Source organism: Pseudomonas sp. NFX183, from assembly GCF_047943075.1.
In the GTDB taxonomy this organism is placed as follows: domain Bacteria; phylum Pseudomonadota; class Gammaproteobacteria; order Pseudomonadales; family Pseudomonadaceae; genus Aquipseudomonas.
This window is the reverse complement of record NZ_CP181333.1, coordinates 503305-558322: the sequence shown is the minus strand read 5'-3', so window position 1 is coordinate 558322 and position 55018 is coordinate 503305. Positions and strand designations below refer to the sequence as shown.

Annotated in this window: 56 protein-coding genes and 1 tRNA gene (1 of these 57 cut by a window edge); 27 read left to right on the top strand and 30 right to left on the bottom strand. The window is 60.6% G+C overall.

Annotation, left to right across the window (positions count from 1 at the left end):
- Positions 1 to 218: 218 nt before the first annotated feature.
- The 4 genes from ACM530_RS02770 to ACM530_RS02755 all read left to right on the top strand — a co-directional run bounded on the left by ACM530_RS02770 (position 219) and on the right by ACM530_RS02755 (position 3668).
- On the top strand, positions 219 to 830 hold the full coding sequence (locus ACM530_RS02770; RefSeq protein WP_106577060.1) for a LemA family protein: 612 nt from the start codon (positions 219 to 221) through the stop codon (positions 828 to 830).
- A gap of 18 nt (positions 831 to 848) precedes the next feature.
- Positions 849 to 1580: a TPM domain-containing protein gene (locus ACM530_RS02765; RefSeq protein ID WP_416364225.1), complete on the top strand. Its 732-nt coding sequence runs from the start codon at positions 849 to 851 to the stop codon at positions 1578 to 1580.
- Positions 1581 to 1611: 31 nt separating this feature from the next.
- Complete coding sequence (locus ACM530_RS02760) at positions 1612 to 2229, top strand: TPM domain-containing protein (protein WP_416364224.1); 618 nt, start codon at positions 1612 to 1614, stop codon at positions 2227 to 2229.
- 221 nt (positions 2230 to 2450) lie between these two features.
- Positions 2451 to 3668 carry a class I SAM-dependent methyltransferase gene (locus tag ACM530_RS02755; RefSeq protein WP_145162813.1) on the top strand — a complete coding sequence of 406 codons (1218 nt, stop codon included), beginning with the start codon at positions 2451 to 2453 and terminating at the stop codon, positions 3666 to 3668.
- Between the two features lie 148 nt (positions 3669 to 3816).
- Here ACM530_RS02755 and ACM530_RS02750 read toward each other — a convergent pair whose 3' ends face one another.
- The 6 genes from ACM530_RS02750 to ACM530_RS02725 form a co-directional block, all read right to left on the bottom strand.
- Entirely contained in the window at positions 3817 to 4716 is a 900-nt protein-coding gene (locus tag ACM530_RS02750; RefSeq protein ID WP_145162815.1) for a DMT family transporter, read from the bottom strand.
- Between the two features lie 264 nt (positions 4717 to 4980).
- Complete coding sequence (locus tag ACM530_RS02745) at positions 4981 to 7539, bottom strand: TonB-dependent hemoglobin/transferrin/lactoferrin family receptor (RefSeq protein ID WP_416364223.1); 2559 nt, start codon at positions 7537 to 7539, stop codon at positions 4981 to 4983.
- A gap of 128 nt (positions 7540 to 7667) precedes the next feature.
- Entirely contained in the window at positions 7668 to 8636 is a 969-nt protein-coding gene (locus ACM530_RS02740; RefSeq protein ID WP_416364222.1) for a FecR family protein, read from the bottom strand.
- Entirely contained in the window at positions 8633 to 9172 is a 540-nt protein-coding gene (locus tag ACM530_RS02735; RefSeq protein WP_106577053.1) for an RNA polymerase sigma factor, read from the bottom strand. The genes ACM530_RS02740 and ACM530_RS02735 overlap by 4 nt, the downstream gene beginning before the upstream one ends.
- A gap of 181 nt (positions 9173 to 9353) precedes the next feature.
- Complete coding sequence (locus tag ACM530_RS02730; RefSeq protein WP_416364221.1) at positions 9354 to 10226, bottom strand: dihydrodipicolinate synthase family protein; 873 nt, start codon at positions 10224 to 10226, stop codon at positions 9354 to 9356.
- A 27-nt stretch (positions 10227 to 10253) separates the two neighbouring features.
- Entirely contained in the window at positions 10254 to 11036 is a 783-nt protein-coding gene (locus ACM530_RS02725) for an aldolase (protein ID WP_416364220.1), read from the bottom strand.
- A gap of 160 nt (positions 11037 to 11196) precedes the next feature.
- Between ACM530_RS02725 and ACM530_RS02720 the strand changes: the two genes are divergently transcribed.
- Entirely contained in the window at positions 11197 to 11724 is a 528-nt protein-coding gene (locus tag ACM530_RS02720) for a helix-turn-helix domain-containing protein (protein ID WP_242194137.1), read from the top strand.
- A gap of 141 nt (positions 11725 to 11865) precedes the next feature.
- Here the strand turns inward: ACM530_RS02720 and ACM530_RS02715 are convergent, their stop codons facing one another.
- Positions 11866 to 12882, bottom strand: coding sequence for a DUF4917 family protein (locus ACM530_RS02715; RefSeq protein WP_416364219.1), 1017 nt, complete (start codon positions 12880 to 12882; stop codon positions 11866 to 11868).
- A gap of 123 nt (positions 12883 to 13005) precedes the next feature.
- On the opposite strand from ACM530_RS02715, the gene yiaY reads away from it, so the two are divergent.
- From yiaY to ACM530_RS02685, 6 genes are all read left to right on the top strand, one after another.
- Positions 13006 to 14154: an L-threonine dehydrogenase gene (gene yiaY, locus ACM530_RS02710; RefSeq protein ID WP_416364218.1), complete on the top strand. Its 1149-nt coding sequence runs from the start codon at positions 13006 to 13008 to the stop codon at positions 14152 to 14154.
- Between the two features lie 92 nt (positions 14155 to 14246).
- Complete coding sequence (locus tag ACM530_RS02705; protein WP_145162831.1) at positions 14247 to 14921, top strand: NAD(P)H-binding protein; 675 nt, start codon at positions 14247 to 14249, stop codon at positions 14919 to 14921.
- Positions 14921 to 15832 (top strand): LysR family transcriptional regulator, encoded by a 912-nt coding sequence (locus tag ACM530_RS02700; protein ID WP_145162833.1) that lies wholly within the window; start codon positions 14921 to 14923, stop codon positions 15830 to 15832. The genes ACM530_RS02705 and ACM530_RS02700 overlap by 1 nt, the downstream gene beginning before the upstream one ends.
- Positions 15833 to 16050: 218 nt before the next feature.
- Positions 16051 to 17244, top strand: a complete 1194-nt coding sequence (locus ACM530_RS02695; RefSeq protein WP_145162835.1) for a CaiB/BaiF CoA transferase family protein — start codon at positions 16051 to 16053, stop codon at positions 17242 to 17244.
- Positions 17241 to 18182, top strand: coding sequence for a hydroxymethylglutaryl-CoA lyase (locus ACM530_RS02690; RefSeq protein WP_416364217.1), 942 nt, complete (start codon positions 17241 to 17243; stop codon positions 18180 to 18182). The genes ACM530_RS02695 and ACM530_RS02690 overlap by 4 nt, the downstream gene beginning before the upstream one ends.
- A 59-nt stretch (positions 18183 to 18241) precedes the next feature.
- A complete protein-coding gene (locus tag ACM530_RS02685) occupies positions 18242 to 19573 on the top strand; it encodes an MFS transporter (protein ID WP_416364216.1) in 1332 nt (443 codons plus the stop codon).
- Here the strand turns inward: ACM530_RS02685 and ACM530_RS02680 are convergent, their stop codons facing one another.
- The gene (locus tag ACM530_RS02680) at positions 19574 to 20062 is read right to left on the bottom strand and encodes a DMT family transporter (RefSeq protein ID WP_242194130.1); all 489 of its coding nucleotides are present in this window, start codon (positions 20060 to 20062) and stop codon (positions 19574 to 19576) included. It abuts the gene before it with no gap.
- 77 nt (positions 20063 to 20139) lie between these two features.
- Between ACM530_RS02680 and ACM530_RS02675 the strand changes: the two genes are divergently transcribed.
- From ACM530_RS02675 to ACM530_RS02660, 4 genes are all read left to right on the top strand, one after another.
- Positions 20140 to 21045: a LysR family transcriptional regulator gene (locus ACM530_RS02675; protein WP_416364215.1), complete on the top strand. Its 906-nt coding sequence runs from the start codon at positions 20140 to 20142 to the stop codon at positions 21043 to 21045.
- A gap of 27 nt (positions 21046 to 21072) precedes the next feature.
- Positions 21073 to 21483 (top strand): fosfomycin resistance glutathione transferase, encoded by a 411-nt coding sequence (fos, locus tag ACM530_RS02670; protein ID WP_145162845.1) that lies wholly within the window; start codon positions 21073 to 21075, stop codon positions 21481 to 21483.
- Between the two features lie 55 nt (positions 21484 to 21538).
- Positions 21539 to 22180: a LysE family translocator gene (locus tag ACM530_RS02665; RefSeq protein WP_416364214.1), complete on the top strand. Its 642-nt coding sequence runs from the start codon at positions 21539 to 21541 to the stop codon at positions 22178 to 22180.
- 119 nt (positions 22181 to 22299) lie between these two features.
- Positions 22300 to 22827, top strand: coding sequence for a DUF4142 domain-containing protein (locus ACM530_RS02660; RefSeq protein WP_106577041.1), 528 nt, complete (start codon positions 22300 to 22302; stop codon positions 22825 to 22827).
- 56 nt (positions 22828 to 22883) lie between these two features.
- Here ACM530_RS02660 and ACM530_RS02655 read toward each other — a convergent pair whose 3' ends face one another.
- The 3 genes from ACM530_RS02655 to ACM530_RS02645 all read right to left on the bottom strand — a co-directional run bounded on the left by ACM530_RS02655 (position 22884) and on the right by ACM530_RS02645 (position 25066).
- A complete protein-coding gene (locus ACM530_RS02655) occupies positions 22884 to 23309 on the bottom strand; it encodes a low affinity iron permease family protein (RefSeq protein WP_145162849.1) in 426 nt (141 codons plus the stop codon).
- Positions 23310 to 23423: 114 nt separating this feature from the next.
- On the bottom strand, positions 23424 to 23924 hold the full coding sequence (locus ACM530_RS02650; protein WP_416364213.1) for a methylated-DNA--[protein]-cysteine S-methyltransferase: 501 nt from the start codon (positions 23922 to 23924) through the stop codon (positions 23424 to 23426).
- Positions 23925 to 24172: 248 nt separating this feature from the next.
- Positions 24173 to 25066, bottom strand: a complete 894-nt coding sequence (locus ACM530_RS02645; RefSeq protein ID WP_416364212.1) for a LysR family transcriptional regulator — start codon at positions 25064 to 25066, stop codon at positions 24173 to 24175.
- Between the two features lie 95 nt (positions 25067 to 25161).
- Between ACM530_RS02645 and ACM530_RS02640 the strand changes: the two genes are divergently transcribed.
- Together ACM530_RS02640 and ACM530_RS02635 are read left to right on the top strand one after the other, a co-directional pair.
- Positions 25162 to 26325 carry an MFS transporter gene (locus ACM530_RS02640; protein ID WP_416364211.1) on the top strand — a complete coding sequence of 388 codons (1164 nt, stop codon included), beginning with the start codon at positions 25162 to 25164 and terminating at the stop codon, positions 26323 to 26325.
- Entirely contained in the window at positions 26322 to 27515 is a 1194-nt protein-coding gene (locus ACM530_RS02635) for an MFS transporter (protein WP_416364210.1), read from the top strand. Before ACM530_RS02640 ends, ACM530_RS02635 begins: the two co-directional genes overlap by 4 nt.
- Here the strand turns inward: ACM530_RS02635 and ACM530_RS02630 are convergent.
- From ACM530_RS02630 to ACM530_RS02585, 10 genes are all read right to left on the bottom strand, one after another.
- Positions 27512 to 27817 carry a DUF6482 family protein gene (locus tag ACM530_RS02630; protein ID WP_416364209.1) on the bottom strand — a complete coding sequence of 102 codons (306 nt, stop codon included), beginning with the start codon at positions 27815 to 27817 and terminating at the stop codon, positions 27512 to 27514. The genes ACM530_RS02635 and ACM530_RS02630 overlap by 4 nt on opposite strands.
- 24 nt (positions 27818 to 27841) lie before the next feature.
- Positions 27842 to 28366, bottom strand: coding sequence for a DUF3833 domain-containing protein (locus ACM530_RS02625; RefSeq protein WP_242194118.1), 525 nt, complete (start codon positions 28364 to 28366; stop codon positions 27842 to 27844).
- A gap of 696 nt (positions 28367 to 29062) precedes the next feature.
- Positions 29063 to 30213, bottom strand: a protein-coding gene (locus tag ACM530_RS02620; RefSeq protein WP_104502081.1) for an IS3 family transposase whose coding sequence is annotated in 2 segments (ribosomal slippage) — positions 29063 to 29979 and positions 29979 to 30213 — 1152 coding nt in all. Because the reading frame shifts where the segments join, the coding sequence is not laid out codon by codon here.
- Positions 30214 to 30261: 48 nt separating this feature from the next.
- The gene (locus tag ACM530_RS02615; protein WP_416364208.1) at positions 30262 to 31302 is read right to left on the bottom strand and encodes a tyrosine-type recombinase/integrase; all 1041 of its coding nucleotides are present in this window, start codon (positions 31300 to 31302) and stop codon (positions 30262 to 30264) included.
- Positions 31303 to 32210: 908 nt separating this feature from the next.
- Complete coding sequence (locus ACM530_RS02610) at positions 32211 to 32840, bottom strand: HAD family hydrolase (RefSeq protein WP_416364207.1); 630 nt, start codon at positions 32838 to 32840, stop codon at positions 32211 to 32213.
- Between the two features lie 343 nt (positions 32841 to 33183).
- Positions 33184 to 33257, bottom strand: a tRNA-Gly gene (locus ACM530_RS02605).
- A 294-nt stretch (positions 33258 to 33551) separates the two neighbouring features.
- Complete coding sequence (locus tag ACM530_RS02600; protein ID WP_262208700.1) at positions 33552 to 34436, bottom strand: alpha/beta fold hydrolase; 885 nt, start codon at positions 34434 to 34436, stop codon at positions 33552 to 33554.
- 304 nt (positions 34437 to 34740) lie between these two features.
- Positions 34741 to 35433, bottom strand: a complete 693-nt coding sequence (locus ACM530_RS02595; protein WP_416364206.1) for a pseudouridine synthase — start codon at positions 35431 to 35433, stop codon at positions 34741 to 34743.
- Positions 35433 to 35645 (bottom strand): cysteine-rich CWC family protein, encoded by a 213-nt coding sequence (locus ACM530_RS02590; protein ID WP_145162866.1) that lies wholly within the window; start codon positions 35643 to 35645, stop codon positions 35433 to 35435. Before ACM530_RS02590 ends, ACM530_RS02595 begins: the two co-directional genes overlap by 1 nt.
- A gap of 84 nt (positions 35646 to 35729) precedes the next feature.
- Positions 35730 to 37352 carry a methyl-accepting chemotaxis protein gene (locus ACM530_RS02585; protein WP_145162868.1) on the bottom strand — a complete coding sequence of 541 codons (1623 nt, stop codon included), beginning with the start codon at positions 37350 to 37352 and terminating at the stop codon, positions 35730 to 35732.
- 262 nt (positions 37353 to 37614) lie between these two features.
- Between ACM530_RS02585 and ACM530_RS02580 the strand changes: the two genes are divergently transcribed.
- Both ACM530_RS02580 and ACM530_RS02575 read left to right on the top strand, forming a co-directional pair.
- Entirely contained in the window at positions 37615 to 37950 is a 336-nt protein-coding gene (locus tag ACM530_RS02580; RefSeq protein WP_242194112.1) for a hypothetical protein, read from the top strand.
- Between the two features lie 161 nt (positions 37951 to 38111).
- Entirely contained in the window at positions 38112 to 38540 is a 429-nt protein-coding gene (locus tag ACM530_RS02575; RefSeq protein ID WP_416364205.1) for a DUF3757 domain-containing protein, read from the top strand.
- A 7-nt stretch (positions 38541 to 38547) separates the two neighbouring features.
- Here ACM530_RS02575 and ACM530_RS02570 read toward each other — a convergent pair whose 3' ends face one another.
- Positions 38548 to 39660, bottom strand: coding sequence for an enoyl-CoA hydratase/isomerase family protein (locus ACM530_RS02570; RefSeq protein WP_416364204.1), 1113 nt, complete (start codon positions 39658 to 39660; stop codon positions 38548 to 38550).
- 136 nt (positions 39661 to 39796) lie between these two features.
- On the opposite strand from ACM530_RS02570, the gene ung reads away from it, so the two are divergent.
- Positions 39797 to 40489 (top strand): uracil-DNA glycosylase, encoded by a 693-nt coding sequence (gene ung / locus ACM530_RS02565; RefSeq protein ID WP_262208691.1) that lies wholly within the window; start codon positions 39797 to 39799, stop codon positions 40487 to 40489.
- 126 nt (positions 40490 to 40615) lie between these two features.
- On the opposite strand, the gene ACM530_RS02560 is transcribed toward ung, so the two are convergent.
- The 5 genes from ACM530_RS02560 to ACM530_RS02540 are packed head-to-tail and all read right to left on the bottom strand — an operon-like array spanning position 40616 to position 45990.
- A complete protein-coding gene (locus ACM530_RS02560) occupies positions 40616 to 41653 on the bottom strand; it encodes an AbrB family transcriptional regulator (RefSeq protein WP_416364203.1) in 1038 nt (345 codons plus the stop codon).
- Positions 41646 to 43160 (bottom strand): tripartite tricarboxylate transporter permease, encoded by a 1515-nt coding sequence (locus ACM530_RS02555; protein ID WP_106577026.1) that lies wholly within the window; start codon positions 43158 to 43160, stop codon positions 41646 to 41648. The genes ACM530_RS02560 and ACM530_RS02555 overlap by 8 nt, the downstream gene beginning before the upstream one ends.
- A gap of 1 nt (position 43161) precedes the next feature.
- Positions 43162 to 43620, bottom strand: a complete 459-nt coding sequence (locus ACM530_RS02550; RefSeq protein WP_242194097.1) for a tripartite tricarboxylate transporter TctB family protein — start codon at positions 43618 to 43620, stop codon at positions 43162 to 43164.
- A gap of 60 nt (positions 43621 to 43680) precedes the next feature.
- The gene (locus tag ACM530_RS02545) at positions 43681 to 44664 is read right to left on the bottom strand and encodes a Bug family tripartite tricarboxylate transporter substrate binding protein (protein ID WP_370004338.1); all 984 of its coding nucleotides are present in this window, start codon (positions 44662 to 44664) and stop codon (positions 43681 to 43683) included.
- A gap of 33 nt (positions 44665 to 44697) precedes the next feature.
- Positions 44698 to 45990, bottom strand: coding sequence for an OprD family porin (locus ACM530_RS02540; RefSeq protein ID WP_416364202.1), 1293 nt, complete (start codon positions 45988 to 45990; stop codon positions 44698 to 44700).
- Between the two features lie 235 nt (positions 45991 to 46225).
- Here ACM530_RS02540 and ACM530_RS02535 point away from each other — a divergent pair, with 235 nt between their 5' ends.
- Both ACM530_RS02535 and ACM530_RS02530 read left to right on the top strand, forming a co-directional pair.
- Positions 46226 to 46897, top strand: coding sequence for a response regulator (locus ACM530_RS02535; RefSeq protein ID WP_416364201.1), 672 nt, complete (start codon positions 46226 to 46228; stop codon positions 46895 to 46897).
- Complete coding sequence (locus ACM530_RS02530; protein ID WP_242194093.1) at positions 46890 to 48275, top strand: sensor histidine kinase; 1386 nt, start codon at positions 46890 to 46892, stop codon at positions 48273 to 48275. Before ACM530_RS02535 ends, ACM530_RS02530 begins: the two co-directional genes overlap by 8 nt.
- Here the strand turns inward: ACM530_RS02530 and ACM530_RS02525 are convergent, their stop codons facing one another.
- Together ACM530_RS02525 and ACM530_RS02520 are read right to left on the bottom strand one after the other, a co-directional pair.
- The gene (locus tag ACM530_RS02525) at positions 48276 to 49097 is read right to left on the bottom strand and encodes an HDOD domain-containing protein (protein ID WP_416364200.1); all 822 of its coding nucleotides are present in this window, start codon (positions 49095 to 49097) and stop codon (positions 48276 to 48278) included.
- A 36-nt stretch (positions 49098 to 49133) separates the two neighbouring features.
- Positions 49134 to 50075 (bottom strand): YgfZ/GcvT domain-containing protein, encoded by a 942-nt coding sequence (locus ACM530_RS02520; RefSeq protein ID WP_416364199.1) that lies wholly within the window; start codon positions 50073 to 50075, stop codon positions 49134 to 49136.
- 140 nt (positions 50076 to 50215) lie between these two features.
- On the opposite strand from ACM530_RS02520, the gene ACM530_RS02515 reads away from it, so the two are divergent.
- The gene (locus tag ACM530_RS02515; RefSeq protein ID WP_014717362.1) at positions 50216 to 50470 is read left to right on the top strand and encodes a succinate dehydrogenase assembly factor 2; all 255 of its coding nucleotides are present in this window, start codon (positions 50216 to 50218) and stop codon (positions 50468 to 50470) included.
- Positions 50454 to 50900, top strand: a complete 447-nt coding sequence (locus ACM530_RS02510) for a protein YgfX (RefSeq protein ID WP_145162889.1) — start codon at positions 50454 to 50456, stop codon at positions 50898 to 50900. The genes ACM530_RS02515 and ACM530_RS02510 overlap by 17 nt, the downstream gene beginning before the upstream one ends.
- Here the strand turns inward: ACM530_RS02510 and nadB are convergent.
- Positions 50869 to 52485 (bottom strand): L-aspartate oxidase, encoded by a 1617-nt coding sequence (gene nadB / locus ACM530_RS02505; protein WP_416364198.1) that lies wholly within the window; start codon positions 52483 to 52485, stop codon positions 50869 to 50871. The two genes, ACM530_RS02510 and nadB, sit on opposite strands and share 32 nt — an antisense overlap.
- Positions 52486 to 52948: 463 nt before the next feature.
- Here nadB and rpoE point away from each other — a divergent pair, with 463 nt between their 5' ends.
- The 3 genes in view from rpoE to ACM530_RS02490 are tightly spaced (at most 32 nt apart) and all read left to right on the top strand, a layout consistent with a single transcriptional unit that may run on beyond the window.
- A complete protein-coding gene (gene rpoE / locus ACM530_RS02500) occupies positions 52949 to 53530 on the top strand; it encodes an RNA polymerase sigma factor RpoE (RefSeq protein ID WP_003172477.1) in 582 nt (193 codons plus the stop codon).
- A gap of 32 nt (positions 53531 to 53562) precedes the next feature.
- Positions 53563 to 54150, top strand: a complete 588-nt coding sequence (locus ACM530_RS02495; RefSeq protein ID WP_003172479.1) for a sigma-E factor negative regulatory protein — start codon at positions 53563 to 53565, stop codon at positions 54148 to 54150.
- A 16-nt stretch (positions 54151 to 54166) separates the two neighbouring features.
- Positions 54167 to 55018, top strand: partial view of a MucB/RseB C-terminal domain-containing protein gene (locus ACM530_RS02490; protein ID WP_416364197.1) — the 5' portion only. Its footprint extends 111 nt past the window's final position; the window shows 852 of its 963 coding nt (coding positions 1-852); its start codon is at positions 54167 to 54169; its stop codon lies off the right edge, out of view.

Sequence of the window (55018 nt, the reverse complement as noted above, 5' to 3'; positions counted from 1 at the left end):
AGCGAAAATGCGCCGCTCTGCCAAAATGTGGGGAACATATGTTGTTGTTCGAGTGTTATTGCACTAAATGCACGACACTTATGAACTCTTATTCGCGCTGGGCATCTTTTTAGCTGATTGGCTCAATGCAATCCAGTGGTGGCGGCGGATTATGCCCCAAGCGCGTGGTTTAAAGGGTTAGTCGTCATCTTCCATCAAGTTTGGGCAGGAGAAACACCATGCAAGCAGCACAAGGTTACCGCTGGGGCTTGAAAGCCGCCGCTTTGCTATTGATCAGCACTGTGCTGAGCGGTTGCGGCATCAACACCATTCCGACTCTGGATGAACAGGCCAAGGCGGCCTGGGGCCAGGTGCAGAACCAGTACCAGCGCCGCGCCGACCTGATCCCCAACCTGGTGGAAGTGGTCAAGGGCTACGCAGCCCATGAGCAAGATACCCTCACCGCCGTGATCGAAGCGCGGGCCAAGGCCACTTCGATTCAGGTGGATGCCAGCACCCTCGACAATCCGGAAAAACTCAAGCAGTTCCAGCAAGCCCAGGATGGTTTGAGCGGCGCCCTCAGCCGTTTGATGGTGGTGTCCGAGCGCTACCCGGACCTGAAAGCCAACCAGAACTTCCTGGCCCTGCAATCGCAACTTGAAGGTACGGAGAACCGCATTGCCGTGGCTCGCCGTGACTTTATCCAGGCCGTGCAGGCCTACAACACCGAAATCCGTACCTTCCCTGGCCGCCTGTGGCACAGCGTGATGTACAGCGACTTGCCGATCCGCGCCACGTTTGAAGCCACCAGCGCCGATGCCGATAAAGCGCCGCAAGTGAAGTTCAAATAAGGCTTCTCTGAGGTGTCGATGCGTTTATTACGGATAGGCTTGGCGCTGTGGTTGCTTGCCTGCGTGGGTGCTACCCAGGCGGCATTGACGTTCCCGGCCTTGACCGGGCGGGTGGTGGACAGCGCCCAGATGATCGACCCGGCAACCCGCGCGCAGATCACCCAGCAGTTGCAGACGCTGGAGCAAACCTCGGGCGACCAGATCGTGGTGGTCACCGTGCCCGACCTGCAAGGCGTGCCCATTGAAGACTACGGTTACCAATTGGGTCGCCAGTGGGGCATCGGGCAGAAGGGCAAGGACAATGGCGCGCTGTTGATCGTCGCCCGTGATGAGCACAAGTTGCGCATCGAAGTCGGCTATGGCCTTGAAGGTGTGCTGACCGATGCGCAGTCGTGGGTGATCATCAACCAGGTGATCGCGCCCAAGTTCAAGGCCGGCAATTACAGCCAGGGCATCAGCGACGGTGTTGCGGCGATGGTACAGGTGGTGGGCGGCGAGCCGCTGGCCGTGCCGGCGCATGTGGCGGATGCAAATTTCGCCAAGGATAATCCGGGGTTTTCCATCGGCTTGTTCATCCTGTTGATCGGTGTGTTGTGGCTGTGCAATCGGCTGGGCCTGCCCGTTGGCGCTATCCTGCTGGCGATTCTCAGCAGCAGTGGGCGCGGCGGCGGTGGCGGGGGCGGCGGCGGTGGTGGCTTCAGAGGCGGCGGCGGTGGTTTTGGCGGTGGCGGGGCCTCGGGTGGCTGGTAATGACAATAACTAGAAAGGGGCATCTACAACCATGGCACTACTGAGTGAACACGAGCAACGCCAGGTCGCTGAGGCGATCGCTCGGGTCGAAAAAACCACCGATGCCGAACTGGTCACCGTGCTGGCGGCCCGTGCCGATGATTACGCGTACATCCCGCTGCTCTGGGCCAGTCTGATCGCCTTGGTGGTGCCTGGCGTGGTGCATTACTTGTCGGGCTACCTGACCATGTACACCTTGCTGCTGGCACAGTGGGCGACGTTTATCGTGTTGTGCCTGGTGTTTCGCCTGCCGAAAGTCACCACGCGTCTGATCCCGCGTTCGGTGCGGCATTGGCGCGCGTCGAACCTGGCGCGCCGCCAGTTTCTGGAGCAGAACCTGCACCACACGCTGGGCGGCACTGGGGTGCTGATTTTTGTCAGCGAGGCGGAGCGCTATGTGGAAATCCTGGTGGACGAGGGCATTTCCAAGCGGATGGATGACGGCAGTTGGGACACCATCGTCAAGGCGTTCACCCAGCAGGTGAAGCAGGGGCAGACGTTGGCCGGGTTTATTGCGTGCATCGAGGCCTGCGGCGAGTTGCTCAAGGTGCATGTGCCGGTGACGCAAACCCGTAATGAACTGCCCAACAGGTTGGTCGTACTCGAATAACCCAAACATCACTGAAGCAAAAAATGTGGGAGGGGGCTTGCCCCCGATTGCGGTGTATCAGCTCCAAATGAGTTGCTTGACACTGCCATCGGGGGCAAGCCCCCTCCCACATTTGGAGCTGTGCAGGCTGGACGAGTCGACCGTTGATCAAATAACCCCGTGCCCTAAACCTTCATCCCCCCTAAAATGCCCGGCATTCCCAGCCCGAGGCGTTTTTGTTCATGTCCGTCACCGCTCAACCTGCCCGCCCTGCGCCGGATCATCACGCCCAGTTCATCGAACTGCTGAGCGCAAGCCTGGCGCAGAATGCGTTTATCAAGCTGGTGCTGGCCAAGTACGTGGGTGAAGAAGCCGAGTTGCAACGGCTGATCATCAAGCCGGTAGAGGTCAAGGAGCAGGCCTGCCTGTCCTTCGTCTACCGCTACAAGACCCGCGATATCACCAAGAACTTGCCGCTGGCCGAGGGCGTGGCAGCGATTGCCGCGCTGCTGCCTACCTCGTTCAAGAATGCGCATTTGCTGGCGCTGACCGACGAAGCCCAGCTGGAATACAGCAAGAAGAACAAAAGCTCGCTGTTCAAAAGCAAGCCCCAGCAACTGCGTGAGGCGCCGTCCGCCGAGCACAACCGCGAGAAAAATCGTTTTCTTGACCTGAGCCGGCCATTCCTCGCCGACCTGGGCGTGACCGACGCCAAGCAGGCGCTGATCCCGTCGATGTCGCGCAAGTGGAAACAGATCAACAAGTTCATCGAAGTGTTCAGCCATGCGCTGACCTCGTCGCCGCTGAAACTGGACCAGCCGGTGCGCGTCGCCGATTTCGGTTCGGGCAAGGGTTACCTGACCTTCGCCATCCACGATTACCTGCGCAACACCCTCAAGGCCGAGGGCGAAGTGACTGGCGTGGAACTGCGCGAAGACATGGTGACGTTGTGCAACAGCGCGGCCGCACGCCTGGAGCACCCGGGGCTGGTGTTCAAGTGCGGTGACGTGCGCAGCGTGGCGCCGAGCGACCTGGACGTAATGATTGCGCTGCATGCCTGTGACATTGCCACCGATTACGCTATCCACACCGGTATCCGTTCGGGCGCGTCGATCATCATGTGCTCGCCGTGCTGCCACAAACAGATTCGCCTGCAGATCCAGAGCCCGGTGCTGCTCAAGCCGATGCTGCAATACGGCCTGCACCTGGGCCAACAGGCGGAAATGGTCACCGACAGCCTGCGTGCGCTGTACCTTGAGGCCTGCGGTTATGAGACCAAGGTGTTCGAGTTCATCTCGTTGGAACACACCAACAAGAACAAGATGATCCTGGCGATCAAGCGCAGCGAGCCGGTGGACAACGCGCAGTTGCTGGAGAAAATCCAGGCGCTGAAGGCGTTCTACCAGATCAGCGAGCACTGCCTGGAAACCCTGCTGCGCGCGGATGGCTTTTTGAATTAAACACAGAGCCCCTGTGGGAGTGGGCTTGTGTGGGAGCCGGGCTTGCCCGCGATGGCGTCACCTCGGTTTTCTGATAGACCGAGTTGTCTGCATCGCAGGCAAGCCAGCTCCCACACAAGCCCTGCTCCCACACACGCCTGCTTTCACATTAGATTGCGTTCACCTTAGCGGCAGGCGCGGGCTGCACCGCGGTCTTGCGCCCCAGCATCACCGTTACGATCACCCCACAGGCAAACAGCCAGGTGATCGGCTCGATATGCTCCCCAAAGAACAACGCTGAAAACGCGATGGTGAAGAAGATCTGCAGCAACTGGATCTGGCTGACCCGCGCGATGCCGCCCATGGCCAACCCGGCGTACCAGGCGAAGAACCCCAGGAATTGCGAGAACAGCGACACGTAACCAAACGCCCACCAGGCACGCGTGGAAATCGCCCCTTGATGCTGGGCCGCCAGGTACCACACCGGGCCGATCAACACCGGCGTCGACAGCACCAGCGCCCAGCAGATCACCTGCCAGCCACCCATTTCCTTGGCCAGGCGGCCACCTTCGGCATACCCCAGGCCGCCCACGGCAATCGCGCCGAGCATCAGCAAATCACCGGCCTGGACACTGCCGGCACCGGTGATCAGCGCGTAACTCAACACCAACGCACTGCCCAGCGCCGCACAGGCCCAGAAGGCTTTTGACGGCCGCTCATGGGACAGCCACGCCGCATACAGCGCCACGCACAGCGGCTGCAGGCCGTTGACCAGCGCGCCATGGGAGGCTGGCAAGGTTTGCATGGCCCAGGCCGAGAGCACCGGGAAACCGAGGATCACGCCAGCTATCACCAGGCACAGCCCGCGCACCTGGCGCCAAGTGGGCCAGCGTTCGCGGCGCCACAGCAACAGCGCCGCCGCCGGAATCGCCGCGAACAAGGCGCGGCCCAGGCCGTTGAGCAACGGATGGACTTCCTGCACGACGATGCGGGTGAACGGCAAGGTGAGGCTGAAGATGATGACGCCCAGCAGGCCAAGGGCCATGCCGGTGTTTTCGCGCGAACTCATGATGGGGACCCGAATCGAGAGGGCTTCAAGGGAAGCCCATCTAGCCACAACCCTCGCCGATTGCTGGCCTACAGCTGGGTGCGGATTTATCCGTACAGTTGCAAACGCTCGGGTTGGCAGTGCCGCCGCCTTCGCAGCCTCGACAGCGCCCACCGAAGATCGCGAGCACATAGAGATCCATGTGGGAGCTGTCGAGCTTTAGCGAGGCTGCGAAGGGCTCGCCTCGGTCGTGCAGACTAACCCAGCCCCCCGCAGCGCCTAACCTTAGAAGAACCGCGTAATGCTGATCTTCGCATCGCGCCCTTTGGTGTAGGCACGGTCGCCACTCAGGGCCGGGCGGAAGTCGTTGTTGAGCAGGTTGTCCACGGTGACATTCACCTCGGTGCCTTTCAGGTAAGCCTGTTGCGGTTTCCATTTGGCGAACAGTCCCTGGGTGTTGTAGGCCTTGTTACCGTACTGGTCGTAGAACAGGTCGCCCACGCTGCTGCCCGGCCCGCCGGAATATGTGTCGCTGGGCAAGCGGTCGGTGGCGCCGATGAACTGGCCTATCCAGCCTACCTGGGCATCCCAGGCGGGAATATTGGTGCCCAGCACCAGCACCCATTTGGTCGGTGGAATGTCACGTGCCGCCACATCCGGCCCCCATGGGTTGGTGTAGGCGCCTTCGTGATCACCTTTGGCGTAGGCGAACGACACCGAGCCGAACAAGTAGGTGGAGTTATAGAACGATTCGAGTTCAAAGCCCTTGATGGTCAGGCCGCCGATGTTGCGGTAATTGGGCATCGCCCCGGCCGGGCAGGCGCTGGAAATCGTGCCGCCGTTGACGGCCTGGTTCTGGCAGCCGACGCCGGTGGCCTTGAAGATTTCGTCTTCGACTTTGTTGTGGAACAGCGTGGTGCGCACTTGCAGGTTGTCGTCGTGGGCGATCAGGTTATCGAAGCTGACGACGCTGCCCACGGTGATCGACGTGATGCGCTCCGGGTCGAGGTCGACGCTGGTGGCAGTGCGGCTGCCCAGGCCTTGCACTTCATACTGCTCGTCGATGACCGGCGCGCGCCAGGTTTTGCTCCAGTTGGCGAACAACCCCAGGTTCGGTGTGACGTTCCAGAACAACGCCAGGCGTGGCGACCAGCCGGTGTAGGTGCGGTCGCTGTAATCGTGGCCGAACGACAGGTCCGGGTTGTTGTAGTACGGCGCATCGTTGCCTTCGCCGCGGTTGCGCACGTGGTCGTAGCGCAGGGACGGGGTGATGGTCACATCGCCCACGGTCACCGCATCCTGGACAAACAAGCTCTGGGTATCGACCTTGCCGTGGGGCATGAAACCCGGCTGGAAATGCCCGTAGTTGTAGCGCGCCGTGTTGTAGGTGGTGCCCGGCATCCACATCTCGGTTTCGCGGATGTGCTTGCGGATCTGCCCACCCACGGTGACCGCATGCTGCAAGGGCCCGGTGTCAAACAGGCTGACGTTGCGGATGTCGAGGTTTTTGTCGGTGTAGGACGTGTCCATCTTGCGCCCGCCGGTGGCCAGCTGGAAAAACGCCGTGGCGTCGCGCTCGTCGGTCTGGTCGGTGTTGGACTGGGAATATTTGACGGTCAGGTCCACCAGCGGGTTGTCCACCGGCTGGTATTCATACTTGCCCGACCAGGTGGTGTCGACGGTGTCACGTTGGGCTAAAAAACGCTTCAACGCTCCTTCATAGCCGTAGCGATCGATGTTGGCCTGGGTCGGCGGCGTCGGGTAGCTGGCAGCAGAAAACGGTGTCCAGCGATTGCTGTGGGAACGCGAATAGGAAAGCCCGACGCTGTGTTCTTCGGTCAAGTGGGCGTTGACCTTGAACAACTTGCCGTCCACATCCTGGGCGCTGTTGGGCAGGCGCTGCGGGTTGACCGGGTATTCGTTGTTGTCGTTGGGCAGCTTGGCGGCCACTTTCATGTCGCCGCCGTCGCGCTGAGTCAGGTAGGCCAGCGCGTCGAAACGGCCGTCGTCGGTGCGGCCATACACGGCACCGCTGTAAACCTGTTCGTGGTCGTTGCTGGAGTAGCCGTACTTGAGCATCGCGCCGCTGTTGCGACCGTCCTGGAGCAGGTCCGGGGCATCTTTGGTGGTCATGTTGACCGTGCCGCCAAAGCCGCCGTTGCCGGTGAACGGTGAGTTGGGGCCTTTCTCCACCTCGATGCTCTTGATCAGCTCGGGCTCGATAAACACCGTGCCTTGCTGGTAGCGCTCAAAGCCGCTTTTGGTGGCGCCGTCGACGGTCATCGGCACATCTTCGGCATCGCCAAAACCACGGATGTTGATGGTCTGGCCACCGGGTTTGAGCGAACCGCCCTGGCTCACGCCGGGCAAGGTCTGCAACAGGCTGGGAATGTTATTGGACTGGTAGCGGTCGATGTCGGCCTGGCTGAGGGTGGAGCGGTTGACGGTGCTTGAGTCGACCTCGTTACCGGTGCCGATCACGCTGAGTGCGTCCAGCTGAATCGCGCTGCTCTGGGTGGTCTTGCCCTCGTCGGGGCGGACCACGTAGGTGGTGCCGACCTTGATCAGGGTGAACTCGCCGTTTTTGAGCAGGCTGCGAATCGCCACGTCGGGAGTGAAGTCGCCATTGAGCGCGGGCGCCTGCACGTTCTTGAGCAGTGTTTCATCGAACAGCAGCTGGATTTTCGCCTGCTGCGCCACTTGGCTCAGGGACGTGGCCAGCGACTGGGCGGGCAGTTGCAGCTTGAAAGACTCGGCCTGGGCATTGAGGCTGAACGCCAGGCAGGTGGCAATCAGCGTCGGTCGAACAAACAGGTGCGAAGCGTGGCAAGGCGCGCGAAACATGAAATCCCCCGGGGTGGCTAAATAGCCAAAAAGGTGTGCGTATCAAACACAGTCGGGAGGAAGACGGGGCAGGCCAAAAAAACCACACATGCGAATGCAAAATATTCTCAAGTGTGGCTATGCCAGTCTTACTTGATGGGTTCGATTCTCACCACGCCATCGGCCGAGGCCACGGTTTTTACCGGCAGCAGGGCAGGCAGTGCGTTGAGCAGGGCGTCCGGGTCATTCACATCCAGATTGCCCGAGACCTTCAGGTGTGCCACTGATTTGCTGACCTGCAGCGGTGCCTGCGGCCGATAGAGGCTCAGCTCGTCGATCAGGCTGGCGAGGTCGCGGTTGCGAAACGACAGGTGCCCGCTGCGCCAGTCCGCCACTTCTTCAGCACTCAGGGTTTGTTGTTGCACTGTGCCCTTGGCGTAGCTGTAGATAGCGCGTTGTTGAGCGCCGAGCACGCTCACCGGGCTTTTGCTGTCGGGCTCGAACGCCACCTGGCCATGGGCGACGCTCACCACCAGCTGCTGCTGGCTGCGCCGCACATCAAAACCGGTGCCGACCACCCGCACATTCGCCTCGCCGGCTTGCACGTACAGCGGCCGTTCCTTGTCGGCGGCGACGTCGATGTAGAGCTGGCCTTTGTCCAGGTGAAGGATGCGTTGGTGGGCGCTGAAATCCACGCGCAGGCGTGTGTTGGCATTCACGTACAGGGTGCTGCCATCGGGCAGGTTCAGGGTGCGCATGCCTTTGGCATGCGCGGCAATCTGGCTGTGATAAAGCTCGCGCGGTGCGCCGATAGGTGTGGCCAGCACGGCGCACACCAGCGCGGCCGCCACTGCCAGGGCAGGGCGCCAAAGCGACGGCTTGCGCTTGGGCAGCGCCACCGCTTTGTTCAATTGCTGCAACTGGGCGAGATCGGCCCACAGTTGCTCGAACTCAGCATAGGCACGCGCATGGGTGGGTTCGGCCTGCCAGGCAGCAAAGGCCCTGCGGTCGGCGCGCCCCATGTGACTGCGGTTGCGGGCAAACCAGCTGGCGGCTTGGGCATCGATGGAGTCGCTCGCTTCGATGTCCAGCGCGTCAAGGTCGCTCAGGCGGTTCATTCTGGCTGCTCCGTGCCGGGTTCGTGTTGAAGGCGTCGCTTGCAATGCAGCAGGGCCAAGGCGATGTGCTTTTCCACCATGCTGGTCGAAATGCCCATGCGCTCGGCGATCTGCGCCTGGCTCAGGCCTTCGAAGCGGTGCAGCATAAGGGCTTCTCGCCTGCGGGGCGAGAGCTCGGCGAGGACTTCTTTCAACTGTTCCAGGCGTTGCAAGCGTTGCGCGGCGGCCATGGGGTCGTTTTGCTCGTCGGTGACCGGCTCGGCGTCCCTTGCGGCCGGGTCTGAGTGGACGGTCTGCCGTACCTTCTGTTTACGCCAGTGATCGCGCAGCAAATTGCGCGCCATCTGGAACAGAAACGCCCGTGGCTGCTCGACCTTGGCGCGGTCGCGGTAGTCCAGCCATTGGGTGAAGACATCCTGGGTCATGTCCGCCGCGTCGCTGGCGTTGTCCGTGCGTTTGCGCAGGAAATACAGAATGTCTGCATAAAACCCGCGAAAGGCATCGGCCGACAACGGGTCGGGCTTGGGACGAGACATGGATATCCTTCTTGACGAAGCACGACGTAGAAAAGTCGCGAATGATATCGAGAACTATTGTCATTTGTCTCTAGGTAAGCGATGCACTCAGTCAAAATGTGGGAGCTGGCTTGCCTGCGATAGCGGTGGTGAAGTCACCCTCGCTATCGCAGGCAAGCCAGCTCCCACAGGGACTGCTGTTCTAGCGCAACAATGTCTTCAACTGCTCGATGCCCGCTTCACTCAGCGGGAACACCGGCAAGCGTGGATCACCCGCCTCCAGACCGGTCAACCGCAACCCGGCCTTGATCGTCGCCGGCAAACCGCCTTTGAGGATGAATTCCAGCAGCGGCAACTGGCGATAGAACAATTCCCGCGCCAGTGTCAGGTCATTGGCCAACACCGCGTTATACAACTCCAGGTTGAGCTTCGGGATCAGGTTTGGCGCCGCCGTGCACCAACCCTTGGCGCCTGCCGCAAACGCTTCCAGGACCAGCGGGTTGCAGCCGTTGTAGAACGGCACGTCACTGTGACGATGCAATTGGTGCATGCGCTGAATATCGCCGGTGCTTTCCTTGACCATGGTCACGTTCGCCACCTGCTTGACGATGCGCAGGATCAAGTCCACCGACATGTCCGTGCCGCTGGTGGCCGGGTTGTTGTAGAGCATGATCGGCACGCCGATGCTGTCGCCAATCGCGGCGTAGTGGGCAAGGATTTCCGCTTCGCTGAGCTTCCAGTACGAGGCCGGCAGCACCATCACCACATCGGCGCCATTGGCTTCGGCGTAACGCGCGCGACGCACGGCTTTGGCGGTGGTCAGGTCGGACACGCTGACGACCGTCGGTACGCGTCTGGCGATCTTTGCCAGGCTGTAGGCGCTGACCTCATCCCACTCCGCATCGCTCAAATACGCGCCTTCGCCGGTGCTGCCCAACGGCGCGATGGCGTGCACGCCGCTGTCGATCAACCGGTCAATGGAGCGGCCGAGGGCGTCGAGGTCAATGCGCTGGCCGTCGGCGCTGAACGGGGTGATGGTGTAACCGATGATGCCGTGAAGAGTGGGGTTGGACATAAAGAGTCTCCGCTTGAAAAAGGGCAATCAGTTCAGGCAATCGGCGTGTTGTCGCAGGTTCTGCCGGGCGTAGTAGTTGAACGCGGCGCCGTGGCGCTTGGGTTTGGAGATCCAGTCATGCGCTTCGCGGCCAAGTTCCGGCAGGATCGGCTTGATCGTGCCTGCCGCCATCGCCAGCAGCTGCAACTTGGCCGCACGTTCGATCAACTGCGCGATCACGCAGGCTTCCTCGATACTCGCCCCGGTGGACAGTTGGCCGTGGTGCGAGAGCAAAATCGCACGCTTGTCGCCCAACGCAGCGGTGATGATCTCGCCTTCCTCATTGCCCACCGGCACACCCGGCCAGGCCTCCAAAAATGCGCAGTCTTCGTACAGCGGGCAGAGGTCCATGTGCGACACCTGCAGGGGCACTTCGAGCATCGACAGCGCGGCGATATGCGTGGGGTGCGTATGGATGATGCAGTTCACATCCGGCCGCCCACGGTACACCCAGGTGTGAAAACGGTTGGCCGGGTTGGGAATGCCGTGGCCTTCCAAAACCTCCAGGTCCTCATTGACCAGCAGCAAATTGCTGGCGGTTATCTCATCAAAACCCAGGCCCAATTGCTGCGTGTAATAGGTGCCAGGCGTTGGCCCGCGGGCGGTGATCTGCCCAACCAGACCAGAGTCGTGACCGTGCTCGAACAGGATGCGGCACGTGAGCGCCAGCTTTTGCCGGTCGGTCCACGTATTATCCGCCAGGGTGTTTTGCATCTGCATCAGTGCTTGCTTGACCAGTTGGTCTTTGGGGAGTGCTAATGTCTTGGCCATATCGGTGTCCCTTAGGTGGTTCAATGGACGTCGGGTTTGCTGCTCTCCCGCTGCTCGCAAGGTCGTTGGGTGAACGCGAATGACACTAAAGATGCTATATGACACTTTGTGTCATTAGCAAGCGCAGCCTTGGCTTTTCTGCATGGATTAAACGCAGCACATGTCTATCCGTTTGAAATTATTGAGAAAAAAACTTGGCGTGACCCTTGAAGCCCTGGCCGAAAAATCCGGGATGACCAAGAGTTACCTGTCCAAGGTTGAGCGCGGACTCAACACGCCGTCGATCGCGGCCGCGTTGAAGCTGGCCAAGGCGCTGAACGTGAAGGTCGAAGAGCTGTTCAGCGAAGACAGCGTCAGCCTCGACAGCTACAGCCTGGTGCGCAGTCACGAGCGGCCCGACACCGCGCCAGGTTATGCGGTGCTGGCCCATCAGGTGAGTGAGCGCAGCTTGCTGCCGTTCATCATCTACCCGCCGGCGCAGTTCACTGACAAGACCTTCAAGGAGCATGTTGGGGAGGAGTTTTTGTTCGTGCATGAAGGCCAGGTCGAAGTGGATTTCATGAGCGAACGGGTGATTCTGGCGCGCGGCGATGCGCTGCATTTCAATGCGCAGAAACCCCACCGGATTCGCTCGGTGGGAGAGGTGCAGGCGCAGTTGTTGGTGGTGGTGCACAGCTCAGAAGAATGACCGTGTTTCCAGGTTGGAATACAGTCAGTGTGGGAGCGGGCTTGCTCGCGAATGCGGTGTGTCAGCTCCACATAAGTTGACTGACACACCGCATTCGCGAGCAAGCCCGCTCCCATATTTTGATCTTCTTTGTTCGGGGGATCAGCGCTCGACCGGCACCGAGAGCGCCGAATTACCCAACGGATGGGTGCGCGCCGCAAAAAACTTCAACGTCACGCCGCTGCCCTCGAACAGCTCCGAATACCGGCGCTTCTGCTGGCGAACAAACCCATCGCTGCGCCCCGACACCGAGATCGCAAGCGTCGTCAGACTGGCCTGGCGCAACGCATCCACCAGGTGCTTATCCTGCGGCCCAAGGTCATGGCCGAAGATGCACAGCGCCCCTTCATGGGCGAGCAACTGCTCATAACAGAACGACAAATAGTCCGAACTGCGGATGGTCTTGAGCTTCTCTTCCACCTTGCCTTCGCTGACAAACAGCGGCACGTCGTCCAGGGTCTTGATCGTGTTGTTGATCGCAAAACTGCTGAGCAACGTGCTGTCGGTGGACGGCAATTTGCGCGCCGTACCATCGAGGTTGCGCACCAGGTGCAGGCCGCCGTGCAGGTACAGAATGCGCGTGGCATCGGTGCGGGTGTTGCGCAGGTCGAAGCTTGAGTCGGCGCTGCGAAACAGGTCATCGATGCCCGGCGTGTGCAGGATGGCCCAGTAGTTGAGCAGGTCGTAGTTGCTGGTGAAGACGGTGGCGTAGTTGGCCAGTTCCGCGTTGATCGTCGCCAGCGTGGACGGCTGCACCAGGCGCCACGGAATATGCACGGCGTGGATGGTATTGATCAGCGCTTCCTTGATCGCGTAGTAGCGATTACGCGGCGCCGCCGAGCTGACCGCCAGCGCCTTGTTGACCCGGCTGGTGGTTTTCAGTGCGCCCAGCGCTTGCTCGAAGCTGCGGGTTTGCAGGGCGTCGAACACACTCAGTTCGGATTGGCTGAGGGGTTTTTCTTCGACGGTGCGGGCGTTTTCAAACAGCGAGTCGTAGGCAAAGTCTTCCCAAATCACGCGGCTCGCGCCGTTGCCGATCAGAATCCCACTGAAGTCGACAGCGCTGCGCAGCGCGCTCCAGTCTTCAAGGTGGGCGTCAATATCCTGGAAATCCTTCATTGCGGCGGGTCTACTCGAAATCGGCTGGGTGGTGACTTTATCACGAGCCGGCGTTGATCCTGATCAAGATGCCATGGCCAACTCAGGTTGATCCTGTAGGCATAACGCCTCTGAGGATTGACCATGAGCAGCACCTTTTTTATCCCCGCCGTGAACATCATGGGCACCGACTGCCTCGATGAAGCCATGGTTGCCATCCGCAACTACGGCTTTCGCAAAGCGCTGATCGTCACCGACGCCGGTATGGCCAAGGCGGGCGTGGCCAGCATGATTGCCGCGAAGCTGGCGATGCAGGACATCGATTCGGTGATCTACGACGGCGCCAAGCCCAACCCCAATGTGGAAAACGTCGAGAAAGGCCTGGCGCTGTTGCAGCACAGCCACTGCGATTTCGTGGTGTCCCTGGGCGGCGGTTCGCCCCATGACTGCGCCAAGGGCATCGCCTTGTGCGCCACTAATGGCGGGCATATCGGCGACTACGAAGGCGTTGATCAATCCAGCAAGCCGCAACTGCCGCTGGTGGCCATCAACACCACCGCCGGTACTGCCAGTGAGATGACGCGCTTTTGCATCATCACCGACGAAACCCGCCACGTGAAAATGGCCATCGTCGACCGCAACGTCACGCCGCTGCTGTCGGTCAACGACCCGACGCTGATGGTCGGCATGCCCAAGGGCCTGACCGCCGCCACCGGCATGGACGCGTTGACCCACGCCATTGAGGCCTACGTGTCGACCGCCGCCACACCGATCACCGACGCCTGTGCGATCAAGGCAATCGAACTGATCAGCGCCAACCTGCGCCTGGCGGTACGCGACGGCAGCGACAAGGTCGCGCGGGAAAACATGGCCTACGCGCAATTCCTCGCCGGGATGGCGTTCAACAATGCGTCCCTGGGGTTTGTGCACGCCATGGCCCACCAACTTGGCGGCCTTTACGACCTGCCCCATGGCGTGTGCAACGCAGTGTTGCTGCCCCATGTGCAAAGCTTCAACGCCAGCGTCTGCGCCAAGCGTTTGAGCGACGTGGCGCGCGCCTTGGGCGCCGACATCAAGGGCATCACGCCGGAAGAGGGCGCCCAGGCCGCCATCGCCGCCATCCGTGCGTTGGCCCAGGAGGTTGAGATCCCGGCCGGCTTGCGCGAGCTGGGGGCCAAGCTGCAAGACATTCCGCTGCTGGCCACCAATGCGTTGAAGGACGCCTGTGGGCTGACCAACCCGCGGCGCGCCGATCAGCGCCAGATCGAGGAGATTTTCCGCAGCGCGTTCTAAAGAGGGCGGTCGCACGCGGCAAGCGATAAGCTACAGGCTCAACTGCATTCAACTTGAGCACGAAGCTTGCGGCTTGCCGCTGAGGTCCCCCCATGAGAGTTCTGTTATTCGGCGCCACCGGCATGGTCGGCCAAGGCGTGCTGCGCGAGTGCCTGCTGGCCGCAGATGTGCAGGAAGTCGTCGCCGTTGGCCGCACGCCCTTGACCCAGGAACACGGCAAGCTGCATCAGGTGCTGCACAGCGACATGCTGGATTTCCAGCCACTGGAAAACTTGCTGCAGGGGTTTGATGCGTGCTTCTTCTGCCTCGGCGTTTCGTCGGCGGGCATGAATGAAACCAGGTACACCCACCTCACCTATGACCTGACGTTGGTCGCGGCCAGCACCCTGGCGCGGCTCAATCCGCAGATGACCTTTATCTACGTGTCCGGCGCCGGCACCGACAGCTCCGAAGCGGGCAAGTCGATGTGGGCGCGGGTCAAGGGCAAGACCGAAAACGCCTTGCTGCGCTTGCCGTTCAAGGCGGTGTACCTGTTTCGGCCGGGGGTGATCCAGCCGCTGCATGGCGTGCGCTCGAAAACGCCGTTGTACCAATCCTTTTATTCCGTGCTCGGGCCGCTGCTCACGTTTGTGCGTCGGCTCAAACCCGCCTGGGTAGTGAGCACCGAGACCGTCGGCCAGGCCATGTTGGCGGCCGTGCGCCATGGCGCGCCAAACGCGGTGGTGGAGCAGGCCGAGATCAATCGCCTGGCCGCCGAGCGCAGCTGATGTTGCACAAGAGCCTGGTGCGTCGCCTGGATCTGATCACCTTGCAGCTGTTCGTTGCGGTGTTTGAAGAGGGCACGTTGACTCGCGCGGCAGCCCGTGAAGCCATCGCGGTGTCGGCCGCGAGCAAGCGGCTGATGGAGCTGGAACAGGTGCTGGGCGTCAGCCTGTTTGTGCGCCGGGCCAAGGGCATGGACCTGACGGCGGCGGGCGAAACCCTGTTGCACCATGCGCGGCAGATGCTGTTCAACGTCGAAAAAATGGGCCTGGAACTGGGCGAGCACAGCCACGGCGTGCGCGGTTATGTGCGCATGCTGGCCAATCTGTCGGCGATCATTCAGTTTCTGCCGGAAGACTTGCGGGACTTTTGCGCGCTGCACCCCGAGGTGAAAACCGACCTGGAAGAACGCCCCAGCAATGGCGTGGTACAGGGCGTGCTGGACGGCGTGGCCGACCTTGGGATCTGTTCCAGTGACGCTGACACCAAAGGCCTGCCCAGCGTGACCTATCGCCACGACAAACTGGTGGTGCTGATGCCTGCGGCGCATCCGTTGGCCGCACGCGAAACCCTGGCGTTCGCCGAAACACTCGACAGTGATTATGTTGGCCTGCATGCCGCCAGCTCGATCAATATGCGCACCCACGCGGCCGCGCGCGAGGCCGGCAAGATGCTGCGCCTGCGCATCCACGTGCCAGGGTTTGATGCGATGTGCCGGATGGTTCAGGCGAACATGGGCATCGGCATCCTGCCGCAAAAAGCTTACGAGCTGTTCGGCCGCGCGTTGGGGTTGCACGCGGTGCCGCTCACGGATGCCTGGTCGGATCGCAGTTTGATTGTGGTGATACGTGACCAGGCGCAGCTGTCGCCAGTGAGTCGCCTGTTGTTTGAATACCTGCGCGGGACGCAAGCGTAATTCAGACACGCACGGCCTCACCGCGAGCAAGCCCGGCTCCCACAGGGAAACCCGCTCATCTGTGGGAGCCGGGCTTGCCCGCGAGAGCGATCTGATGGGCGCCGACAGGGCGTAGCCGTTCGCAATCCACGAACGCTGCTTGCCAACTGACGGTTGGATTTCTCCCACGGCTGTCCTCTAGCCTTGGCCACACATTCCAAGAATAAGAGGCACACCCCATGACGGCTCCATTGAGCGGTATCAAGGTGATTGAGATCGGCACCCTGATTGCCGCGCCGTTCGCCGCCCGGCTGATGGCCGAGTTTGGCGCCGAGGTGATCAAGATCGAAGCCCTGGGTCAGGGCGATCCGCTTCGTAAATGGCGAAAGCTGCACGAAGGCACTTCGCTGTGGTGGTACCTGCAATCGCGCAACAAGAAATCCCTGGCATTGGACCTCAAGTCCCCGGAAGGCCTGGGTTTGATCAAGCAATTGCTCGGCGACGCCGACGTGCTGATCGAAAACCTGCGCCCCGGTGGCCTGGAAAAACTCGGGCTGGGCTGGGACGTGTTGCACGCCCTCAACCCCAAGCTGACCCTGGTGCGCATCTCTGGCTATGGCCAGACCGGCCCCTACCGCGACCGCCCGGGCTTCGGTGCCATCGGCGAGGCCATGGGCGGCATCCGCTACACCACCGGCAACCCGGACTCGCCACCGGCGCGGGTGGGCGTGAGCCTGGGCGATTCCCTCGCGTCACTGCACGGTGTGATCGGCGCGCTGATGTCGCTGCTGCGGGTCAAGACCGGGCAGGGCGACGGGCAGATTGTCGATGTGTCGTTGGCCGAAAGCGTGTTCAACCTGATGGAAAGCCTGGTGCCTGAATACGACATGCTCGGCCACGTGCGCGAGCGCAGCGGCGGCGCCTTGCCCGGCATCGCGCCATCCAATACCTACCTGACCGCCGACGGTGCCTATGTGGTGATCGCCGGTAACAGTGACCCGATCTACAAGCGTTTGATGACCACCATCGGCCGCGCCGACCTGGCCGACGCGCCGGAGTTTGCCCATAACGATGGCCGCGCGGCGAAAAGTGGCTTGCTCGACGCGGCGATCACGCACTGGACCAGCAGCTTGCCCATCGACCAGGTGCTCAGCGCCCTGGAGGCTGCCGAGGTGCCGGCCGGGCGCATCTATTCGGTGGCCGATATCGTCAGCGACCCGCATTACCAGGCGCGCGACATGCTGCTCAATGCCGAACTGCCTGGCGGCGTGTCGGTAAAAATGCCCGGCATCGTGCCCAAGCTGTCCGAAACCCCCGGCGCGGTGAACTGGCAAGGCCCGACCCTGGGCCAGCACACCGACGACATCCTCGGCAGCCTCGGCCTGACCGATACCGATATCCAACGCCTGAAAACCTCGGGAGTGGTGCAATGATCACCGATTATTCCGACCCGCTGATCGTGCAGGAAGTGTCCCCGCGCGATGGCCTGCAGATCGAGCCGACCTGGGTCGAGACCGCCGACAAAATCGCGTTGATCGACCAGCTGTCGCTGGCCGGGTTTTCGCGGATCGAAGCCGGTTCATTTGTCTCGCCCAAGGCCATTCCGGCGTTGCGTGATGGCGAGCAAGTGTTCCAGGGCATCGCACGCAAGCCCGGGGTGATTTATGTGGCGTTGATCCCCAACCTCAAGGGCGCTCAGCGCGCCATCGAGTCCGGCGCCGATGAGTTGAACCTGGTGATGTCCGCCAGCCAGACCCACAACCTGGCAAATATGCGCATGCGTTGCGAGGCGTCGTTGGCGGCTTTTAAAGACATCGTCAGCGTTGCCGCCGACTACCCGGTACGCCTCAACGGCAGCATCGCCACCACCTTCGGTTGCCCGTTCGAAGGCAAGATTGATGAAGACCGCGTGCTGCAAATCGTCGATGCCTATCGCGCGTTGGGCATCCAGGGCATCACCCTGGCCGACACCACCGGCATGGCCAACCCGCGCCAAGTTGAGCGCCTGGTCAAACGTGTATTGCAGCATGTGCCAGCCAGCGATCTGACCCTGCATTTTCACAACACCCGTGGCCTGGGCTTGTGCAATGTGCTGGCGGCTTACGAGGCCGGCGCCCGGCGTTTTGATGCGGCCCTGGGCGGCCTCGGCGGTTGCCCGTTTGCGCCGGGGGCGTCGGGCAATATCTGCACCGAAGACCTGGTCAACCTGTGCGAGGAGGTTGGGATTACTACCGGGATCGACCTGCCGCACCTGCTGCACATGTCCCGCCGACTGCCGGCGCTGCTTGGCCATGAGCTGCCCGGCCAGGTGGCCAAGGCCGGGCGCAATTGCGACCTGCATCCGCCGCCCGCTTACATCGCCACGCTGTAACACCGCACCAGACAACAAAAACAATCGGGCGCCGTTGAGCAGCCCGCTGGAGAGAAAGCATGAGCACTAATACGTTAGGGGCCGGCGCGCGCCCGGCCGCTGAGATCGATGCCGAAAAAGCCCTGGTCAGCAAGGTCGCCTGGCGCCTGATGCCGCTGATCATGGTGTGCTACCTGTTCGCGTTTTTTGACCGCATCAACATCAGCTTCGCCAAGTTCCAACTGCAAACCGACCTGAGCCTGAGCGACACCGCTTATGGCCTGGGTGCCGGGCTGTTTGTGGTCGGCTATGTGATCTTCGAAGTGCCGAGCAACATGATGCTGTACAAGGTCGGCGCGCGGCGCTGGATCGCGCGGATCATGATGTCGTGGGGCCTGGCCACGGCGGCCATGGTGTTTGTCACCGCCGAGTGGCAGTTCTACGGCCTGCGTTTCATCATCGGCGCCATGGAAGCTGGCTTCGCGCCGGGCGTGCTGTATTACCTGACCTTGTGGTTTCCGCAGCACTTTCGTGGGCGCATCACCTCGCTGCTGTTCCTGGCTTCGGCCTTCGCGGGGTTGGTCGGCGCGCCGTTCTCGGGGCTGGTGTTGGAACATCTGGACGGCGTGTTGCAGATGCGCGGCTGGCACTGGTTGTTTCTGCTCGGCGGCTTGCCCTGCATCGGCCTGGGGTTTCTGGTGCTGACGTTGCTCAAAGACCGTATTGAAGACGCGCAGTGGCTGACGCCTGCAGAGAAGACCTTGCTGTCGAGCAAAATCGCCAGGCATGAGCCGAATCAGCACGGGGGTTCGCTGCTGTCGGCGATCCGCATTCCAGGCTTTTTGATGCTCGGCTTTATCTACTTCCTGATCCAGGTCGCGTCCTACGGGCTCAACTTCTGGGCACCGCAGTTGATCCGCAGCGCCGGCACCCAGAGCCCGGTGATGATCGGCCTGCTCACCGCGATTCCCTATGTGTGCGGCGCGATCAGCATGGTGGTGATCGGGCGGCTGTCGGACGCCACCGGCGAGCGGCGCAAGTTTGTCTGTGGTCTGGTGGTGTTGGGGGCGATTGGTTTTTTCAGCGCCGGGGTTTTTGCCGACCACACCACGTTCCTGATCATCGCCCTGGGCATGCTGGGCGCGGGCATCATCGCCTCGATCCCGACCTTCTGGACCTTGCCGCCCAAACTGCTGGCGGGCGCGGGAGCCGGTGCGGCCGGCGGCATCGCGGTGATCAACACCCTCGGTCAGTTCGGCGGCATCGTCAGCCCGGTGATGGTGGGGCGGATCAAGGACCTCACCGGCAGCACCACCCCGGCGCTGTATGTGATCGGCATGTGCGCCCTGTTGGCCGCTGCATTGTTGTTGTGGGGCTTGCCACACAAGCTGCGTACGCTCGACAAGGCCTGATCAGCCTGTCGCTGCCAACGCTCGGGCGGGCGTGCTGCTGAACTGAATCAACACCACGCCGCCAATCAACAACAGCGCCCCCAACACGCGGGGCGTTGTCAGTTGGCGCTCCACCAGGCCGAACAGCCCGAAGTGATCGAGCAACAGTGAGGCGAGAATCTGTCCGGCCATGGCCAAGGCAATGAACCCCGACGCGCCGAGCTTGGGCAACAGCATCAGCGCCAGGGAAATAAAGCACACGCCAAAGGCACCCCCGGCCCACATCCACAACGGCGCTTGAGTGATGAACGCCAGGCTCGGCAGCGGTAAACGCAGCGCCAGAATGACCGGCAGCAGCACGATAATACTCACCAACAGTGACGCCAGCGTGGCCCACAACGGGTGACCGAGCCCGCGCCCGAGGTTGGCGTTGATCGCACTTTGAAACGGCACCACCGCCCCGGCGATCACCGCCAGCGCCAGCAAACCCAGCCAATGCAACGTCGTCATTTCGAATCTCCCAGAGGTTTTGCTGGACTCTAGACTATTCGTCGCGCAAATTTAAATTCCAAATTCTTATGCTGAGCATGCAGCCGATGAATGATCTGCGTCGCGTCGATCTCAACTTGCTGGTGATTCTGGAAGCCTTGCTCAGCGAGCAACACGTCACCCGCGCCGCCGAGCGTCTGCACCTGAGCCAGCCGGCAGTCAGCCATGCATTGGCGCGTTTGCGGGATCTGCTGGGTGACCCCTTGCTGGTGCGCCAGGGCGGAACATTGGTGCCGACCGCGCGAGCCCTGGAGTTGGCGACGCCTTTGGCTGAAGCCCTGGCCCAGGTGCAAGCACTGCTGGCGCCGAACCGGTTTGACCCGGCGTCGGCCAAGCGCAGGTTTCGCGTGGCGATGTCGGACTACAGCGCGGCGATTTTCCTGCCGGCGCTGGTCCGCGTTCTGCGCCGTGAAGCCCCTGGCATCGACCTGCAAATCGTCCAGGCCAGCCGTGAAGGCATGGTAGACGCCGTGCTCAACGGCGACATCGACCTGGCCGCCGGGGTCTTCCCCGATATGCCCGCCGAACTGCGCACCACGCCTTTGTTTGAGGAGCATTACACCTGCCTGGTGGACCGCAACAGCCTGCCGCCCAGTGGCGTGCTTGACCTGCCCACCTATTTGTCGCGCCCGCACGTGCTGTTGGAAATGCGCGGCAGCGGCACGCCGGAAATCGAGCGGGCGTTGACGGCCATTCGTGAACGACGCCATGTGGCAATCAGCCTGCCGCATTGGGGCGTGGCGCCGCAGCTGATCCAGGGCACCGACCTGATTTTGACGGTGTCATCCAGGGGCTTGCTCAACATCGATCAACAGCATCTGCTGGCCGTGCCGCCACCGTTTCATATCTCCTCGTTTGCCGTTGAACTGGCGTGGCATGCACGGCGGGGCGGCGATTCGGGGTTGCAGTGGCTGATTGGGCAGGTGCAAGGTGTGCTGTCCTAAGGCTATCGATCACAGGAAAAAACTCTCATGTTCTCAGGCTTCAACCACCTGACCCTTGCCGTGACAGACTTGAACCGCAGCGTCAGCTTCTACCATGAGCTGCTGCAGCTTAAGCTCGACGCCACCTGGGACCAGGGCGCCTACCTCTCCTTGCCCGGTTTGTGGCTGTGCCTGTCGCTCGATCCTTCACGTTCAACCACACCTGCGGCGGATTACACCCATTACGCGTTCACCGCCGCCGCCCACGAGTTCGCCGCGCTGGTGGCGCGCTTGCGAGACGCCAAGGTGCAAGAGTGGCGCGACAACCGCAGTGAAGGTGCCTCGTTCTACTTTCTCGACCCCGATGGGCACAAGCTCGAGGCGCATGTCGGCGACTTGGCTTCGCGCCTTCACGCCTGCCGTGCCAAGCCTTATGCAGGCATGCAGTTTTACCCGTAGCGCCAGAACGTGCAGAATCCCTGCACCTCTTCAACCGTCTGTCAGAGTCGCGTCCATGACCCCATCCTTACTGTTAGCTGTCCTCGCGTCGGGTTTTATCTACGGGATTACGCCTGGGCCGGGCGTCCTGGCGGTATTTGGTATCGGCGCGTCTCGCGGCCGTCGCGCCGGGGCGGGTTTTCTGTGCGGGCACTTGCTGGGTGATGTGGTGTGGTGCAGTACGGCGCTGGTCGCCATTGTGGGCGCGCGGGAAGTCGGCAGCAGTGCCTTTGATGTGCTGGGCGTGCTCAGCGGTGTGTACTTGTTCTGGCTTGGCTGGCGAGCGATTCGCACCCAGCGCCGCAGCAGCGATGCGCCTCAGGGCGCGGCGCGCCATCCGTTCTGGCACGGCATTCTGTTCGGCTTGACCAACCCCAAGGCCTACCCGGTGGCGGTTGCAACCTTTACGGCGCTGCTGTCCAGCCGTGCCGAGTTGCTGACATGGGCAATGCTGCCGTCGTTGATCTTGCTGAGTTTCATCGGCGGCCTGCTGGCTTACGCGATTCTGATCGGCGTGGTGGGCGCCCAGCGTGTGCGCACGGTGTACCAGCGGCATGAAATCCTGATCACCAGGCTGTGTGGCGTGATGTTTATCGGCTTCGCCATTAACGCCTTGGCGCACGCATTGCCAGGGCTGTTCGCCAGCAAACCGGCTTGAGGCGACGACGACCGTTCGTCGCGCTGGCGAGTTTTTTCTAAACCTTTGCCGCCCTGAAAATTCGAATTCAGGGCGGGGCGTATTTCCCCGCCCCTATTTTTGCCCTGGAGGAACCCATCATGAGCCGCATGGCTATCCGGTTACGCACCGCCAGTTTCGCGATGCTGCTGGGCCTCGGCGCCAGCAATGCTTTCGCCCAGTCGCCTGCTGAATTCATCGAGCAGGCTTCGGCCAAAGGGATGGCCGATATCGAAACCAGTCGCATGGCCCACGCCAGGACGTCGTCCCAGGAAATCAAGGACTACACCATCGAGGTCATCAACGAACGCACCCTGGCCAACCAGCATTTGGCGGCCATCGCCAAGAAGCTCGACTTGCCCGTGGCCCCGCGCGAGAAGATCGTCGACAAGGCCGAAACCCTGATGCCTGAACTCAAGGACGGCGACTCCTTCGACGCCGCCTACACCGCGCAGCAGGTCAAGGAAAACGAAGACGCCATCGCCCTGTTCAAGAAAGAAGGCGCGGCGTCGGATGTGCCTGAGATAAAAGCGCTGGTGGACGAGACGCTGCCCAAGCTCGAAGAGCGTCTGCAAAAAGCCCGTGCCCTGGCCTCGACTTACGGTAAAGGTCATCAAGGCGACGGTTGATTGCGTCACCTGAAATGAAAAACGGCGGTTGGATGATTTCCAGCCGCCGTTTTTTTTCAGGCTTGATTCAAGTCGGTTTTGTTGGGGTGCGCATCGTCGACCCTTTCACCACAACTGGAGCTCAAGCTGACCGTGCCGGTGTCACCGATGCTGCGGTATTGCTTGCGCAGTTGTTCCAGTTCTTTGCGGTCCAGGCCATCCAGGCTCAACACGGCGTTCTGGGCATCCTTGGAGACGCGCAGCAGTTCGTCGATCTTGATATGCAGGATGTCGTTGTCGCGGTTTTGTGTGTTCTGGATCAGGAAGACCATCAGGAAGGTGATGATGGTGGTCGAGGTGTTGATGATCAACTGCCAGGTGTCGTTGTAGTGGAAATAGGGTCCGCTCAGGCTCCACAGGAAAATCAACGCGACGGCCGCATAGAACGTCCGGGCGCTGCCTGCCCAGCGGGACAAGGATTGAGAGACTGCGGAGAATTTCATGACCGTTTTTCCTTAAGGGGTGGGTGATGAAATTATGGACCGCAGCAGTTCTTTGAAATTTCTTTTTACAAAAGCGCCGGTGAACAAAGTTGTACGTTTTTGTCGCGGCTCGCCTCACAAGCCCAGTTCTGCCTGGCGTCCACCTTCCAGCGCGAGCAAGTATTGTTTGGCGCCAAGCCCTCCGGCGAACCCGGTCAGCCCACCGGAGGCGCCTATTACCCGATGGCAGGGCGCAACGATCGAGATGGGGTTACGCCCGTTGGCGGCGCCCACCGCGCGCACGGCCTTGGGGTTGCCGATTTGCTCGGCGATCTGGCTGTAGCTGCGGGTTTCGCCAAACGGGATGGTCAGCAGCGCCTGCCAGATCTGCTGTTGAAAAGGCGTGCCGTTGAAATCCAGTTCCAGCTCGAACTGGCTGCGTGCGCCGGCGAAATACTCGCGTAGCTGGCGCGCGGTTTCCAACAACACCGGGCTGTCGTTGGCCTCGCGCAACTCGCCCAGGCGTACGCGGTTAGCGCGTTCTTGTTCCCAGAGGATTGCGTTGAGCTTGCCGTCGCGGGCCACCAGGGTGAGCTGGCCGACGGGGGAGGGCATGAGCGTGTATTCGTAGGGCATGAGCGGGCTCCTCGAAGGGCGGGTGTTAAAAGCCAGGACGCTACTGTAATGCCATCTGCCTGTTTGGAAACCGCGTTTCTTGCGATCAAATTCCTCTAGGGGCTGGCCGTTCCATTGGCGCCCGTTGGGCCAATGGAAATACCCGTTACCGAGAGATGAACATGCCGTCTGACGACGGTCGATGGTCGGTGTTGAATGAGCGTCTCGGCGTGTCGTTTGAACGAGGTCTTACGGTTTTTTCCAAGGCATTACCGGCTGTGTAACACCTGCGCAAGGATGGCGAGAAATGCATCAGCCAATACATTTTTCCTTTGCGCGGGCGTCAACACCAACAATTGCGCGCACGCATCCGCCTCCACCAGCGGCCGATACGTCACGCCCTTGTTCATCAGGCTTTGGGTACAGGCGGGCACCAACGCCACGCCTTGCGCGGCGGCCACCAAGGCAATGATCGAGGTGATCTGCCGCCCGGTTGGCCCCGCGCGCAAAGGCTGGGCGTGGCGGCGGTAAAGGTGCTCGATGGATTGGTTCAGGCCCGACCCGTAGTCGGCCGGGAACAGAATCAGCGGATACGCACTGAGTTGCGTCAAGCTGACCTGCGCCAGCTTGGCCAGCGGACTGTCGCTGGACACCGCGGCCACCAGCCGCTCTTCGCCCAACGACAACGCGTGAACGTCTGCTGTCTGCGGCAACAGCCGACTCAATCCGATATCCAGCCGGCCGTCTGCCACCTGCGCGCCGAGGCTGCCAGAGGCGCACTCCACCAAGGTCAACTGCACATCGGGCAAGCGTTGGGCGAAGGCCTGGATCGCTTGGCTGAACAGGTCCGACAACGCGATCGAGCTGACATACCCGAGCGCCAATTGGCCTGCAGTGCCCGCTGCCAGTTTGCCGGCGATGACCTGTGCCAATTCAACCTGCTCCAACACGCCGCGCGCGTAGGGCAAGAACGAACGGCCCTGGGCGGTGAGAGAAACCGTGCGGCTGGTGCGATCAAACAGCTTGAACCCCAGCTCTGTCTCCAGCGCTGATATCTGCCGGGTCAGCGGCGGCTGGGCCAGGTGCAGGCGCAGTGCCGCGCGGCCGAAGTGCAATTCTTCGGCGACCGTCAGAAAGTAACGCAGCTTGCGTAGGTCGAGCATCCTGATCCTTGGGTATTGATCGGTTCGAAATCGGTATTGGTTTAAGACCCGACGGCCATTCTATAAAGGCGTTGCAAAATAAAACGAGAGGTTTCATGAAACCGCGCCTGCATTGTGCCCGTCTTGCCCTGTTCCTGTGTGGCTGCGCGGCGTTTCTCAACCTCTACGCCACCCAAAGCATCCTCGCGACCTTTGCGGCGCAGTTTCATATTAGCGCCAAGGACGCGGGCTGGAGCATCACGGTCACCACCCTGGCGGTGGCGATCACCGCGCCCTTTGTCAGCCGGCTGACCGGGCGCTTCGAACAGCGCACGGTCATCGCCGTGGCCGCGCTGCTGCTGGCCGTTCCTGCGCTGATGACCGCCTACGCCAGCAGTTTTGCCGACGTGCTGGTGTGGCGGTTTGTGCAGGGCATGTTGATTCCGGTGGTGTTTGCCACCAGCGTGGCTTACATCGGCGACCGTTGGCGTGGCGCGACGGTGACCGAGGTCACTAGCCTGTACGTGGCGGGCACGGTACTGGGCGGGTTCGCCGGGCGTTTCGTCACCGGTGTGATGACGCAATACGTCGGCTGGCGCGAAGCGTTCGAACTGCTGGCGGTGTTGAGCCTGATGGTCGGTGGGTTTATTCAGTTTCTGTTGCCCGCCAGTCGGCCGCGCGGCGAACGGCCTGGAGCGGTTTCTTCAGGTGTTTTTCGCCGACCTTTGCTGGCGGCGTACGGCGTAGGTTTTTGCGTGTTGTTTTCCCAGGTTGCGGCATTTACTTACGCAGGTTTGCACCTTGGCCTGCCACCGTTCAACCTCGGGCCTGCGGCGCTGGGCACGCTTTACATGGTGTTTTTGCTGGCGTTGATCGTGATTCCCATCGCCGGGCGCCTCAGCAAAGCCAGACCTCACGCCGAACTGCTGGCGGTCGCCGCCGCGCTCGGTATGGGTGGTTCGGCGCTGACCCTGGCGCCTTCGCTGTGGTGCATTGTGGTGGGCCTGGCGCTCAGTTCCACCGGCGTGTTTCTGGCCCAGGCCGCCGCCAATGCTTTCATCAGTGCCACCGCCGGTGAGAGCAAGTCTGGCGCCGTGGGGGTTTACCTGACGTGCTATTACCTGGGCGGCAGTTGCGGTGCCATCGTCCCGGCATTGATCTGGGAACGCTGGGGCTGGGCCGGCTGTGTGGCGCTGATCATCGGTTTTCAACTGCTGACCCTGCTGATCGCCCTGACGGGCTGGAAGCCCCTCAAACCTGAGCCGGTCCCGACACCATGAATGACACTGTTGCTGTGCCTGTGCGCGAAACCTCCAGCCGGCGCCGCGCGTTGATCGCCGGTTGCAGCGCTCACGCCGTACACGATGGCCTCACCGACGTTATCTACGTGTTGCTGCCGATCTGGCAGGCGCAGTTTGCCTTGTCCTACGCCCAGATCGGCCTGTTGCGTGGCGCCTACTCCGCAATGATGGCCGTGTTCCAACTGATGGCCAGCCGCGCCGCCCGACGCTGGGGCCGTTTGCCGTTGCTGGTGGGCGGCACTGCGCTTGCGGGTGTCGCTTATTTATTGGTGGGGCAAGCCACATCGCTGAGCCTGTTGCTGTTGGCGTTGCTGCTGGGCGGTTTGGGCGCCAGCACCCAACACCCCTTGGCCTCCTCGATGATCACCGACGCTTATGAAGACGGTGGTGGCGTCAAGCAGGCGCTGTCCCAGTACAACTTTAGCGGCGATATCGGCAAAACCCTGATTCCTGGAGTGGTGGGCCTGCTGCTTACCGTCGTCAGTTGGCGCGCCAGCGCCACCCTGCTGGGGCTGCTCGGTCTGGCGGCAGCGGGATTGCTGTGGTGGCTGGTGCCGGCTCAAGTTCGCGAGTCCGGTGCCACCGAAAAAGCCCGGCCGCCCGGTGGCACGGGCTCGGTCGCAGGCCTGCGTGCGCTGATCCTCACCGGTACGCTCGACAGCGCCGTGCGCATGGGCTTTCTCACGTTTCTGCCGTTTCTGCTGCAAGCCAAAGGCGCTGGCACGGCGGGCATTGGGCTGGCGCTGACGATGCTGTTCATTGGCGGTGCGTTCGGCAAATTGCTTTGCGGCTACCTGGGGGCGCGCATTGGCATGATGAAAACCGTCTGGCTGACCGAAACCAGCACCGCGCTGTTGATCGTCACAGCCGTGTACCTGCCGCTGAGTGGCTTGATGGTGATGTTGCCGCTGCTAGGCTTGGCGCTGAACGGCACGTCTTCTGTGCTCTACGGCGCCGTCCCGGACCTGGCGAACGCGGGCAAACGCGAACAGGCCTTTGCGGTGTTCTACACCGGCACCATTGGCGGCGGAGCGCTGGCGCCGGTGGTGTTCGGCGGGGTCGGCGATGCGCTCGGTGTGCCGGTGGCGGTGATGGTCCTGGCGGTGATGTTGCTGGTGACCTTGCCGTTGGCGTGGGTGGTGCAGCGTGGGATACGTGATGGGGTTTAAAGGGGCGAGGCCAGCGTAAACAGTATACGCAACGCGCCGATCGGCCCTTCGCGGACACCGCACATTTCATCGTGCACGCTGTGCTGCACCAGCACACACGGAAACGGCGGAACCCGCTGCAACAGGTCGCGCAAGTGCGTGGTGGAGCCGATGCGCATGGGCTTGGCGTCATTGTCCACCAGCGTCATTTCGACATGATCCAACCTGACCCGCGCGATGTAGAAACCACCCTCCAGCGACAGCAGCTCCAACTCGCGTATCTCGCCTTTCTCGGCCAATTCAGTGAGCATTTTCAGGTTCATGGTTAACCCTCACGGTGGGGTGTTTCATTGGCGACGAAAGAACAGCGTGACCTGGCCCCATTCGACGCCGAGCTTGGTCATGCTGGAGCGGTTGATCAGCGTGTCTTCGTCCATCAAGTACATCCAGTCATCAAAACTGACCTCGTAGACCGAACCGTCCACCGGCAGGTTGAGCCGGTAGCGCCAACGCAGTGCGTTACCCGCCACTTCGCCGATCGCTTCGCCGACCACGTCACCCGCTCGACCGCGCCAGCGCCCCGGGCCATCCGGGGTCAGCGTCCATACGCGCTGCTGACGCGTGCCATCGCTGTACAGAAAGCGCTCGTCCAGAATCAGCGCGTTGCCCTCGCGCCGGCTGGCGATATTGACCTCAAAGCGCTTGGCCACTTCGCCCGAACGCTTCTGGAAAATCCCCCAGGCCTTGACGGGCTTGCTGAAGAAACGCTCCAGGTCCAATGGCGGTTTCTGGTCGGCGTAGTGGGCGACCTCGACGTTGCCGCAACTGCTCAAACTCAACGCCAGCAACAATGAAATCAGCAGACGTGTCATTGCCGGGCTCCGTGATCGTAATCGTGCGCGGCGAAGCGCCAGCGCTTGGTATTTATACTTGTACAAAAATATTGATTTGTACAGGTTTGCGCGCGGCAGGTGACGAATGCACAGATCGCGCCCATAAAAAAACCGGCCACAAGGACCGGTTTTTTATGCACCTGCGTCGTAACTGACGTAGGCGCGAAATGTGAGTGGAGCGGGTAGAGGGAATCGAACAATTACTCCGCTCGATTTACTTAGTGTTGTGTAGTTGTGTAAGTATAAATGGCACTAAAATAATATATAAAACATATGGTTACGTCGATTTTAGGTTCGTTCATGGTTTTTTTTGAACGCGAACCAAGGTGCAGCTTAGCAGGTCTCTCTCAGCCCTGTGAGCCAGGGTAAGATACGTCCAACCACTCACCCCCGGAGCTCTCAGATCAGGAGGACATCACCTTTCCCCAAGCTGTCACCCCCCCCCATCGTTTTTTAGACTGCTCTCTAGGCCGTCTAGCCTGCATATGAGCTTGTAGGAAGTCAGTCGTACACCCCAGAGAGGGGGCGGAACTACTCGAAAGCGATTATTTGGTCGATAAGAATTAGATATAGTAAGTTCCTCGATTTTAGGTGAGGTCTCTCATAAAAAAGAGCCTTGCCTATGCTACAATTGGTGGGGCGTTATTAATGGCTAAGTGAATCGCCCCGGGTTTTCTAGACACTCTCAAGGCTCGCTGCGTAACGCTTTTCAAACTCTACCGGTGACAGCTGATTGTTGAAACTGTGGCGTCGTTTTGGGTTGTAAAACATCTCGATGTAATCGAACACATCATCTCGAGCATCCTGGCGTGTAGTGTAGATTTTACGCTTGATCCGTTCCCGCTTCAGCAACTGGAAAAAGCTCTCCGCCACAGCGTTGTCGTGGCAATTACCTCGACGACTCATGCTGGCTACCAGGTTGTTAGCTTTCAAGAAGCTTCGCCAGTCTGAGCTGCTGTACTGACTGCCTTGATCCGAGTGGATCATCACCTCTTGCTTCGGCTTACGTCTCCAAACCGCCATCAGCAGTGCATCAATGGCTACGTCGCTGGTCATCTGCGACTTCATTGACCAACCAATGATCTGGCGTGAAAACAGATCGAGCACCACGGCCAAATACAGCCAGCCTTCATATGTTCGGATGTAGGTAATGTCTGTGACCCAAACTTTGTTGGGTTCTCTGACATCGAATTGGCGCTTCAGTAAGTTCGGTGAGGCAACGGCTGGCTTACCGCCGTATTTTCCAGGCCTCCGTCGATACCCAGTCTGAGAACGTAAACCTTCAAGGCGCATCAACCTAGCCACCCGGTGACGGCCACAGCTCTCACCAACCTCTCGCAGGTCATCATGGATCTTTCGATAGCCATAAACGCCACCGCTTTCCAGCCAGGAGTGTTTGATCAATCCAAGCAGTCGCTGATCGTCCTTGGCTCGCGCAGATTTTGGTTCTGATAGCCACGCGTAGTAGCCGCTGGGATGAACCTTGAGCGTCAGGCAAAGCCGTCGAATCGCGTAATGACCCGCTTGCTGCTTAATAAAGGCGTACTTCAGCCGCACTCCTTGGCAAAGTACGCGGCGGCCTTTTTTAAGATGTCTCGCTCCTCCGTCACCCGTTTCAGCTCGGCACGTAGACGACGAACCTCAGCGCTCTGATCATCCTCCTCAACGCGCTGTTCCTGAGGCTTGGTGTAGCGCTTAACCCAGGCATAGAGGCTGTGCACAGACACACCCAATCGTGCAGCCACCTCCGAGACAGGAAGCTGCTTTTCGGTCACTTGCTTGACCGCCTGGATTTTGAATTCTTCGGGATAACGCTGGTTGCTCATGGCACCTCCTAATGGGCCTCATTTTAAGGCTTGGAGGTGTCTACGAAACTAGGGGCGATTCACTACCTCGTTGAGTTGGCCAGCCATGGAAAGGTCAGCGACCTCCATGACCATGTCGGTAATAATTTGATCGTCATGGCAGTAACGCATCGTGGTAGTTAGCTGTTTGTGGCCCATCAATCTCTGGATCTGATATATCTCCAGACCGAGTTTTTGACTCCCCTTGGCGCGAACACAATTCTTGAGCCACGTCGCGTAGAAGTGGCGCAGGCTATGGAGGCTGAAGAAGTGCTGTTTCTCTTCCCCTTCGATTTGTGCTTTCTTGAACGCTCGGTTGCACGTTCCATTTAGCGTTTTGAATGGGGTGGAGGTGCAGAGTGGCTCCCCGTACTTTTCAGGGGTCGTGTGCAGGAAGAGGTAGTCCTGTTCGATCACTTGAGGGCGTTCGTGCAGGTAGGCTTCCAAGGCATCGAAGAGCATGTCTTCCAGCGGTGCCAGGATGTAGATCCTAGTGGTTCTTCTGCCTTTGTTTGGTAGGCGCTTCTCTTCCTGCGTGATGGGGTTGCGGGCACCATCGGGGTCGTGCGCCTGCATGGATCTCTTTTTCAGGTCTATGTCGCTACGGCGCATCTGCAGGGCCTCGCTGAAGCGCAGGCCAGTGGCTGCAAGCATGAGCCACAGAAGGCGATCTCGACTGTTGTTGGCACGGTTGATTGCCGCGATCAGGCGGTTGCGGGGGAAATCTTTTCCCGCGAATGTTTGCTCCTTCACTTTGGTCGAGAGGCGGGGTTTGCGCCTTGTCGCTTTGAGCTTCGTGCCATTGATGCAGCTGGCGATGACGCTGTTCTGTACCAGTCGGAGGGTCTCGAAGTGTGATCGGGCCTGCTGTTGAGGTTGAAATGGAGGAAGTGGCGCTCGTGTCCGTTCACCTCCCAAGGCCCGCTCTAGCGCGTACTCCTGGTTCGCGAATCTCTCGCTGAACTCGCTGAATTTGTTGATGGCCGCGCAGTGCTTGCCGCACGAGGCCTTTGAAATCGGCGTTCTCCCAAGGCTCTGGGCTACTTGGGCCAGCTGGGGGTCGTCGATCAAGGCGGCGTCTTCCAGGAGGCGAGGATAGAGGCTCAGAGCTCGCTGGGCGTTCGTGGGCGAGGGGGGGTACCTAGATCCAGCAATCCCAGCTCGCACATGAAGTCGAGCATGTTAGCGACGTGCTCTGCGTAACCGTCTTGGGTGCTGTCAGAAATCCCTTGACCCTCCTTCATGTCCACGACGAATCGGTTAAAGAGGTCGACAGGTGCGCCTTCAGCGTCGAATAGCCGCCGGTACCTTCCCACCTGAACCATCGTGAAATTTTTCATCGATACGGCCTGACTTCAAAAGTCGACTTAGATAATAATTGACTATTAGTGTAAAGTGGTGTATATAATGATGACCGACGGCTGTGTGTTGTCAATTTTGCAGTTATATCGTTTAGCTATAGCGATAACTGTTGGTTATTGCGCATCCTATCCGTCCCTACCGCGCAGCCTCTTTTTTCAGGGTTTTGAGCAGGGGCCTTCTCAGGATTTCGCTCGAGCCTCGGGCGCATCACCGTGTAACCTTCTCATCTCCGCTTCATCCTTTGTGGCTATGAATAAGCGAGCCTGGATTTAGGTTTGGAGGTCGGGCGCGCGGGCGCTAGGCATCGATGCTGTCTCAGGGGGGGGGGCTCTGCGACCCCGCAGCGTTTCCCCTACTGCGGAGCCATGTCCCGCGTCTGGCTGATTTGCAGGACGCATACCCACGCCAGCGGCGTGTAAACCATTTTTTTGACTTGTAAACCTTGGCAGTTAACACATCAGAAAAATGGTTAACAGGCTTTGAGATTCTAGCCGCCTGATCGCTTGAGTACGGGGCCTATGTAGTCGAGTCCTGGCTTTCCTAAGCATCAAGCATTGGGCTGCGAAAACACCATCCGCAGAGTATTCCGTCGCGTCAGATCAAGGGCGCGCACCCGCTTAGAGAGTGTCCAGGACGGAGTCTGCGAACTCATCCAGGCTGGTGAAATCCTTCCCGCCGTTTCGGTTCAGGAGAAATCCCTGGATGCCCACGCACATTGGGCCGTCACGGTCGCACTTCTCTGAATCGCCGATCATCAGCACATTCTTTTCTCCACCATTATCGGTGATCTCCGCTCCCAAGAGCTCACAAGTGGCTCGGTAAAGGAATGGCTGGGGTTTCAGTGCTCCTACAGCGAAACTGAAACCAAAGGCGTCTACCGTTGGGTATAGACGCCGAACAGGCGCGCCATACGGGGCTGCCAAGTTAGAGGCGATAGCGATTTTCACGCCCTCAGCCTGCAATCTTTCAACCGCGTAAAGCCCGTCTTCGTAGGCTTCAATGCGGCTCAGCTCCGCTTCGAGAGCCCCCTGGATCTCGGTCATGAGCTCTGCAGGAACCTTGATCCCGAAGTGCTCTGCCGCATCGCTCAGACAGAGAGGGCGAGCCATGATGTGATGAAGGTCTTCTGGTCGTGGCCTGCGGCCCTGACGGATGCCTTCCTTAAGGATTTGGCGATATGGGTGGCTGGCTTTTGGAATGCGGACGAGGGTGCCGAACGCATCGAAGAGAACGAACTTGACGGACATCTGGGTGCCTTGATCGCAGTGGGACAACTGCTCGTGAGGTCAGAAATGATACCGTGAATCCAGGCCTAAGGGGCTTAGCTGGGCCAATGTGCCTGAGGCTGCTTTCGGAGGGGTGTCTAGCAATGGTGTGGCTATCTAGGCACATATAGCTTGCCGTCGATATGTGAATTCAAGGTGCACCTGAGTGCGCATTGCTTGTTGGTCAAGGCGGTAAATGCGTACTAGGAAACTCTGGCGTTGCAATTCGGATCTTTAGGCGTCGTTTCAGGGCGAGCGTCGTCGATCGGGTCAGCTGAGGGCTGAAGGAGGAGGGGTTAACTGGCTGAAATTTAACAAAAAAGTATGGAGCGGGTAGAGGGAATCGAACCCTCAACTAAAGCTTGGGAAGCTTTCGTTTTGCCACTAAACTATACCCGCTTTTGTGTTATCCAATGCGTACTCAGAGCAGTGCCGAGTAAGAACCCTCGTCGGAAGCTTGGGAAGCTACTGTTCTACCATTAAACTATACCCGCTCAGAGCGGCTGACTTTGTACCAGATGTTCATCGGGATTTGAAGTTTTTCTTCGAAAAATGTGTGGGTTGCGTCGCTCAAGCTCATGTGGAAGCTGGCTTGCCTGCGATACATCACCTGAGTGTGACTGACACACAGGTGCCTGCATCGCGGGCAAGCCCGGCTCCCGCCCAAGCGGGCGTTTATGCAGTGCTTTCATTTCAAATCGCAAAGGCATGCTGTGTCTGGCCCTGGTGGTAGCGCAAACGACTGACCTGTCGCTGTGGTTTCAAAAAGCCCACCACCGCGTCCCGGCTGTCCCGACACGCCGCCTTGTGCTCCATATCCAGAAAATGCCCGGTCGCCTGAATGGTGCTGAAGCTGCTCTTGGCCACATGCTGGCCAAACAGCTTGGCATCCTCGGCACTGGTGTACTCGTCCCATTCGCCATTCAAAAACAGCACTGGAATGTCGATTTGCCGCGCTGCCTTGAGGTAGCACAGGCGGTCGCTGTTGAGCACGTGGCTGATGTGAAAGTGCATCTGCCCGTATTCGTGCTCGGCCAGGCTGCTCACGTGTTTGTAGTTGAAGCGCTTGAACAGCGACGGCAGGTGTTTGCCGATAGTGCTGTTGACCAGGTGGCCGACGCGGTCGCGGTCGAGGTTGCCGAGGTAGTCTACACCGCGTTCAAGGTAATCGCGCATCGGCGCGTTGATCACCGGGGAAAACGAACTGATCACGGCCTTTTCCACACGGCGCGGGCGCGCAGCGAGGGCAACCAGGGTGGCAGCGCCGCCCCAGGAAAATGACAGCACGTGTTCGGCGGCGAAGTGGTCGATGAGTTCCAGCAGAATCTGGCCTTCGACTTCTTTCGTCAGCATCTGCTCGTGGCGGTTATGGATTTTGGAGCGGCCAGCGTAGGGCTGGTCGTACAAAACCACGTTGAACTGCGGGTACAGGCTTTTCACGGTTTGGGCGAAGGACGCCGTGGTGGCCATGGAGCCGTTGACCAGGATGATGGTCTTTTCAGCAGCATCCGCGCGATAGAACTCCGTGTAAACCCGATACTGACCCTGTATATCCAACACAGCGATTTCTGGCCTCATGTCGTAAGACTCCTGGCAAGCGGGTAGGGCGCGCAGATCACTCTGCACGAGCTTTATGACAGGTAGGCATACGCCTGGAAGAGGAGCACCCATGTCGGTCCGATGACGGCTGGCCGACGGCTGTTGTTAGGGCGGGCTGTTTGCCTGAGGGGCCCGTAGATCAAGCGCGGGCGGGGCAAGGTGTTTCTTGGAGGTTATAGGCGACTCGCCAGTCATAATTTGGCTGACGTCTTGATTCAAGCACCACAGACGCCAGGTCGCAAGCCAACAAGCTGGTTTATTGCCAGCACCGGCCGAACGGTCATCAGACCGCGAGGATTTCGTTTTCAGTCAGTGCCCGATATTCGCCCGGCGCCAGCGAGTCATCCAGCACCAATGGCCCCATCCGCTCACGGTGCAGGCCGATGACCTTGTTATCAAAGTGCCCGAACATGCGCTTGACCTGGTGATAGCGGCCTTCAATGATGCTCAGCCGCGCAGTCGTTGGCCCCAGCAGTGCCAGCTCGGCGGGCTGCGTGGTGAGGTCTTCAAACGCGAAATACACACCGGCTGCGAAGGTTGCCGCGTACGCCGGGGTGATGGCCTGTTCGGTTTCCACGCGATAAACCTTGGGCAGCTTGGTCTGCGGTTGGGTCAGGCGCCGTGACCATTGGCCGTCGTTGGTGATCAGCATCAGCCCGGTGGTGTTGAAATCCAGACGGCCGGCAATGTGCAATTCATCTTTGTCCGGCTCATCGAGTAAGTCCAGCACGGTCGGGTGCTGCGGGTCCGCTGTGGCGCTGACACACCCCTTGGGCTTGTGCAGCATGAAGTAGCGCGCCGGTTTACCTGCCTGCAGCACCTCACTGTCAACGCACACGCGGCTGAACTCACGCACCTCATGGTGCGGATCGCTGACCGCCACGCCATCGACAGTCACCCGTCGCTCAACCAGCAGCAAGCGCACTTGCTGGCGATTGAAGCGCGGCAGGTTACTGAGGAAACGATCAACCCGCATTACGTCGGCTCGACTCCGCGCAACTGCGCATCGACGTGGGCACATCGGGGGCACAGGCAGGCCTTGTTGCGCAACGCGTCGGGCAGGGCTTGCAGTACTGCCGGGTCGATGGTGACGCTGTAACACCAGCAGGCCTGGTCGACCGTACGTGGGTCAGCCAGGGCGCAGCCGTTGCGGGCGCCGCAGGCGGGGCAGAGTGATGGCGTGGTCATGGGCAGGTTCGGGCTGGATCGGACAAGTTTGCGTAGAGTCTCGGTGTGCGTTGTACGATACAGGGCCGACCCTGCCCAGGCTACTCAGAGCTGGAACTTGCTGACCAATACTTTAAACGAAGTGGCCAGGCGCGACAGGTCCTGGCTGGAGGCGTTGGTCTGATGGGCGCCGGCGGCCGTCTGGGTGGACAGGTCCTGGATGTTCAGCAGATTGCGGTCGACTTCGCGCGCCACCTGGGCCTGCTCCTCGGAGGCGGAGGCAATCACCAGGTTGCGTTCATTGATCTTCGCCACACTGGCGGTGATCCGTTGCAGCGCCTCGCCGGCATTCTGCGCCAGGGCCTGGGTGTCGGTGGCCCAGCTCAGGCTCTTGTTCATGGCTGCGACCGCATCGTCGGCACCGGTCTGCACTTCACCAATCATCTTCTCGATATCCACCGTGGACGTCTGCGTACGGTGGGCCAGCGCCCGCACTTCATCGGCGACTACTGCAAAACCACGCCCTTGCTCGCCCGCACGGGCGGCTTCAATGGCCGCGTTGAGGGCCAGCAGGTTGGTCTGGTCGGCGATGCCACGGATCACATCGATGACCTTGCCGATCTCTCGCACTTGGCTGGCGAGGTCTGCAACCGATTGGGTGGAGTCGTTGATCTCGACCACCATCGAACTCATGCCGGACACTGCCTGTTCCACTTGTTGGCGGCCATCTTCGGCCTCGGAGGTGGCCTGGCGCGAGGCTTCAGAGGTCGAGACCGCGTTGCTGGCCACCTCGTCCACGGCTGCGGTCATCTGGTTGACGGCGGTGGCCGCTTGTTGGATCTCATCATTCTGGCGGGTCAGGCCACGGCTGCTTTCATCGGTGACCGCGCTCAGTTCTTCGGCTGCCGACGCGAGCTGATCGGAGGCGTTGGCGATTTCCAAAAGAGTGCTTTTCAGGCCGCCCTGCATATCCGACAGCGCCATCAGCAATTGTCCGGCTTCGTCGGTGCGTTCGGTGACGATTGCCTGGGTCAGGTCACCCTTGGCAATGCGCTGTGCGCTTTCGACCGCCTGAGCGATGGGCCGGGTGATCAGGCGGGTGATCAACATGCCAACGATGATGGCAATGAGGAAGGCCAGCACTATGCCGCTGATCATCCACGTCAACGCGCTGTTGCGCAGCTCCTCGGCAGCGATCGCGCCTTCTTTGATCTGGCGGTTATTGGACTCGATCATCACGCGGATCAGCTCGCGCGCCTGGCGGAAGAGTTCATTGTTGGTGGTGTTGAGCAGGGTGCGGGCCTGATCGCCCTGGCCACTGTCGATCAGCGCCATGATGCGTTCGGAACTGCTGATGTAGGAGGGCCACATCTGGTCGAGTTTATCTCCGGCCGCCCGTTCGTCATCTTCCAGTGGGGTTGCGCGATAGGTGGCGTAGGACGCCTGGCTGCGCTTGAGTTCCTGGGCGATGTCCTGGCGCACACGGTCACGATCCTGGGGGGAAACGTCGCCTTTGCTGGCATCCATCAAGCGGTACAGGCCGCGGTTATGGGCGACCAGGCCGTTGAGGGTGGCGGCCGTGTTGCTCACCGACACCAGGTTATTGGAGAAGGTGAGCTCCAGTGCCGAAGAGAGGCGAACCACCCCTTTGATTCCCAGCAGGCCGACCCCTAGGGTGACCAGCGCACACAAGAGAAAGGAGAGCAGCAGTTTGGTTGAGATTTTCATGAGTCGAGTCCGGACGGGGTGGCGATGAGTGCATGCTAGGGCCTCCCTGGCGCCATGCGATGTCATAGTGACATTATGGTAATCAACAAAGTTGCGATCCAGATTAATTTACTGAATCGATACAGCCTGAGTAGATGTATCAAACCGTTACGAAAACGCACCAGATTCCGTTTTTGATGTCAGATGTTTCGTCATTCAGTGAAAGCTGAATGCCGCCCTCCCGCGTCGCTGGAGGTGCTCTTCCGCGGTCCAGGAGGCCGCCATGTATCGACGACTGCTGCTCAGCGCTTTACTCGGTCTGACCCTTTGCGCCTGTGTGCCTTATTACGATGGAGGTGCTACTTACTATCGCTCCGAGGTCTACACCGCGCCGGCACCGGCCTATTACTACGGTGGCCCTGCCTACTATCAATATGGGCGCAGCTACTATGCGCCGCCGCCACGTTACTATTCGGCGCCGCGCTATTACCAACCGGCCCCGCGTTATTACCCACGGCCCGCTTACCGGCCTTATCCAGGCCAGGGCTGGAACAATCGGTGGGGCAATGGCGGGCCGGGCCATGGTGGTGGACGCGGCGGCGGTGGCGGCCATCGTTGACAGGTAATGCCCCCAAGCGGCGCCCCAGGCGCCGCTTTTTTATGCCTGCCGTTCGTCGGCACTGTCATTTCTAACAGCTATCGCAAGCGTTTGATCTGCATTCCACTGCTGGGGACGCCGTTGTGCGTCTCTGAGGAGGCGGTGGGTTTATGGAATGCTCTTTGATCAAACGTGTGTGCTGGTTCTTATTGTTGGTGGGCGGCATCGCGCAAGCGAATGCGGAGCAGGGCTGTCCCTACCCTTCATCGGTCAAGTACGTGAGCGGCTATTTTCAAGCGTCGGATAAACACTCTCATTGGCGAAGCTCAAAGGTCGACGCCGATGACTTCGCGGATCGGTTTATCGGTGCGCTCTTCACCCCCGGCCAGGGCAAGGATCGCGAGAACGGCTACCTGGACCGCTGCGTTTATCGGATGGGCAGCGGGCGAAGCCTGGCGTTGCGGTATGACATGCCGGGGGCCCTCAGCACGATGTCGCTGACGAAGTCCCTGCATTGGGAACTCGCCACCGATCCACTCGAACAAGATGTCTACATTTGTCAGGACAGCCAGCCGGACAATTGTGCATTTACGGTCGGGCGCCAGAATTGATTGACTGTCAGTAGTCGGACAAGTCCGCCAGAGGGTGCCTGCCTTCCCACACCTTGGTGAAGTGCGCCTGCACCACAGCCTCCGGCACCGTGTTGATCTCGGGCCAATGCCAATGAGGTTGCTGGTCCTTGTCGATCAACCGTGCGCGTACGCCTTCGGCAAATTCCGGGTGACGGCAGCAATTGAGGCTCATGGTGTATTCCATCTGGAAGACCTCGGCCAATGACAAGTGCCGGGCGCGCTCGACCTGTTCCCACACCAGATGCGCCGTCAGCGGGCAGCCTTCGGCCAGCGTCTTGCCGGCACGGCTGAACAGCGGGTCGGCGTGGTCGCGCAACAGGTTCAAGGCGCGCCAGGCACAGCGCACATCGCCCACATCCAACCATTCATCGATCTGTGCGCGGCGGGGCAGCCACTGCGCCTCCGGTTGTTGGCTGACGGCTTCCTGGGCCAGTGCCTTGAGCAGGCTGTTGAGCTGCATCGCGGTCTGTTCCTGCCAGTTCAGTTGCAGCAAGCCTTCGATCAGTTCGTCTTGCTGGTCATCGCGCAGGAAGCGGTCGGCCAGGCCCAGGTCCACGGCATCGCGGCCGTTCATATGCGCGCCGGTGAGGCCCAGGAATAATCCCAGCTTGCCGGGCAAGCGTGACAGGAACCAGCTTGCGCCCACATCCGGGTACAGGCCGATGCTGATTTCGGGCATCGCCAAACGGCTGCTGGGGGTGACAATGCGTATTGCAGCGCTCTGCAGCAGGCCCATGCCTCCGCCCAGCACATAGCCGTGGCCCCAGCAGATCAGCGGTTTCGGGTACGTGTGCAGGCGATAGTCGAGGCGGTATTCCGCCGCAAAAAAATCGGCGGCCAGTGCCGGCACAACGCCGGGTCGTTCACGGCAGGCCTGGGCCAGGCTGCGTACTTCACCGCCGGCGCAAAAGGCCTTTGGCCCGTTGCCGCGCAGCAGTACGCAGACGATATTCGGGTCTTTGGCCCAGGCATCCAGACGTTCGGCCAGGGCCAGGATCATCGGCAAGGAAAGCGCGTTGAGCGACTTTTCGGCGTCCAGGCTGGCGATGCCAAGGCGGGCGCCGTCGCTGCCGGTCAGCTCTTCGAAGTGCAGGTTCATCGTGACCTCAATCGAGAAAGTGAAGGATCAGTATGATCGGTCCAACGGAAAGTGCCGGTGGTGTGTCAGATCAATTGACAAGCGGGGCCTGCTTTCCTAGGGTTCGCCCATTCTTTCTCTACGCGACGAACACACCATGACCGAAGGCGACCGTATCAAACTCGAACCCAGCTGGAAACACGCCCTGCGGGATGAGTTCGAGCAGCCCTACATGGCCCAACTGCGCGAGTTCCTGCGCCAGGAACACGCTGCTGGCAAAGAGATTTACCCGCCAGGCCCGCTGATTTTCAATGCGCTCAATTCAACGCCTTTGGACAAGGTCAAAGTGGTGATTCTGGGCCAGGACCCGTACCACGGGCCCGGTCAGGCCCACGGGTTGTGCTTCTCGGTGCAGCCGGGCGTGCCGACGCCGCCCTCGCTGGTCAATATTTACAAAGAACTCAAGCGCGACTTGAACATCGATATTCCCAACCACGGTTGCCTGCAAAGCTGGGCGGATCAGGGCGTGCTGATGCTCAACACCACCATGACCGTTGAGCGCGCCAATGCCAACGCCCATGCGGGCAAGGGCTGGCAGTTCTTCACGGATCGGATCATCGAAGTGGTCAGCGAACATCAGCCGCACCTGGTGTTCCTGCTGTGGGGCGCCCATGCGCAAAGCAAGCAGAAGCTGGTGGACGCGACCAAGCACCTGGTACTGACGTCGGTGCATCCGTCACCGTTGTCGGCGTATCGCGGGTTCTTGGGCTGCGGGCATTTCAGCCGTGCCAATAAATTTCTTGAGCAGAATGGCGAGACGCCGATTGAGTGGCGGTTGCCGCCTGTTTGAGGCCTGCCGCAATCCAATGTGGGAGCGAGCTTGCTCGCGAAGGCGGAGTGTCAGTCGCCAGATTTATTGACTGATCCACCGCATTCGCGAGCAAGCCCGCTCCCACATTTTGATTTGCGTCAGGGTTCAGGATTTTTCTGGCTGGCGGTTCCAGTACCGGAACAACGGCTCTGCCAGAAACAGCACGAACAACAAACGCATCACCTGCATCGCCGTTACCAATGGCACCGACAGCTGCAGGGTTTCGGCGGTGAGGCTCATTTCGGCGATGCCGCCGGGCATCATGCCCAGGGTCAGTGAGCGCAAATCCAGCTGCGTCAGCGCGCTCAAGCCCACGGCCGCCAGTGTTGCAAGCGCCATGGTCAAGGCCGTGCCGATCAAGGTGCGGCCCATGAACGACGGCGCCCGGCGAAAGAACTGACGGTTGAAATGGCAACCCAAGCCGCTGCCGATCAACCATTGGCCGATCTGGCTGCCGCCGTCGGGCAGGCCGTAGTGCAAGTCCCACACAACGCTGGCAGTTGCGCTGACCAACAAGGGCCCAAACAGCCACGGGTTCGGCTGACGTAAACGCTGCCAGCCCCAGGCGACCAGGGCTCCTATCGCAAACAGCAGCGCCAGCCAGCTCCAACTCACCGGCGCCGGATGAAACTGCGGCGCGCCGCCTTCCAGCCAATACTTGAAGATCGCCGGCACGCACAGCACCACCACCAGCACCCGCAGACTCTGGCCCGCCGCGACACGGCTGAGCACCGCGCCATTGCGTGCGCCGAGGTTGACCATCTCACCGGAACCGCCTGGCATGCTGGAGAAGAACGCGGTGGCGCGGTCTTCACCGCTGCGGCGCATCAACCACACGCCGATAATGCTCGACAGGCTGGTGATCAGTGCGCCGAAGAAGATCAGGCCGAAGTGGCTCATGACTTGCTCGATCACCACCGGGGTGAAGTGCAGCCCGATGCCGATGCCCACCACCCATTGGCCGCATTTGCGCCCGCCGGGAATTTCCGCCAGCTGCCACGGCGTGAGGCAGCGCACCAGGATAATCGCCAGCAACGAGCCGACCATATAAGGCAAAGGCCAGCCGACGAGGCTGGCCAGGTAACCGCCGGCCAGGCCGACCAGCGGTGTTGCCCACCATTGCTTAAAGGTGACCTCAGACATCGGCCAGGGCACGACGCTGCAGGGCACGTTTGCGGTAGATGCGCACCAGCGGGAAGGCCAGCATCAGCGCGGTCAGCACCCACACACCAAAGGTGATCGGGCTGGACCAGAGGATGTCCAGCGCACCGTTGGAAATCGACAGCGCGCGGCGCAGGTTCTGCTCCATCAGGCCGCCGAGGATGAAGCCCAGCAGCACGGGCGACAACGGGAAGTCCAGCTTGCGCAGGATGTAGCCGAAGATGCCGATGCCGACCATCAGAAACAGGTCGAAGGTGGTGGCGTGAACCGCATACACACCAATCGCGGTGATGATGGCGATCACCGGCACCAGCGCCCAGTTCGGCACGGCGAGGATGCGCGTGAAGATGCGGATCATCGGGATGTTGAGGATCACCAGCATGATGTTGGCGATAAACAACGACGCGATCAGGCCCCAGACGATGTCCGGTTGCTGTTGGAACAGCAGCGGACCCGGGGTGATGTTGTACAGCGACAACGCGCCGATCATCACAGCGGTGGTGCCCGAACCGGGTACGCCCAAGGTCAGCATCGGCACCAGCGCGCCACAGGCGGAGGCGCCGATTGCGGTTTCCGGAGCGGCGAGGCCGCGCATGTCGCCCTGGCCGAATTTACCGCTGGCACCGGCCAGGCGTTTTTCGGTCATGTAGGCAACGGCCGAGGCGAGTGTCGCGCCGGCACCCGGCAAGACGCCCATGATGAAACCCAGCAAGCCGCAACGGATGTTAACCACGAAGACTGCAGACGCTTCCTTCAGGTTGAACATCATGCGTCCGGTGGCTTTTACCGCTTCCTGGCCGCGGTGGGTTTTTTCCAGCAGCAACAGGATCTCGCTGATGGAGAACAAACCCAGGACCAATACGACAAACTGAATGCCGTCGGTGAGGTGGATGTTGTCGCCGGTAAAACGGTACACGCCGCTGTTGGCGTCGATGCCGACCGCTGAGAGGAACAGGCCGATCAGCGCCGCCACGAACGTCTTCAGCGGTTTGTCTCCGGCCATGCCGCCGAGGCAGACAATTGCGAACACCATCAGTACGAAATATTCCGCCGGGCCGAAGGCAATCGCCCATTTGGCCAGCAGCGGCGCAAACAGCACCATGCCGCAGGTGGCAATGAACGCACCGATGAACGAACTCCACGCCGACAACGACAGTGCCACACCGGCCAGGCCTTTGCGGGCCATCGGGTAGCCGTCGAGGGTGGTCATTACGGTGGACGCTTCGCCGGGAATGTTCAGCAGGATCGAGCTGATACGGCCGCCGTATTCGCAACCCAGGTAGACGGCAGCGAGCAGTATCAACGCCGACTCCGGCGGCAGCCCCAGGGCGAACGCGATGGGGATCAACAGCGCCACGCCGTTGATCGGGCCCAGGCCCGGCAGCAGGCCGACCACGGTGCCGATCAAGGTGCCGCACAGGGCAGTCACCAGGTTGTAAGGGGTCAGTGCAACGCCGAAGCCCTGGCCCAAGTAGCTGAACGTATCCATATCAGTTCTCCAGAACTTCAAGCAGGCCGAGGGGCAGCGGTACATCCATGGCTTTGTCGAACAGCAGGTAAAGACCGATTGCCATCAAGGTGACGATCACCACGCTGGGTAACCAGCGGCCGCCATACAGGCGCGCCATCGGGATGCCGATCAGCATGCTGCTGAGGATGAAGCCCAGAGGCTCGAACGTGCCGGCAAACACGATCAACAGCGCCACGCAGATGCCGATCTTGATCAGCGTGTCGCGGTCCAGGGCAGGTTCTTCTTCGGTGTGCTTGGTGGGCTGTGGGCGAAACAGCATGTAGATCAGGCCCAGGCTCATCAGCCCGAGCATCAGCAGCGGGTAGGCGCGAGGCCCGACCGGCTCGTAGGAAAACGCCGCCTGATACGGCCACGCCATCAGCGCGAGGCCGGCGCAGACCAGCAGCATGACTGAGGCGAAAATGCGTTGTAAGAGCATGTGAAACTCCTGGGCCGCGCCGCCCGTCGAGGAGGGCGCGGCCGTCCAAAAGAGGGGCGATTACTGGATCAGGCCGAACTCTTTGGCCAGCACTTTGTAGTCAGCCACCTGTTTCTTCACGTAGGTGTCCAGCTCCGGGCCGGTCATGGCGAACGGGAACAGCTCACGCTGGTCACGCAGCTTGGCGAACTCTTCGGAGGCCAGCAGTTTGTCGAACGCGTCTTTCCACCACGCGTAGTCGGCATCGCTGACTTTTGGCCCGAGGTAGAAGCCGCGTACCACCGGCCAGACGATGTCGTAGCCTTGCTCTTTGGCGGTTGGAATGTTCTTCATTTCCGGCTCGTCCAGGCGCTCTTCGGCAAACACGGCGAGCAGGCGCATGTCGCCGCTGAGGATGTGCGGCATGGAGTCGGAGATGTCGGTACTGCCCACCTGGATATGACCGCCGAGCAGTGCGGTGGCGATTTCACCGCCGCCTTCGAGTGCCACATAACGCAGGTCGCGCGGGTTGATACCGGCAGCCTTGGCGATCAGTGCGGTTTGCATCCAGTCCTGGCTGCCGACGGTGCCGCCAGAACCGATGACGACGCTGCCCGGATCTTTCTTCAGGGCTTTGACCAGATCGTCGAGGTTTTTGTAGGGCGAATCGGCTTTCACCGCGATGGCGCCGTAGCTGGTGCCGACGGCGGCGAGCCAGCGCACGGCGTTTTCATCAAAGCGACCGAACTTGCCTTGGGCCAGGTTCAGCAGCGAACCGCTGGACCACGCTACCAGCGTGCCAGCGTCCGCCGGGCGCTGAGCGACCACCGCGTTATAGGCCACCGCGCCCACGCCACCTGGCATGTAGGTGACGCGCATCGGCTTGCTCAGCAACTTTTCGTTGACCAGCGCGCTTTGCGCCAGTTTGCAGGTCAGGTCAAAGCCACCGCCGGGCGAGGCCGGGGCGATGCACTCCGGGCGCTTGGGTTCGTCGGCGGCCAACAGTTGGCCGGCGAACAGCATGCAGCCGGCGGCGAGGGCCAATTTACGCAGTGAATAGGTCATGTTTATCTCCGTCTTTGTTGTTATGAGTTGCGACTACCAAAGCGCAATGCTGTAGCTCACCAGCACACGCACTTCGTCGGCATCACGTGCCGAATAGTTGGAGCGGTAGGTGGCGTTACGCAGGCGCAGGGCGACATCCTTGAGCGTGCCGCTTTGCACCACGTAGCGGATCTCGCTGTTGCGCTCCCACTCCTTGCCGGTCTCGCCGTTGCGAAGCCTGATGTTGTCACCCGACAGGTAACGGCTCATGAAACTCAGGCCGGGAATGCCCAACTTGGCGAAGTCATAGTCGTAGCGCGCCTGCCAGGAGCGCTCTTGTGCGCCGGCAAAGTCGTTGATCTGCACGAAGTTGACCAGGTACGGGTCGCTGCCATCCACGTAGGGAAAGGCGCTGTCGCCGGACATGTGCTGGTAGCCGGCGCTGAGCTTATGGCCATTGAGGGCATAGCTGAACAGGCCGTTGAGGGATGTGTTGTCGATGTTGCCGCCGCGGGCGCTGCCGGTGTCATCACTGATGGCCAGGCGCAGGTCGGCGCCGAAAGTGCCGGGGCCCACTGGGCGTGAGGCCACAAGGCCCAGGAAGTGCTGGCGGTACACGTCATCGAGCTGGGCGAAGTGGTAGCTGCCGGTGATCTTGTCGGCAAACGTGTAGTCCACGCCGCCGAAGTTGAAGTGCTTGCCAGTGGCGCCGCTGACGAAGCGGCTGTTTTTGTTGTTGAGGGCGATGTCTTCGTAGCTGGTGTCGTCACGGTCCTTGGCCTTGTCCAGACGGCCGCCGGTGAACACCAGGTTCTTGAATTCTTTGGAGGTCAGCAGGCCGCCGTTGAAGGTCTGCGGCAGGATGCGCCCGTCGTTGGGCTTGAGGATCGGCAGTTCGGGGATCAGCGCGCCGATTTTCAGTTCGGTGGCGGAGATCTTCACTTTGCCGGTCAGGCCCAGCTTGGAGTATTCGTTGGCGGCGCGGCCGTCGTCGTGGGTCGGCAACAGGCCGGTGCCGGTGCGGTCGGGGCTGGAGTCGAGCTTGACCCCAAGCATGCCCAGCGCATCCACGCCAAACCCGACAGTGCCATCGGTGTAGCCCGATTGCAGGTTGAGCATGAACCCCTGGGCCCATTCGTCACGCTTGGATTGCTGGGCACTGGTACCGTCGCGAAAGTCGCGGTTGAAGTACATATTGCGGGTTTCGAGGGTGGCGCTGCTGTCTTCGAAGAAGGCAGCCTGGCTCAGTGGCGAAAAGCCGGCAAGGGCGGTGGCACTGGCAAGGGCGGTCTGGGCAAGGCGAGAAAAACGAACAGGCGGGCAAGCCTGTGGCTGTGTCGACAGCATCGTTGTGTACTCCGTTATTGTTCTTATTTTTGCGAAAACGCTTCGAGGCGTTTTTCTGGCACTACGGATTAGGTAGCTCGGCGGGCATGACCCACCGTGGCTGGATGCTAAAGGGCGAAGCTTTCACTAACCTTTCAGTTGCCTTTCAATGTTTTCGGGCTTCACAGGGCAGGCGGCGCCTGTAAACTGCCCCGCAAAGCGTGGCGTCGACCATGCCCGAATGAGGTGAAAATCCATGCGTGTCCTTCTGGTTGAAGACCATTTGCAACTCGCCGAAAGTGTCTCCCAGGCGCTCAAGAGCACGGGTTTGACTGTCGACGTGTTGCACGATGGCGTGGCCGCAGACCTGGCCTTGAACAGTGAGGAATATGCGGTGGTGATCCTCGACGTGGGGCTGCCGCGCATGGACGGTTTTGAAGTGTTGGCGCGTCTGCGCGCGCGTGGGAAAAATCTGCCTGTGTTGATGCTGACGGCGCGCAGTGATGTGAAAGACCGCGTACACGGCCTGAACCTGGGCGCCGATGACTACCTTGCCAAGCCGTTTGAATTGACCGAGCTGGAGGCGCGGGTCAAAGCGCTGTTGCGCCGCAGCGTACTGGGGGGGGAGCGCCAGCAAGCGTGCGGCGTGCTGGTCTACGATCTGGATACCCGGCGTTTCACCGTGGGTGGTGAACTGCTGACGTTGACTTCCCGCGAGCAAGCGGTGCTGGAAGCGCTGATCGCACGCCCTGGTCGGGTAATGAGCAAGGAGCAATTGGCGTCGCAGGTGTTCGGCCTGGATGAAGAGGCCAGCCCCGACGCCATCGAAATCTACGTGCACCGCCTGCGCAAGAAGCTCGACGGCCAGCCTATCGCCATCGTGACTTTCCGTGGCCTTGGCTATCTGCTGGAAGCCCGCGATGCATAAGCCCAGCAGCCTGCGCTGGCGCCTGCTGTGGAACCTGGCGCTGTTGCTGGTGGTATTGATGCTCGCCAGCGGCATGAGCGCCTACTGGAATGGGCGCGAAGCCGCCGACACCGCTTACGACCGCACCTTGCTGGCGTCAGCGCGCACCATCGCCGCCGGCTTGACCCAGGTGGATGGCACCCTGAGCGCGAATGTGCCTTATGTGGCGCTGGACACCTTTGCCTACGACAGCGCCGGGCGTATTTACTATCAGGTCAATGACATTGATCGCAAGCTGATCTCCGGTTACGAAAACCTCCCCGGCCCGCCGCCGGGCACGCCGCGCACGGACGACTACCCGGCGCTGGCGCGGTTTTACAACGCCACCTACCAGGGCCAGCATGTACGCGTGGTGAGTTTGCTCAAGGCTGTCTCCGAACCGAACATGAATGGCATGGCCGAAATTCGCGTTGCAGAAACCGATGAAGCGCGCGAAAGCATGGCCCGTAGCCTGCTGGCCGACACCTTGCTGCGCCTTGGGATGTTGGCCGTCGGCGCATTGTTGCTGGTGTGGTTTGCCGTCAGCGCGGCGCTGCGTCCGCTGGAGCGCTTGCGCACTGCCGTTGAGGAGCGTCAGCCCGACGACTTGCGGCCATTGCCGTTGGTCGAAGTGCAGCATGAGTTCGGTCCTCTGGTGCGCTCCCTCAATCACTTCACCGAGCGCCTGCGCGGCCAGTTCGAGCGCCAGGCGCAGTTTATCGCCGACGCCGCCCACGAATTGCGCACCCCGCTGGCGGCACTGAAGGCGCGTTTGGAACTCGGCCTGCGCAGCGACGCCCCGGCGACGTGGCGCAGCACCCTGGAAACTGCCGCCCAAGGCACCGACCGTCTCACCCATTTGGCCAACCAACTGCTGTCGCTGGCACGCATTGAAAACGGCGCGCGAGCGATTGCCGAAGGCGGGGCGCAATTGCTCGACCTCAGCCAACTGGCGCGGGAATTGGGCATGGCCATGGCACCGCTGGCGCATGCGCGCGGCGTTGCGCTGGCGTTGGAGGCGGATGAGCCGGTGTGGCTGCGGGGCGAGCCGACCTTGTTGAACGAGTTGCTGAGCAACCTGGTCGATAACGCCCTGGCCCACACACCGCCCGGAGGCAACGTGATTTTGCGGGTCACGGCGCCCGCGATTCTGGAGGTGGAAGATGATGGCCCGGGCATCCCGCTGGATGAGCGGGACCGGGTATTCGAGCGTTTCTACCGCCGCAGCCAACAGGGCATGGGCTCAGGTTTGGGGCTGGCGATTGTCGGTGAGATCTGCCGCGCACACTTGGCGCAGATCAGTCTGCATGACGGCGAGTTGGCGGGGTTGAAGGTGCGCGTGAGTTTTATCGCGGGTTGATCAGTAAAACATCGAGCGCGCTTCTTCCAGCTCGGCACGCAGGGCATTGCTGTAGAGGTCGACGCGTAGCTTCTGGATCGCCGGCAGGCTGGCAACCGATACATTCGCCAGCGGATGATCGGTGCCCCGGTGGCAATACAGCACGGCGACTTGCACCAGGTCGATGTAGTCCAGGCTCGCGGAGTCGCGTTCCAGGTCCAGGTATTGCCCTGGCAGCTTCGCGAGCATCTCCGGAAAATCCCAGTCACCCAGCAGTTTGTCGCCCAACAGCGGGTGAATGCTCTCTATCACATGGTTGAGGCTGACCGGGTCGGAGAGCAGTTCGTAACGGTCTTCGGCATAGGCGAGGATCGGCAGCACGCCAATCTGATGCACCAGACCGCCGAGCGCTGCCTGGTCAGGTTTCAGCTGGCTGTGGCTGCGGCACAAGGCATAGCTCACGCCTGCTACTTCCAGGCTGCGGCGCCACACTTCGCGCATTTTCAAATCGACGACTTCGGAGCGGGCGTGGAAGATCTGCTCCATCACCAGGCCAATGGCCAGGTTGCTGCTGTAGTTGGTGCCCAGCCGGGTGATGGCGGTATGCAGGTCGGTGACTTCCTGGGTCGCGCGCATCAGCGGGCTGTTGACCACTTTGATCAGGCGTGCCGACAGGGCGGTGTCGCGAGCGATCACTTTGCTCAAGTGGCTGATGCTAATTTCCGGGTCTTCGGCGGCCTGACGTATGTTCAGGGCCACTTCCGGTAATGTCGGCAGAACCAGGTCATCGTCGTCGATGGCCGTCACTAAAGCCTGTTGGACTTTTTCCGCCAGCTTGTTCATTCATGTTCTCTAGGGTGCTGCAAAAAAGTGCGGCGATTAACGCTGGATCTCTTTATCGCGATCCAGTTGGTAAGGCAGATCGAGCAACTGCAAGCTCGGGCCTTCCAGGGTGCCTAAGTGCACATCGCCACTGTCGGCAGCTTCGGCCTGCAGCACGGCCAGAAGTTCCACGCATTGGTCAGCTTTTGCTGCAATCACCACCTCACCGATAGCACTGTTGTGGCTGGGCGCGAACAGCGGGGTGCCTGGCTCGGGCAATTCGGTTGCATCAAGGCTCAAGCGATACAGGCGACGCTTGAGTTTGCCCAGGTATTGCATGCGCGCGACGATTTCCTGGCCGGTGTAGCAGCCTTTCTTGAAGCTGACGCCGCCGACGGCCTGCAGGTTAAGCATCTGCGGGATAAACAGTTCGCGGGTCTGAGGCATGACCTGGCCGATGCCGGCGCGGATCTGGCCCAGCAGCCATTGATTCAAGTCAGCAGGTTGCAGCTGTGTGGCCAGCTGAGCGCGCACGGTTTCGGCGTGTTCGACGGGCACCCAGAGTTCGCTGCGGCCAGGGGAAACGCGAATGGCGATCAATGTGTCGCTGCGCGTTACGCTGTCGGTTTCGGCAGGCAGCTCAAGGCCAAGGGAGGCGAGGGCCTGATCCGCATTCGACAGGCCGAAACGCACCCAGGCGGCGCTTTCGTCGGTAAGTTTGGATTTGGAGAACACCGCGTATTTTTTCAAATCTGCCAGTTGCGGTTCGAGCAGTTCGCTGGCCATGGCCAGGAGCACGCCGTCGCCTTGCAGCAGGATGCGAAAGCTCGACTGCATACGGCCTTTTTGCGTGCAGCGAGCGCCGAGGCTCGCCTGGGTGTCACTCAGGTAATTGAGGTTGCAGGTCAGTTGCCCTTGCAGGAACTTGGCAGCGTCGGCGCCGCGGACGGCAAGCACGCCTTCGTGTGACAAGGGGCAAAAAAAAGCGGAGTCAGCCATGGGTCATCGCAGGTCAAAAAGTCATGGGTGCATCATAGAGGGGCGTCCGGCAAATGGATAGTTTCCGTATGGTGCGACCAAAGCCGACTGGTCCGGTGCTGTCGGGCCTGTATACTTGCGCTCTATTTGAGGAGCGCTCCATGGTCGAAGATGTAGAAATCAATCGCCTCTACTGGCACAGCCGTCGCGGCATGCTGGAGTTGGATGTGTTGCTGGTGCCTTTCACCAAAGAGGTGTACGCGACGCTCAATCAGGTGGACCGCGACCTCTACGTCAGGCTGCTGACTTGCGAAGATCAGGACATGTTCGGCTGGTTCATGGAGCGCGCCGAATCTGAAGATCCGGAGCTGCAGCGCATGGTTCGGATGATTCTGGATCGTGTCCAGCCCAAGTAATCACTTCGAATGCCGCTGGCAGGCCTCACGGCTATTGCTGGCGGCCTATCTGCTTGCCCAGCTGTTCGCGTTGGGCGCCTTGCTGCTTGGGGATCTACCGTTCTACGGCCTCGGCATTCTGTTGTGTCTGGCCCACGCCGTGTGGGTTTTGCCGCGTCATATCCTGTTAAACCACCGTTCGTCGATTCGTGGCCTACGCCGCGATGAAGACGGCTGGCAGCTATTCTGTGATGAGCGCGGCTGGCACCCTGTGCAACTGCGTCCCGACAGCCTGGCATTACCGTTGATCGTGGTGCTGCGCTATCGGGTGCAGGGAGAATGGCGGGTGCGTTCGATCTGCGTGCCCAGGGACGCGCAGGCTGCCGACGTGCATCGGCGCCTGCGGGTTCGCCTGAAGTTCAGCCGCCGTAGGTGGCTGGCACCAGAATAGTGTCACGGGCCTCGGGCAGCATCTGCGGGTAGTCGAGGGTGTAGTGCAGGCCGCGGCTCTCCTTGCGCGCCATGGCAGAGCGGATCATCAGTTCCGCCACCTGCGCCAGGTTGCGCAATTCGATCAGGTCACGGCTGACTTTATAGTTGCTGTAGAACTCGTCGATCTCGTCCAACAGCAACCGCACGCGGTGTTGAGCGCGTTGCAGGCGCTTGTTCGTGCGCACGATCCCCACGTAGTCCCACATGAAGCGGCGCAGCTCGTCCCAGTTGTGGGCGATGATCACGTCTTCGTCCGAATCGGTGACCTGGCTGGCGTCCCAGCGGGGCAGGGCGGCGGGTACCGGGATGCGGGGCAGTTGTTCGAGGATGTCGGCGGCGGCGGAGCGGGCGTAGACGAAGCATTCGAGCAGCGAGTTGCTGGCCATGCGGTTGGCGCCGTGCAGGCCGGTGAAGCTGGTTTCGCCGATTGCATACAGGCCAGGCACGTCGGTGCGGCCGTGTTGGTCCACCACCACACCGCCGCAGGTGTAGTGCGCGGCCGGCACTACCGGGATCGGGCCTTGGGTGATGTCGATGTTGAACGCCAGGCAGCGCTCGTAGACGGTGGGGAAATGGGTCTTGATGAAGGCTTCGGGCTTGTGGCTGATGTCCAGGTAGACGCAGTCGATGCCCAGGCGCTTCATCTCGTGGTCGATGGCGCGGGCGACAATATCCCGCGGCGCGAGCTCAGCGCGAGGGTCGAAGCGTTGCATGAAGCGCTCGCCATTTGGCAGTTTCAGGTGCGCACCTTCACCGCGCAGGGCTTCGGTGATCAGGAAGCTCTTGGCCTGCGGGTGATAAAGGCAGGTGGGGTGGAACTGGTTGAATTCCAGATTCGCGACGCGGCAGCCCGAACGCCACGCCATGGCAATGCCATCGCCGCAGGCACCGTCGGGGTTGCTGGTATAGAGATAAACCTTGGCCGCGCCGCCCGAGGCGAGAATGGTGAAGCGCGCGCCGTAGGTGTCGACTTCGCCGCTGGCGCGGTTGAGCACGTAGGCGCCGAGGCAGCGTTCGCCTGCCAGGCCCAGGCGCTTTTCGGTGATCAGGTCGACGGCTACCCGTTGTTCCAACAGCTCGATGTTGGGGCGTTGGCGGGCCTGCTCTAGAAGGGTTTTGAAAATGGCGGCACCGGTGGCGTCAGCCGCATGGATGATGCGGCGATGGCTGTGACCGCCTTCGCGGGTCAGGTGGAATTCAAATCCGCCGTCGTCGCTGCCGGCATGCTCGTCGCGGGTGAACGGCACGCCCTGGTCGATCAGCCATTGGATGGCTTCGCGGCTGTGCTCGACGGTGAAGCGTACGGCGTCTTCGTTGCACAGGCCGCCGCCGGCGTTAAGGGTGTCTTCGACGTGGGATTGCACGGTGTCAGTGTCGTCCAGAACTGCCGCGACGCCGCCCTGGGCCCAGAATGTCGAGCCGTTGGCCAGATCGCCTTTGCTCAGCACCGCAATGCGCAAGTGGCTGGGGAGCGTCAGCGCCAGGCTCAAGCCGGCCGCGCCACTACCGATCACCAGGACATCGTGTTGAAACTGTTGGCTCATTAGCAGGATTCCGCAAAAAGCGATCCAAAGGGGTGGCGCGAACAGGACGCCTGGATCGGCGAATCAAAGGGTCACACGGGCCACTAGTATATAGAGGGGGGGAGCGGCACAATAGCCGGGCATTCGTGGCAATGTGAGATTACGGTGCGCAGCTTGGGTAAAATCGGCTGGTTATTGAGACGGGAACTTTTTGCATAAGCCCTGACTCAATAGCAGGTTGCCCGAAAGCTGGGAAAACGTTGAGTTTATTGGCCCGTCGGGAGCATTGGACGCGTCAGAAAACCGGCGACAAGATTATTCGCGCAGCCGGCAATGCCCGTGCTGCGTTTTTCGTGTGTGCCAAATCAGTGCGCGCCGGAAACTTGCTTGGAGGGGGAGAACTTTTGCGAAAAGTCCGAGTCTATGTTTGCAAGCCTGATCGTTTAGTTATGCAAGCCTCCTCCAAGTACAACGAGGAGTGTTCATGCTAACCCAGGAAGAGGATCAGCAGCTGGTCGAGCGCGTTCAACGCGGCGACAAGCGAGCATTTGATCTGCTAGTGCTGAAATACCAGCACAAAATTCTCGGGTTGATCGTGCGTTTTGTGCACGACACCCATGAAGCGCAGGACGTTGCACAGGAAGCCTTTATCAAGGCATACCGTGCACTTGGCAACTTCCGCGGTGATAGTGCGTTTTATACGTGGCTATACCGCATCGCCATTAACACGGCGAAGAACTATCTGGTGTCTCGCGGCCGCCGCCCACCAGACAGTGATGTAAGTTCAGAAGATGCAGAATTTTATGATGGTGATCACGGCCTCAAAGATCTCGAGTCGCCGGAGCGTGCATTGCTGCGCGACGAGATCGAAGGCACCGTTCATCGCACAATTCAGCAACTTCCAGAAGATTTACGTACGGCGTTAACTTTACGTGAATTCGATGGTCTGAGTTACGAAGACATTGCGAGTGTCATGCAGTGTCCGGTGGGGACTGTGAGGTCACGGATTTTCCGGGCCCGGGAAGCCATCGATAAAGCCTTGCAACCGTTGTTGCAGGAAAACTAAAGACAGCGGCGACAGCCAAGAGAGGAACCGCCATGAGTCGTGATGCCCTGCAGGAATCGCTGTCCGCAGTGATGGATAACGAAGCGGATGAACTGGAACTTCGTCGAGTGCTCAATGCATTTGATGATGCCGAAACCCGTGATACCTGGTCTCGTTACCAAGTCGCTCGGGCGGTGATGCACAAGGATCTTCTAATCCCTCGTCTGGATATTGCTGCGGCCGTTTCTGCTGCGCTGGCTGATGAAGCCGTTCCGGCAAAAGCTGCTCGTGGTCCATGGCGTAGCCTGGGTCGTTTGGCAGTAGCTGCTTCGGTAACTGTTGCCGTGCTGGCCGGTGTTCGCCTGTACAACCAGGACGAAATAGCCGGTGCCGAACTGGCCCAACAGACTCAGCAACCGGTCATGGCCGGTCCGCAAGTCAAAGGTCCAGCAGTGCTGGCCGGCTATAAGGAAAGCTCCGATACCACCGGCCCTATGGCTAACGGTGTACTGCAAGGGCAATCCGGCTGGCAGGATCAGCGTCTTCCAGGCTACCTGCGCCAACACGCACAGGAATCGGCTTTGAAAGGCACTGAAAGCGCTCTGCCATACGCTCGTGCAGCAAGTCTGGAAAACCGCTAAACCGTTAAGGAGCCCTATGCGCGCCATACCGCTCCTTACGCTTTTGCTCAGTGGTTGTTTTGCACTATCCGCCCACGCCGACGAAGCCCAAGACTGGCTGACTCGACTTGGGCGTGCAGAACAGCAGCAAAGCTTCGAAGGTACGTTCGTCTATGAACGTGACGGCAGTTTCTCTACCCACGATATCTGGCACCGTATTCAAGACGGGCATGTCCGAGAGCGGCTCTTGCAACTCGACGGATCAGCTCAGGAATTGGTGCGGGTAGACGGTCGAACCCAATGCGTCAGTGGCGCTCTGGTTGCCGGCCTGGGTAATTCGCCCGAAGCGCCATCGCGCGCCCTTGATCCGCAAAAACTCACTCAACTCTACGAATTGGCCGTCATTGGCAAATCTCGCGTAGCCGGTCGAAATGCGGTGATTATCTCGATCACGCCGCGCGATCAGTATCGGTATGGTTTCGAGTTGCACCTTGATCGTCAAACTGCGTTGCCGCTCAAATCCTTGTTACTTAATGAACAGGGACAATTGTTGGAGCGTTTCCAGTTCACTCGACTAAACACGTCGGTCGCGCTCTCTGACCGAGACTTGCAGCCCAGCGGTGATTGCGCACCTATCGCGCTTGCCAATAGCAAGGCGCCTGAAATCCCCGCCACCCATGCGTGGCATTTGGATTGGCTGCCTCCGGGGTTTCAGCTCACCAGCAGTACTGCACGCAAAGATACCCAGACCAAGTCCACTGTCGATAGCCTGATGTACGACGATGGGCTGGCACGTTTTTCGGTGTTTCTTGAGTCGACCGATGGCGCAAGCGTGAGCGAAACCCGTACTCAGCTGGGCCCGACCGTTGCCGTATCGCGCCGCTTGAAC

What these genes read in the sequence shown, in the direction of transcription:
- ACM530_RS02645 (WP_416364212.1), bottom strand. Translation starts at nt 25,066, where the DNA reads ATGCTCGACCTACGCAAGCTGCGTTACTTTCTGACGGTCGCCGAAGAA.
- ACM530_RS02735 (WP_106577053.1), bottom strand. Translation starts at nt 9,172, where the DNA reads ATGTCTCGTCCCAAGCCCGACCCGTTGTCGGCCGATGCCTTTCGCGGG.
- ACM530_RS02680 (WP_242194130.1), bottom strand. Translation starts at nt 20,062, where the DNA reads ATGACGACGTTGCATTGGCTGGGTTTGCTGGCGCTGGCGGTGATCGCC.
- ACM530_RS02630 (WP_416364209.1), bottom strand. Translation starts at nt 27,817, where the DNA reads ATGAACCTGAAAATGCTCACTGAATTGGCCGAGAAAGGCGAGATACGC.
- ACM530_RS02720 (WP_242194137.1), top strand. Translation starts at nt 11,197, where the DNA reads ATGTCTATCCGTTTGAAATTATTGAGAAAAAAACTTGGCGTGACCCTT.
- ACM530_RS02675 (WP_416364215.1), top strand. Translation starts at nt 20,140, where the DNA reads ATGCAGCCGATGAATGATCTGCGTCGCGTCGATCTCAACTTGCTGGTG.
- ACM530_RS02585 (WP_145162868.1), bottom strand. Translation starts at nt 37,352, where the DNA reads ATGAAAATCTCAACCAAACTGCTGCTCTCCTTTCTCTTGTGTGCGCTG.
- ACM530_RS02610 (WP_416364207.1), bottom strand. Translation starts at nt 32,840, where the DNA reads ATGTCCGTCAAGTTCGTTCTCTTCGATGCGTTCGGCACCCTCGTCCGC.
- ACM530_RS02740 (WP_416364222.1), bottom strand. Translation starts at nt 8,636, where the DNA reads ATGAACCGCCTGAGCGACCTTGACGCGCTGGACATCGAAGCGAGCGAC.
- ACM530_RS02705 (WP_145162831.1), top strand. Translation starts at nt 14,247, where the DNA reads ATGAGAGTTCTGTTATTCGGCGCCACCGGCATGGTCGGCCAAGGCGTG.
- ACM530_RS02525 (WP_416364200.1), bottom strand. Translation starts at nt 49,097, where the DNA reads ATGAACAAGCTGGCGGAAAAAGTCCAACAGGCTTTAGTGACGGCCATC.
- ACM530_RS02700 (WP_145162833.1), top strand. Translation starts at nt 14,921, where the DNA reads ATGTTGCACAAGAGCCTGGTGCGTCGCCTGGATCTGATCACCTTGCAG.
- ACM530_RS02750 (WP_145162815.1), bottom strand. Translation starts at nt 4,716, where the DNA reads ATGAGTTCGCGCGAAAACACCGGCATGGCCCTTGGCCTGCTGGGCGTC.
- ACM530_RS02635 (WP_416364210.1), top strand. Translation starts at nt 26,322, where the DNA reads ATGAATGACACTGTTGCTGTGCCTGTGCGCGAAACCTCCAGCCGGCGC.
- ACM530_RS02545 (WP_370004338.1), bottom strand. Translation starts at nt 44,664, where the DNA reads ATGACCTATTCACTGCGTAAATTGGCCCTCGCCGCCGGCTGCATGCTG.
- ACM530_RS02640 (WP_416364211.1), top strand. Translation starts at nt 25,162, where the DNA reads ATGAAACCGCGCCTGCATTGTGCCCGTCTTGCCCTGTTCCTGTGTGGC.
- ACM530_RS02690 (WP_416364217.1), top strand. Translation starts at nt 17,241, where the DNA reads ATGATCACCGATTATTCCGACCCGCTGATCGTGCAGGAAGTGTCCCCG.
- ACM530_RS02555 (WP_106577026.1), bottom strand. Translation starts at nt 43,160, where the DNA reads ATGGATACGTTCAGCTACTTGGGCCAGGGCTTCGGCGTTGCACTGACC.
- ACM530_RS02650 (WP_416364213.1), bottom strand. Translation starts at nt 23,924, where the DNA reads ATGCCCTACGAATACACGCTCATGCCCTCCCCCGTCGGCCAGCTCACC.
- ACM530_RS02515 (WP_014717362.1), top strand. Translation starts at nt 50,216, where the DNA reads ATGGTCGAAGATGTAGAAATCAATCGCCTCTACTGGCACAGCCGTCGC.
- ACM530_RS02625 (WP_242194118.1), bottom strand. Translation starts at nt 28,366, where the DNA reads ATGACACGTCTGCTGATTTCATTGTTGCTGGCGTTGAGTTTGAGCAGT.
- ACM530_RS02595 (WP_416364206.1), bottom strand. Translation starts at nt 35,433, where the DNA reads ATGCGGGTTGATCGTTTCCTCAGTAACCTGCCGCGCTTCAATCGCCAG.
- ACM530_RS02685 (WP_416364216.1), top strand. Translation starts at nt 18,242, where the DNA reads ATGAGCACTAATACGTTAGGGGCCGGCGCGCGCCCGGCCGCTGAGATC.
- ACM530_RS02530 (WP_242194093.1), top strand. Translation starts at nt 46,890, where the DNA reads ATGCATAAGCCCAGCAGCCTGCGCTGGCGCCTGCTGTGGAACCTGGCG.
- ung (WP_262208691.1), top strand. Translation starts at nt 39,797, where the DNA reads ATGACCGAAGGCGACCGTATCAAACTCGAACCCAGCTGGAAACACGCC.
- ACM530_RS02540 (WP_416364202.1), bottom strand. Translation starts at nt 45,990, where the DNA reads ATGCTGTCGACACAGCCACAGGCTTGCCCGCCTGTTCGTTTTTCTCGC.
- ACM530_RS02715 (WP_416364219.1), bottom strand. Translation starts at nt 12,882, where the DNA reads ATGAAGGATTTCCAGGATATTGACGCCCACCTTGAAGACTGGAGCGCG.
- ACM530_RS02590 (WP_145162866.1), bottom strand. Translation starts at nt 35,645, where the DNA reads ATGACCACGCCATCACTCTGCCCCGCCTGCGGCGCCCGCAACGGCTGC.
- ACM530_RS02695 (WP_145162835.1), top strand. Translation starts at nt 16,051, where the DNA reads ATGACGGCTCCATTGAGCGGTATCAAGGTGATTGAGATCGGCACCCTG.
- ACM530_RS02725 (WP_416364220.1), bottom strand. Translation starts at nt 11,036, where the DNA reads ATGGCCAAGACATTAGCACTCCCCAAAGACCAACTGGTCAAGCAAGCA.
- ACM530_RS02770 (WP_106577060.1), top strand. Translation starts at nt 219, where the DNA reads ATGCAAGCAGCACAAGGTTACCGCTGGGGCTTGAAAGCCGCCGCTTTG.
- ACM530_RS02550 (WP_242194097.1), bottom strand. Translation starts at nt 43,620, where the DNA reads ATGCTCTTACAACGCATTTTCGCCTCAGTCATGCTGCTGGTCTGCGCC.
- yiaY (WP_416364218.1), top strand. Translation starts at nt 13,006, where the DNA reads ATGAGCAGCACCTTTTTTATCCCCGCCGTGAACATCATGGGCACCGAC.
- fos (WP_145162845.1), top strand. Translation starts at nt 21,073, where the DNA reads ATGTTCTCAGGCTTCAACCACCTGACCCTTGCCGTGACAGACTTGAAC.
- ACM530_RS02495 (WP_003172479.1), top strand. Translation starts at nt 53,563, where the DNA reads ATGAGTCGTGATGCCCTGCAGGAATCGCTGTCCGCAGTGATGGATAAC.
- ACM530_RS02755 (WP_145162813.1), top strand. Translation starts at nt 2,451, where the DNA reads ATGTCCGTCACCGCTCAACCTGCCCGCCCTGCGCCGGATCATCACGCC.
- ACM530_RS02765 (WP_416364225.1), top strand. Translation starts at nt 849, where the DNA reads ATGCGTTTATTACGGATAGGCTTGGCGCTGTGGTTGCTTGCCTGCGTG.
- ACM530_RS02560 (WP_416364203.1), bottom strand. Translation starts at nt 41,653, where the DNA reads ATGTCTGAGGTCACCTTTAAGCAATGGTGGGCAACACCGCTGGTCGGC.
- ACM530_RS02660 (WP_106577041.1), top strand. Translation starts at nt 22,300, where the DNA reads ATGAGCCGCATGGCTATCCGGTTACGCACCGCCAGTTTCGCGATGCTG.
- ACM530_RS02520 (WP_416364199.1), bottom strand. Translation starts at nt 50,075, where the DNA reads ATGGCTGACTCCGCTTTTTTTTGCCCCTTGTCACACGAAGGCGTGCTT.
- ACM530_RS02655 (WP_145162849.1), bottom strand. Translation starts at nt 23,309, where the DNA reads ATGAAATTCTCCGCAGTCTCTCAATCCTTGTCCCGCTGGGCAGGCAGC.
- ACM530_RS02580 (WP_242194112.1), top strand. Translation starts at nt 37,615, where the DNA reads ATGTATCGACGACTGCTGCTCAGCGCTTTACTCGGTCTGACCCTTTGC.
- nadB (WP_416364198.1), bottom strand. Translation starts at nt 52,485, where the DNA reads ATGAGCCAACAGTTTCAACACGATGTCCTGGTGATCGGTAGTGGCGCG.
- rpoE (WP_003172477.1), top strand. Translation starts at nt 52,949, where the DNA reads ATGCTAACCCAGGAAGAGGATCAGCAGCTGGTCGAGCGCGTTCAACGC.
- ACM530_RS02745 (WP_416364223.1), bottom strand. Translation starts at nt 7,539, where the DNA reads ATGTTTCGCGCGCCTTGCCACGCTTCGCACCTGTTTGTTCGACCGACG.
- ACM530_RS02665 (WP_416364214.1), top strand. Translation starts at nt 21,539, where the DNA reads ATGACCCCATCCTTACTGTTAGCTGTCCTCGCGTCGGGTTTTATCTAC.
- ACM530_RS02760 (WP_416364224.1), top strand. Translation starts at nt 1,612, where the DNA reads ATGGCACTACTGAGTGAACACGAGCAACGCCAGGTCGCTGAGGCGATC.
- ACM530_RS02535 (WP_416364201.1), top strand. Translation starts at nt 46,226, where the DNA reads ATGCGTGTCCTTCTGGTTGAAGACCATTTGCAACTCGCCGAAAGTGTC.
- ACM530_RS02600 (WP_262208700.1), bottom strand. Translation starts at nt 34,436, where the DNA reads ATGAGGCCAGAAATCGCTGTGTTGGATATACAGGGTCAGTATCGGGTT.
- ACM530_RS02730 (WP_416364221.1), bottom strand. Translation starts at nt 10,226, where the DNA reads ATGTCCAACCCCACTCTTCACGGCATCATCGGTTACACCATCACCCCG.
- ACM530_RS02570 (WP_416364204.1), bottom strand. Translation starts at nt 39,660, where the DNA reads ATGAACCTGCACTTCGAAGAGCTGACCGGCAGCGACGGCGCCCGCCTT.